This is a genomic window from Streptomyces sp. NPDC025638 (assembly GCF_055558775.1).
The window spans coordinates 281,286-338,207 of sequence record NZ_JBVHLX010000005.1; the positions used below are offsets into that span (position 1 = coordinate 281,286).

General features: G+C 71.2%; 48 protein-coding genes and 1 tRNA gene (2 of these 49 running past the window's edge). 26 read left to right on the forward strand and 23 right to left on the reverse strand.

All coding sequences use genetic code 11. From position 1 onward, the window contains the following. The 4 genes from trpB to lgt form a co-directional block, all read left to right on the forward strand. Window positions 1-456 carry the 3' end of a tryptophan synthase subunit beta gene (trpB, locus tag ACZ4EG_RS15350; protein ID WP_467790952.1) on the forward strand. 837 nt of this gene lie to the left of the window's left edge, so 456 of the gene's 1,293 nt are visible here — the last part of the coding sequence; the start codon falls outside the window, past its left edge; it ends in the stop codon at window positions 454-456. Then, window positions 453-1,271, forward strand: a complete 819-nt coding sequence (trpA, locus tag ACZ4EG_RS15355) for a tryptophan synthase subunit alpha (protein WP_467790953.1) — start codon at window positions 453-455, stop codon at window positions 1,269-1,271. Before trpB ends, trpA begins: the two co-directional genes overlap by 4 nt. A gap of 111 nt (window positions 1,272-1,382) precedes the next feature. Further along, a complete protein-coding gene (locus tag ACZ4EG_RS15360) occupies window positions 1,383-2,159 on the forward strand; it encodes a DsbA family protein (RefSeq protein WP_467790954.1) in 777 nt (258 codons plus the stop codon). Window positions 2,160-2,241: 82 nt separating this feature from the next. Continuing rightward, window positions 2,242-3,240, forward strand: a complete 999-nt coding sequence (gene lgt, locus ACZ4EG_RS15365; protein ID WP_467790955.1) for a prolipoprotein diacylglyceryl transferase — start codon at window positions 2,242-2,244, stop codon at window positions 3,238-3,240. Between the two features lie 99 nt (window positions 3,241-3,339). Here the strand turns inward: lgt and ACZ4EG_RS15370 are convergent, their stop codons facing one another. The 7 genes from ACZ4EG_RS15370 to ACZ4EG_RS15400 are packed head-to-tail and all read right to left on the reverse strand — an operon-like array spanning window position 3,340 to window position 11,082. Continuing rightward, on the reverse strand, window positions 3,340-4,152 hold the full coding sequence (locus ACZ4EG_RS15370) for an HpcH/HpaI aldolase/citrate lyase family protein (protein WP_453548066.1): 813 nt from the start codon (window positions 4,150-4,152) through the stop codon (window positions 3,340-3,342). Continuing rightward, entirely contained in the window at window positions 4,149-5,345 is a 1,197-nt protein-coding gene (locus ACZ4EG_RS15375) for a CaiB/BaiF CoA transferase family protein (protein ID WP_453548069.1), read from the reverse strand. Before ACZ4EG_RS15375 ends, ACZ4EG_RS15370 begins: the two co-directional genes overlap by 4 nt. Then, window positions 5,342-6,235, reverse strand: a complete 894-nt coding sequence (rbsK, locus tag ACZ4EG_RS15380) for a ribokinase (protein ID WP_467790956.1) — start codon at window positions 6,233-6,235, stop codon at window positions 5,342-5,344. The genes ACZ4EG_RS15375 and rbsK overlap by 4 nt, the downstream gene beginning before the upstream one ends. Then, complete coding sequence (locus tag ACZ4EG_RS15385; RefSeq protein WP_467790957.1) at window positions 6,232-7,671, reverse strand: ADP-ribosylglycohydrolase family protein; 1,440 nt, start codon at window positions 7,669-7,671, stop codon at window positions 6,232-6,234. The genes rbsK and ACZ4EG_RS15385 overlap by 4 nt, the downstream gene beginning before the upstream one ends. Further along, window positions 7,659-8,834, reverse strand: coding sequence for an ADP-ribosylglycohydrolase family protein (locus ACZ4EG_RS15390; RefSeq protein ID WP_453548075.1), 1,176 nt, complete (start codon window positions 8,832-8,834; stop codon window positions 7,659-7,661). The genes ACZ4EG_RS15385 and ACZ4EG_RS15390 overlap by 13 nt, the downstream gene beginning before the upstream one ends. Before the next feature lie 8 nt (window positions 8,835-8,842). Continuing rightward, complete coding sequence (locus ACZ4EG_RS15395) at window positions 8,843-9,958, reverse strand: ADP-ribosylglycohydrolase family protein (RefSeq protein ID WP_467790958.1); 1,116 nt, start codon at window positions 9,956-9,958, stop codon at window positions 8,843-8,845. Beyond that, window positions 9,955-11,082, reverse strand: coding sequence for an ADP-ribosylglycohydrolase family protein (locus ACZ4EG_RS15400; RefSeq protein ID WP_467790959.1), 1,128 nt, complete (start codon window positions 11,080-11,082; stop codon window positions 9,955-9,957). Before ACZ4EG_RS15400 ends, ACZ4EG_RS15395 begins: the two co-directional genes overlap by 4 nt. Window positions 11,083-11,311: 229 nt before the next feature. On the opposite strand from ACZ4EG_RS15400, the gene ACZ4EG_RS15405 reads away from it, so the two are divergent. The 3 genes from ACZ4EG_RS15405 (at window position 11,312) to ACZ4EG_RS15415 (ending at window position 18,473) form a co-directional block, all read left to right on the forward strand. After that, window positions 11,312-12,043, forward strand: a complete 732-nt coding sequence (locus ACZ4EG_RS15405) for a VIT1/CCC1 transporter family protein (RefSeq protein ID WP_453548080.1) — start codon at window positions 11,312-11,314, stop codon at window positions 12,041-12,043. A 381-nt stretch (window positions 12,044-12,424) separates the two neighbouring features. Further along, a complete protein-coding gene (gene gltB, locus ACZ4EG_RS15410) occupies window positions 12,425-17,017 on the forward strand; it encodes a glutamate synthase large subunit (protein ID WP_467791120.1) in 4,593 nt (1,530 codons plus the stop codon). Continuing rightward, on the forward strand, window positions 17,010-18,473 hold the full coding sequence (locus ACZ4EG_RS15415) for a glutamate synthase subunit beta (protein WP_467790960.1): 1,464 nt from the start codon (window positions 17,010-17,012) through the stop codon (window positions 18,471-18,473). The genes gltB and ACZ4EG_RS15415 overlap by 8 nt, the downstream gene beginning before the upstream one ends. Before the next feature lie 94 nt (window positions 18,474-18,567). Here the strand turns inward: ACZ4EG_RS15415 and ACZ4EG_RS15420 are convergent, their stop codons facing one another. The 3 genes from ACZ4EG_RS15420 to ACZ4EG_RS15430 all read right to left on the reverse strand — a co-directional run bounded on the left by ACZ4EG_RS15420 (window position 18,568) and on the right by ACZ4EG_RS15430 (window position 21,768). Next, window positions 18,568-19,287: a LamG domain-containing protein gene (locus ACZ4EG_RS15420; protein WP_467790961.1), complete on the reverse strand. Its 720-nt coding sequence runs from the start codon at window positions 19,285-19,287 to the stop codon at window positions 18,568-18,570. Beyond that, window positions 19,284-20,447 (reverse strand): non-hydrolyzing UDP-N-acetylglucosamine 2-epimerase, encoded by a 1,164-nt coding sequence (gene wecB / locus ACZ4EG_RS15425; protein ID WP_467790962.1) that lies wholly within the window; start codon window positions 20,445-20,447, stop codon window positions 19,284-19,286. Before wecB ends, ACZ4EG_RS15420 begins: the two co-directional genes overlap by 4 nt. 121 nt (window positions 20,448-20,568) lie before the next feature. Continuing rightward, a complete protein-coding gene (locus ACZ4EG_RS15430; protein WP_467790963.1) occupies window positions 20,569-21,768 on the reverse strand; it encodes a glycosyltransferase in 1,200 nt (399 codons plus the stop codon). A 513-nt stretch (window positions 21,769-22,281) separates the two neighbouring features. On the opposite strand from ACZ4EG_RS15430, the gene ACZ4EG_RS15435 reads away from it, so the two are divergent. Both ACZ4EG_RS15435 and ACZ4EG_RS15440 read left to right on the forward strand, forming a co-directional pair. After that, window positions 22,282-24,066, forward strand: a complete 1,785-nt coding sequence (locus tag ACZ4EG_RS15435) for a DUF2334 domain-containing protein (RefSeq protein WP_467790964.1) — start codon at window positions 22,282-22,284, stop codon at window positions 24,064-24,066. A 35-nt stretch (window positions 24,067-24,101) separates the two neighbouring features. Beyond that, window positions 24,102-25,127 carry a glycoside hydrolase family 113 gene (locus ACZ4EG_RS15440; RefSeq protein WP_467790965.1) on the forward strand — a complete coding sequence of 342 codons (1,026 nt, stop codon included), beginning with the start codon at window positions 24,102-24,104 and terminating at the stop codon, window positions 25,125-25,127. A gap of 11 nt (window positions 25,128-25,138) precedes the next feature. Here ACZ4EG_RS15440 and ACZ4EG_RS15445 read toward each other — a convergent pair whose 3' ends face one another. After that, window positions 25,139-26,023: a rhomboid family intramembrane serine protease gene (locus ACZ4EG_RS15445; protein ID WP_467790966.1), complete on the reverse strand. Its 885-nt coding sequence runs from the start codon at window positions 26,021-26,023 to the stop codon at window positions 25,139-25,141. A 96-nt stretch (window positions 26,024-26,119) separates the two neighbouring features. Between ACZ4EG_RS15445 and ACZ4EG_RS15450 the strand changes: the two genes are divergently transcribed. Next, window positions 26,120-26,842: a vWA domain-containing protein gene (locus ACZ4EG_RS15450; protein ID WP_467790967.1), complete on the forward strand. Its 723-nt coding sequence runs from the start codon at window positions 26,120-26,122 to the stop codon at window positions 26,840-26,842. Between the two features lie 74 nt (window positions 26,843-26,916). Continuing rightward, window positions 26,917-28,566, forward strand: a complete 1,650-nt coding sequence (qcrB, locus tag ACZ4EG_RS15455; protein ID WP_467790968.1) for a cytochrome bc1 complex cytochrome b subunit — start codon at window positions 26,917-26,919, stop codon at window positions 28,564-28,566. On the opposite strand, the gene ACZ4EG_RS15460 is transcribed toward qcrB, so the two are convergent. Then, entirely contained in the window at window positions 28,541-29,497 is a 957-nt protein-coding gene (locus ACZ4EG_RS15460) for an acyl-CoA dehydrogenase family protein (RefSeq protein ID WP_467790969.1), read from the reverse strand. The two genes, qcrB and ACZ4EG_RS15460, sit on opposite strands and share 26 nt — an antisense overlap. Next, window positions 29,497-30,636, reverse strand: a complete 1,140-nt coding sequence (locus ACZ4EG_RS15465; RefSeq protein WP_467790970.1) for an acyl-CoA dehydrogenase family protein — start codon at window positions 30,634-30,636, stop codon at window positions 29,497-29,499. Before ACZ4EG_RS15465 ends, ACZ4EG_RS15460 begins: the two co-directional genes overlap by 1 nt. Window positions 30,637-30,695: 59 nt before the next feature. Here ACZ4EG_RS15465 and ACZ4EG_RS15470 point away from each other — a divergent pair, with 59 nt between their 5' ends. The 3 genes from ACZ4EG_RS15470 to ACZ4EG_RS15480 all read left to right on the forward strand — a co-directional run bounded on the left by ACZ4EG_RS15470 (window position 30,696) and on the right by ACZ4EG_RS15480 (window position 33,388). Beyond that, on the forward strand, window positions 30,696-31,481 hold the full coding sequence (locus tag ACZ4EG_RS15470; protein WP_467790971.1) for an SDR family oxidoreductase: 786 nt from the start codon (window positions 30,696-30,698) through the stop codon (window positions 31,479-31,481). Between the two features lie 96 nt (window positions 31,482-31,577). Next, entirely contained in the window at window positions 31,578-32,213 is a 636-nt protein-coding gene (locus ACZ4EG_RS15475; RefSeq protein WP_467790972.1) for a TetR/AcrR family transcriptional regulator, read from the forward strand. 17 nt (window positions 32,214-32,230) lie between these two features. Continuing rightward, on the forward strand, window positions 32,231-33,388 hold the full coding sequence (locus ACZ4EG_RS15480) for an acetyl-CoA C-acetyltransferase (RefSeq protein WP_453548109.1): 1,158 nt from the start codon (window positions 32,231-32,233) through the stop codon (window positions 33,386-33,388). 153 nt (window positions 33,389-33,541) lie between these two features. On the opposite strand, the gene ACZ4EG_RS15485 is transcribed toward ACZ4EG_RS15480, so the two are convergent. From ACZ4EG_RS15485 to ACZ4EG_RS15500, 4 genes are read right to left on the reverse strand one after another with little or no spacing between them, the layout of a single operon-like run. Then, on the reverse strand, window positions 33,542-34,591 hold the full coding sequence (locus ACZ4EG_RS15485; protein ID WP_467790973.1) for an NAD(P)H-dependent flavin oxidoreductase: 1,050 nt from the start codon (window positions 34,589-34,591) through the stop codon (window positions 33,542-33,544). Then, complete coding sequence (locus ACZ4EG_RS15490; RefSeq protein ID WP_467790974.1) at window positions 34,591-35,331, reverse strand: CoA-transferase subunit beta; 741 nt, start codon at window positions 35,329-35,331, stop codon at window positions 34,591-34,593. Before ACZ4EG_RS15490 ends, ACZ4EG_RS15485 begins: the two co-directional genes overlap by 1 nt. Further along, window positions 35,328-36,179, reverse strand: coding sequence for a CoA transferase subunit A (locus ACZ4EG_RS15495; protein WP_467790975.1), 852 nt, complete (start codon window positions 36,177-36,179; stop codon window positions 35,328-35,330). The genes ACZ4EG_RS15490 and ACZ4EG_RS15495 overlap by 4 nt, the downstream gene beginning before the upstream one ends. Next, complete coding sequence (locus ACZ4EG_RS15500) at window positions 36,180-36,923, reverse strand: enoyl-CoA hydratase family protein (protein WP_467790976.1); 744 nt, start codon at window positions 36,921-36,923, stop codon at window positions 36,180-36,182. A 101-nt stretch (window positions 36,924-37,024) separates the two neighbouring features. Between ACZ4EG_RS15500 and ACZ4EG_RS15505 the strand changes: the two genes are divergently transcribed. Then, window positions 37,025-37,783, forward strand: a complete 759-nt coding sequence (locus ACZ4EG_RS15505; RefSeq protein WP_467790977.1) for an SDR family oxidoreductase — start codon at window positions 37,025-37,027, stop codon at window positions 37,781-37,783. Between the two features lies 1 nt (window position 37,784). Beyond that, window positions 37,785-38,690, forward strand: coding sequence for an SDR family oxidoreductase (locus ACZ4EG_RS15510; RefSeq protein ID WP_467790978.1), 906 nt, complete (start codon window positions 37,785-37,787; stop codon window positions 38,688-38,690). Window positions 38,691-38,696: 6 nt separating this feature from the next. Here the strand turns inward: ACZ4EG_RS15510 and ACZ4EG_RS15515 are convergent, their stop codons facing one another. Next, entirely contained in the window at window positions 38,697-39,176 is a 480-nt protein-coding gene (locus tag ACZ4EG_RS15515) for a MarR family winged helix-turn-helix transcriptional regulator (RefSeq protein WP_453548124.1), read from the reverse strand. Between the two features lie 116 nt (window positions 39,177-39,292). Between ACZ4EG_RS15515 and ACZ4EG_RS15520 the strand changes: the two genes are divergently transcribed. Beyond that, complete coding sequence (locus ACZ4EG_RS15520) at window positions 39,293-40,735, forward strand: MFS transporter (RefSeq protein WP_467790979.1); 1,443 nt, start codon at window positions 39,293-39,295, stop codon at window positions 40,733-40,735. Between the two features lie 85 nt (window positions 40,736-40,820). Here the strand turns inward: ACZ4EG_RS15520 and ACZ4EG_RS15525 are convergent, their stop codons facing one another. Continuing rightward, complete coding sequence (locus ACZ4EG_RS15525) at window positions 40,821-41,705, reverse strand: hypothetical protein (RefSeq protein WP_467790980.1); 885 nt, start codon at window positions 41,703-41,705, stop codon at window positions 40,821-40,823. A gap of 138 nt (window positions 41,706-41,843) precedes the next feature. Here ACZ4EG_RS15525 and ACZ4EG_RS15530 point away from each other — a divergent pair, with 138 nt between their 5' ends. From ACZ4EG_RS15530 to ACZ4EG_RS15555, 6 genes are all read left to right on the forward strand, one after another. Then, window positions 41,844-42,194, forward strand: coding sequence for a chorismate mutase (locus ACZ4EG_RS15530; RefSeq protein ID WP_363297136.1), 351 nt, complete (start codon window positions 41,844-41,846; stop codon window positions 42,192-42,194). Window positions 42,195-42,332: 138 nt separating this feature from the next. Then, window positions 42,333-42,878, forward strand: a complete 546-nt coding sequence (locus ACZ4EG_RS15535) for a response regulator (protein WP_453548130.1) — start codon at window positions 42,333-42,335, stop codon at window positions 42,876-42,878. 56 nt (window positions 42,879-42,934) lie between these two features. Continuing rightward, a complete protein-coding gene (pepN, locus tag ACZ4EG_RS15540) occupies window positions 42,935-45,433 on the forward strand; it encodes an aminopeptidase N (protein ID WP_467790981.1) in 2,499 nt (832 codons plus the stop codon). Window positions 45,434-45,476: 43 nt separating this feature from the next. Beyond that, the gene (locus tag ACZ4EG_RS15545) at window positions 45,477-46,313 is read left to right on the forward strand and encodes an NAD(P)H-binding protein (protein ID WP_467790982.1); all 837 of its coding nucleotides are present in this window, start codon (window positions 45,477-45,479) and stop codon (window positions 46,311-46,313) included. Window positions 46,314-47,304: 991 nt separating this feature from the next. After that, complete coding sequence (locus ACZ4EG_RS15550) at window positions 47,305-48,666, forward strand: pyridoxal phosphate-dependent decarboxylase family protein (protein WP_453548136.1); 1,362 nt, start codon at window positions 47,305-47,307, stop codon at window positions 48,664-48,666. Further along, window positions 48,663-50,072, forward strand: coding sequence for a lysine N(6)-hydroxylase/L-ornithine N(5)-oxygenase family protein (locus ACZ4EG_RS15555; RefSeq protein WP_453548138.1), 1,410 nt, complete (start codon window positions 48,663-48,665; stop codon window positions 50,070-50,072). Before ACZ4EG_RS15550 ends, ACZ4EG_RS15555 begins: the two co-directional genes overlap by 4 nt. A gap of 94 nt (window positions 50,073-50,166) precedes the next feature. Here ACZ4EG_RS15555 and ACZ4EG_RS15560 read toward each other — a convergent pair whose 3' ends face one another. Next, window positions 50,167-51,963 carry a bifunctional metallophosphatase/5'-nucleotidase gene (locus ACZ4EG_RS15560; protein ID WP_467790983.1) on the reverse strand — a complete coding sequence of 599 codons (1,797 nt, stop codon included), beginning with the start codon at window positions 51,961-51,963 and terminating at the stop codon, window positions 50,167-50,169. A 150-nt stretch (window positions 51,964-52,113) separates the two neighbouring features. On the opposite strand from ACZ4EG_RS15560, the gene ACZ4EG_RS15565 reads away from it, so the two are divergent. Beyond that, window positions 52,114-52,800 (forward strand): SIMPL domain-containing protein, encoded by a 687-nt coding sequence (locus ACZ4EG_RS15565; RefSeq protein ID WP_467790984.1) that lies wholly within the window; start codon window positions 52,114-52,116, stop codon window positions 52,798-52,800. Between the two features lie 164 nt (window positions 52,801-52,964). Next, window positions 52,965-54,401 carry a pyruvate kinase gene (gene pyk / locus ACZ4EG_RS15570; RefSeq protein ID WP_453548146.1) on the forward strand — a complete coding sequence of 479 codons (1,437 nt, stop codon included), beginning with the start codon at window positions 52,965-52,967 and terminating at the stop codon, window positions 54,399-54,401. A 119-nt stretch (window positions 54,402-54,520) separates the two neighbouring features. Here pyk and ACZ4EG_RS15575 read toward each other — a convergent pair. Continuing rightward, window positions 54,521-54,604: transfer RNA gene (locus ACZ4EG_RS15575), tRNA-Leu, on the reverse strand. Between the two features lie 95 nt (window positions 54,605-54,699). Here ACZ4EG_RS15575 and ACZ4EG_RS15580 point away from each other — a divergent pair. Then, complete coding sequence (locus ACZ4EG_RS15580) at window positions 54,700-55,353, forward strand: ANTAR domain-containing response regulator (protein WP_363297144.1); 654 nt, start codon at window positions 54,700-54,702, stop codon at window positions 55,351-55,353. 65 nt (window positions 55,354-55,418) lie between these two features. On the opposite strand, the gene ACZ4EG_RS15585 is transcribed toward ACZ4EG_RS15580, so the two are convergent. Together ACZ4EG_RS15585 and ACZ4EG_RS15590 are read right to left on the reverse strand one after the other, a co-directional pair. Continuing rightward, window positions 55,419-56,135 (reverse strand): ABC transporter ATP-binding protein, encoded by a 717-nt coding sequence (locus tag ACZ4EG_RS15585; RefSeq protein WP_390709070.1) that lies wholly within the window; start codon window positions 56,133-56,135, stop codon window positions 55,419-55,421. Then, window positions 56,132-56,922: the 3' portion of an ABC transporter ATP-binding protein gene (locus tag ACZ4EG_RS15590; protein ID WP_390709069.1), read on the reverse strand. The gene runs 121 nt beyond the window's last position; the window shows 791 of its 912 coding nt (coding positions 122-912); the start codon falls outside the window, past its right edge — the gene reads right to left on this strand; the stop codon is at window positions 56,132-56,134. Before ACZ4EG_RS15590 ends, ACZ4EG_RS15585 begins: the two co-directional genes overlap by 4 nt.

A 56,922-nucleotide genomic window follows, 5' to 3' on the forward strand; every position in this document is an offset into this window, starting at 1 on the left:
CACGCGGCGACCCTCACCGCGGGCGAGCCCGGCATCCTGCACGGCTCCCGGTCCTACGTCCTGCAGGACGAGGAGGGCCAGATCACCGAGCCGTACTCGATCTCGGCCGGTCTGGACTACCCGGGCATCGGGCCCGAGCACTCCTACCTCAAGGACAGCGGCCGCGGCGAGTACCGCGCGGTCACCGACGACGCGGCCATGCAGGCCCTGCGCCTGCTGTCGCGCACGGAGGGCATCATCCCGGCCATCGAGAGCGCGCACGCCCTCGCCGGTGCCCTGGAGATCGGCAAGGAACTGGGCAGGGACGGGCTGATGGTGATCAACCTGTCCGGCCGCGGCGACAAGGACATGGACACGGCCGCCCGCTACTTCGGTCTGTACGACAGCGGTGTGGACGCGGAGGTCGCCGCCGACGCCGACAGTGACACCGCCGAGATCGAGGGGGACGCCAAGTGAGCGGGAACATCAACTTGTTGACCGACACCCTCGCGGCCGCGAAGGCCGAGGGACGGTCCGCGCTCATCGCCTACCTCCCGGCCGGGTTCCCGTCCGTGGACGGCGGCATCGAGGCGATCAAGGCCGTCCTCGACGGCGGCGCCGACGTCGTCGAGGTCGGGCTGCCGCACAGCGACCCGGTCCTGGACGGTCCGGTCATCCAGACCGCCGACGACATCGCCCTGCGGGGCGGTGTGAAGATCGCGGACGTCATGCGCACGGTCCGCGAGGCCCACACGGCCACCGGGAAGCCGGTGCTCGTGATGACGTACTGGAACCCCATCGACCGCTACGGCGTCGAGCGCTTCACCGCCGAGCTGGCCGAGGCGGGCGGGGCGGGCTGCATCCTGCCCGACCTGCCGGTCCAGGAGTCGGCGCTGTGGCGGGAGCACGCCGAGAAGCACGGGCTCGCGACGGTCTTCGTGGTCGCCCCCAGCAGCAAGGACGAGCGGCTCGCCCAGATCACCGCGGCGGGCAGCGGCTTCGTCTACGCCGCGTCCCTGATGGGTGTCACCGGCACCCGTGAGTCGGTCGGCGCGCAGGCGCAGGACCTGGTGCGGCGCACCCGGGGCACCGGCACCGGCCTGCCGGTCTGTGTCGGGCTCGGCGTCTCCAACCGCGCCCAGGCCGCCGAGGTGGCCGGCTTCGCCGACGGGGTGATTGTCGGCTCGGCCTTCGTGAAGCGGATGCTGGACGCGCCGGATGACGTGGCCGGTCTCGAAGCGGTCCGTGAACTGGCCGGTGAGCTGGCCAAGGGCGTGCGCGGCCAGGCCTAGCCGTCCGGCACGGCGGACCAGCCGTCAGGCATAACGGAATATTCGGTCACTCGAACGGGTGGACCTGGGACCGGGGAGGCGCGCTGCGCCTCCCCGGTTCGTTCTGGGGGTGTGAGCGAGAAGAACCGTGACGGAAAGCGCACCGCCCGGGAGCGGATTGCGGTCGAGCGCGAGAAGCAGAAGGCCGCGGAGAAGCGACGCCGTGCGCTGATCGTGGGCGCGAGCGTCGTCTGCGTCCTCGGCCTCGCGGCGGTGATCGGCGTGATCGCCGCGAACGCCGGCAAGAACAAGGGAAGCAAGAGCTCGGGCCCGGTGGTGGCGCCCTCGGGCGCGCAGGGCAAGGACAGCCTCGCGATCCCGGTCGGCAAGGACGGGGCCAAGTCGACGCTCACGGTGTGGGAGGACTTCCGCTGCCCGGCCTGCCAGGCCTTCGAGGCGGCCTACCGCCCGACGCTCCACGAGCTCACCGACGCCGGCAAACTCAGAGTCGAGTACCACCTGGTCAGACTGATCGACGGCAACCTCGGCGGCACCGGCTCGCTGCGCGCGGCCAACGCGGCGGCCTGCGCCCAGGACGCCGGAAAGTTCCGCGACTACCACGATGTCCTCTACGCGAACCAGCCCAAGGAGACGGACGACGCCTTGGCGGACAACGCCAAGCTGATCGAGCTGGCGGGCAAGGTCCAGGGCCTCGACACCCCGGCCTTCCGGGCCTGTGTCAACGACGGGAAGCACGACAGCTGGGTCGACAAGTCGCAGGCGGCCTTCAAGGCGGGCAACTTCAGCGGCACGCCGACCGTCCTGCTCGACGGCAAGAACATCTACGAGGACCGGACGATGACCCCGCAGAAGCTGAAGCAGATGGTGGAGGCGGCCAACCAGGGGTAAGCGTTTCTCACACCCCCGTTATGGACCCGTAGCCGGGCTGCCTGCCGTGTGCCGGGCCCGGCACGGTAGCGTCGACCTTGCCATGGAACTTGCCTACATTCCCAGCCCGTCGCGCGGGGTCCTGTACCTCGGCCCGATTCCGCTGCGCGGCTACGCGTTCTGCATCATCATCGGCGTCTTCGTAGCCGTCTGGCTCGGCAACAAGCGCTGGATCGCCCGCGGCGGCCGGTCCGGCACGGTGGCCGACATCGCCGTCTGGGCCGTGCCCTTCGGCCTGGTCGGCGGCCGTCTCTACCACGTGATCACGGACTACGAGCTGTACTTCAGCGAGGGCCGCGACTGGGTGGACGCCTTCAAGGTGTGGGAGGGCGGCCTCGGTATCTGGGGCGCGATCGCCCTCGGCGCGGTCGGCGCGTGGATCGGCTGCCGGCGCCGGGGCATCCCGCTGCCCGCCTACGCCGACGCCATCGCCCCCGGCATCGCCCTGGCGCAGGCCATCGGCCGCTGGGGCAACTGGTTCAACCAGGAGCTGTACGGCCGCGAGACGCACGTTCCGTGGGCGCTGCACATCACCTCCTCCGAGGGCGGCCGGGTGCCGGGCTACTACCACCCGACGTTCCTGTACGAGTCCCTGTGGTGCATCGGCGTCGCCCTCCTGGTCATCTGGGCCGACCGCCGCTTCCAACTGGGTCACGGCCGGGCGTTCGCCCTGTACGTCGCGGCGTACTGCGTGGGCCGCGGCTGGATCGAGTACATGCGCGTCGACGACGCCCACCACATCCTGGGCCTCCGCCTCAACGACTGGACCGCGATGATCGTGTTCCTGCTCGCGGTGGTCTACATCGTGGTGTCGTCGAAGAAGCGGCCCGGACGGGAGGCCGTGGTCGAGCCCGGCGCCGCCGAGGGCGAGGCAGCGGAAGACGGTACGGCGGAGCCCGAGGACAAGTCCGCGGACAAGCCGGAAGCCGAGGCCGAGGCCGGGACGGGGGCGGAGGCCGAGACGGACGCCACCGGGTCCGCCGAGGACGCGGAAGCCGAGGAGACGAAGGACGAGGCCGAGTCGGCGTCGAAGAAGAGCTGACACCTTCGGCCGTACGACGTCAAGTGACGATGTATGGCGACGTATGACGACGTATGACGACGAGGGCGCCCGGATCGATCCGGGCGCCCTCGTCGCGTCTCAGGGTCTGTGGGCCAGCGACAACGTGCGCTGTGCCGCGGCCACCACCGCCGCGTCGACGAATCTGCCGTCCGGCAGCGCCAGGGCGCCCTGCTCCTCCGTCGCGGCCTTGACGATCGTCTCGGCCTGTTCGATCTCCTCCTCCGTGGGCAGATACGCCCGCTCGATGACCGGGAGCTGACGGGGGTGGATGGCGGCCCGGCCGAGGAAGCCCAGGGAGCGGCCGTGGGCGCAGGAGGCGGCCAGTCCCGCCAGATCGCGGATGTCGGGGTGCACCGACTGGGGCGGCGGGGCGAGCCCCGCCGCCCGCGCCGCGACCACGACCCGGGAACGGCACCAGTCCAGCCCCGCGTCCTCGCGTACGCCCAGGTCGGCCCGTAGATCCGCCTCGCCGAGGGAGACGCCCCGCAGGGACGGGTGGGCGGAGGCGATGGCATAGGCGTGCTCGATGCCCAGGGCCGTCTCCAGGAGGGCGTAGACAGGGAGCCCGGTGGCCTCCGCGACCCGCACCACCTCCTCGGCGTACGTCACCTTCGGGAGCCGTAGCCCGGACACGCCCGGAAGCGCGGCCACCGCGCGCAGGTCGGCGGCCGCCCACGGCGCCTCCAGGGCGTTGACCCGGACGTGGACCCGGGCCGGCCGGGGTTCGGACAGCAGGTCGGCGGTCGCCTCGCGGGCGTACACCTTGCGGTCCGGGGCGACCGCGTCCTCCAGGTCGATCACCACCACGTCCGCGCCGCAGGCCAGCGCCTTGGCCACCACGTGCGGACGGTCGCCCGGGACGTACAGCCAGGTGAGCGGGAAGGGGGTCACAGGGCGCCCTCCGCGCGCAGCGAGCCGAGTTCCGCCGGGGTGAGGCCCAGCTCGGTCAGGACCGCCTCCGTGTCCGCGCCGTGCGGGCGGCCCGCCCAGCGGATCGCGCCGGGGGTGGCGGAGAGCCGGAAGAGGACGTTCTGCATGCGCAGGAGGCCCAGCTCCGGGTCGTCGACGGCGGTGATGGTGTCCAGGGCCTGGTACTGCGGGTCCGCCATCACGTCCCGCACGTCCTGGATCGGCGCCGCGGCGGCCTCCGCCTTCTCGAAGGCCGACAGGACCTCGTCCCGGGTGCGGCCGGCGATCCAGGCGCCGACCGCCTGGTCGAGGACGTCGGCGTGCGCGGCCCGTTCGGCGCCCGTCGCGAACCACGGCTCGTCGATCAGCTCCGGACGGCCGACCAGGTGCATCACGCGCTCGGCGATCGACTGGGCGGACGTGGAGACCGCGACCCAGGTGCCGTCCGCCGTGCGATAGGTGTTGCGCGGGGCGTTGTTCTGGGAGCGGTTGCCGGTGCGCGGCTGGATGTGGCCCAGCTGGTCGTACCAGACGGGCTGCGGGCCGAGCACGGTCAGGATCGGCTCGATGATCGCCATGTCGACGACCTGGCCCTCGCCGGTGCGCTCCCGGGCCGCGAGTGCCGTCATCACCGCGTACGCCGTGGCCAGGCCCGCGATGGAGTCGGCGAGGCCGAAGGGCGGGAGCGTCGGGGGTGCGTCCGGCTCGCCGGTGATCGCGGCGAAGCCGCTCATCGCCTCGGCCAGGGTCCCGAAGCCGGGGCGGTGCGCGTAGGGGCCGAACTGGCCGAAGGCGGTGACCCGGGCGAGGATCAGCCGCGGGTTGGCGGCCGACAGCTCCGCCCAGCCCAGGTCCCACTTCTCCAGGGTGCCGGGGCGGAAGTTCTCGACGATCACATCGGCGGTGGCGGCCAGGCGCAGCAGGGTGGTGCGGCCGCCGGGCCTGGACAGATCGAGGGTGATGGTGCGCTTGTTGCGGCCGAGCAGCTTCCACCACAGGCCGACGCCCTGCTTCGAGGGGCCGTGGCCCCGGCAGGGATCGGGCTTGGCGGGATGCTCGACCTTGATCACCTCGGCGCCGAAGTCACCGAGCAGGGTGGCGCAGAGGGGGCCGGCGAAGAGGGTGGCGAGATCGAGGACGCGCAGGCCGGTCAGGGGTTGGGTGGAGGTGTTCATGCGGTGTACTGCGCCTCGATCTCCGGGCGGTACGGCATCGACGCCGATGCCCCCTCCCGCTGGACGGAGACGGCGGCCGCCGCGGCGGCCCACGTCAGCGCCTCCCGGATCGGCCGCTCCTCGCCGAGCGCCACCGCGAGGGCGCCGACGAAGGTGTCGCCCGCGCCCGTCGAGTCCACGGCGGTCACCTTCGGGGCGGGAACGACGAGCGGTTCGGCCCCCCGGGTCAGGTACAGGCAGCCGGCCGCGCCCAGGGTGACGACCACCTCCGGCACCCGGTCGAGCAGGACGTCGGCCGCCTCGCGCGGGTCGGGCCGTCCGGTGAGGGCGGTCGCCTCGTGCTCGTTGGGGACCAGCAGATCGGTGGCGGCGAGGAGGCCGTCCGGCAGCGGCTGGGCGGGGGCGGGGGTGAGGATCGTACGGACGCCGTGTCTGCGGGCCGCCTCCGCGCCCGCGAGCACCGCCGCCATGGGGATCTCCAGTTGCAGGAGCAACGCGTCGGCGGAGGCGATCACGCCCTCGTCGCCGGGCGAGAGATGGTCCACGGTGCCGTTCGCGCCCGGGACCACCACGATCGAGTTGCCGCCCTCGTCGTCCACCACGATGTGCGCGGTGCCGGACGAGCCCTCCATGGTGCGCAGGTCGTCGGTGTCCACGCCGGAGTGCTCCAGGGTGTCGCGCAGCCGGGTGCCGAAGATGTCGTTGCCGACCGCGCCGATCATCGAGACGGTGGCGCCCGCGCGGGCCGCGGCGATCGCCTGGTTGGCGCCCTTGCCGCCGGGGGTCGTACGGAACTCCCGTCCCGTGACGGTCTCTCCGAGCTGCGGGGCCTTCTCGACGTACGCGACGAGATCCATGTTCAAGCTGCCGAGTACGGCGATATGGGTCATGGGCGGGTCGCCTCCAGGTGGGTGAGGTGGGCGAGGGTGTCGAAACCGGTGCCGTCGAAGTCGGCGACGGACGTGGCGAGCCGGTTCTTCAGGGGCGTCGTCCAGCGGTCGGGGAGGGCGGTGGGGCTCCCGGCGAGGAGACCGGCGATGCTCCCCGCCGTGGCGCCGTTGGAGTCGGTGTCCCAGCCGCCCGACACCGCCCGGCAGATGGAGCCGGTGAAGTCGCCGTCAGCGTGGGTGAGGGCGGCGGCGATCAGGGCGGTGTTGGGGACGGCGTGGACCCAGTGGTGGGTGGGGGAGTGGACGGCGTGAAGTCCGTCCACGACGGCGTCGAAGTCCTCGTGGGACTCGGCCAGTTCGATGGCGTGGTCGATTGCCGTGGCCAGCCGGGAGCGGGGCGGGATCACCGTGCGGCCGGTGTGCAGGCAGGTGTGGATGTCATGGGTGCCGGTGGCGGCGGTGGCGATGACGGCCGCGATGAACATCCCCGCGTACACGCCGTTGGCGGTGTGGGTGAGGGTGGCGTCGCGGTGGGCCTGTTCGGCGGCGGCCGCCGGGTCTCCCGGGTTGGTCCAGCCGTGCACGTCCGCGCGGATCAGGGCGCCGATCCACTCGCGGAAGGGGTTGCGGTGGCGGGCGGTGTGCGGGGGTTCGACGCCGGTGAGGAGGTTGCGGTAGGCGATGCGCTCGGCGGTGAAGGTGCGGCCGGCGGGGAGTTCGTCGAGCCAGAGCCGGGCCACGTCCGTGGTGGTGAAGGTCCTGCCGTGGCGGCGGAGCAGGAGGAGGTTGAGGAGGGGGTAGTTGAGGTCGTCGTCCTCGGGCATTCCGTCGATGTTCTCGGCGAGGGAGGTGGGGGCCGAGCGGCGGTTCCAGGGGTGGGCGGCGAGGAGGTCCTCGGGGACGCCCTTTGCGGTGAACCAGGTGGTCAGGGGCCAGTTACCGGTGGCTTTGGCGAGTTGTCGGATGCCGTCGAGGGGGAGCTTTTCCACGGGTTTGCCGAGGAGGCATCCTGCGGCTCGGCCGAGCCAGGCCGCTTCGAGGCTGGGCGGGGTGGGGGTCGACGTGGGGGTGGGGTGCGCAGCCCGGCGCTGCGGGGTGCCGCTGCGCGGCCCGCAGCTGGGTGGGTTGGACGCCGCCGCCGCCGGAGCGGGCGTCGGCCAGGTCGGACACAGAGCCTTGATCCTTGTGAGGTCCGTTGGTTCCTCGTCCGTCAACCTGCTTGGCAGGTCGGCGAGTTCGTCCAGCAGGTCCTCCGCCAGCTGCCGGAGATAGCGCGATGCCCGCCCCGTCGAAGCGCCCGCCCGCGCCGGAGCCTCCGGGCCCCCCGCCGCCCGCCACCGTGCCGCGATCGCCCAGGGTTCGCGGCCGTCCTGGCTTGCCTGGCGGAGTTCGTGGCCGATCAGGTCCTCCGGCTGGACCCAGGTCAGCCGGAGCAACGCGGGCCCCCGAGCTCGGCGATCGCGCGCTCGTGGGCTCGCCGACGCCGTACGTCCCGCTCGAAGATCTCGCGGGTCACCTCGGTGAGCGTCCGCGCGGGTTCCCACAGGTCCAGGCGGCTGGCCTCGGCGACCGTCTTCGACCAGTCGTCCGGGACCGGTGAACCGAGAGCCCCGGCCAGCGCCCCCGCCATCGTCGCGATCGAGTCGCAGTCTCGGCCGTAGTTGACCGCGCCCAGGACCGCCCGGCGGTGGTCGCCGCCGGAGACGACCAGCATGCCCAGGGCGATGGGGAGTTCCTCGATGGAGTGGAGGCGGGAGGGGCGGCGGGCCGCGAGGGAGGGTGCGCGGTAGTCGGGGCCGACCGTGTCGTAGGGCGCCACCGCCTCCCGGAGCGGGACCAGCGCCGACTCGAAGTCCCGGTGCGCGGCCGCCACTTCGCAGACCCGCTCGATCGCCTCCCGGGTGCCGTCCTTCGCCAGCGACAGACAGGCCGCCACCACCGACTCCGGTGTCGCCCCCGGCGCGCAGGCGGCCGCGACCGCCGCCGCGAAGACGCCCGCCGCCTCACGGCCGTACGACGACTGGTGCGCGCCCGCGACGTCCAGGGCCTCGGCGTACGCGGCGGCGGGGTTGGCGGCGTTGACCAGCCCGACGGGGGCCATGTACATCGCCGCGCCGCAGTTGACGATGTTGCCCGTACCGGCCTCGCGGGGGTCCACATGGCCGTACGCCAGCCTCGCCACCAGCCATTTCTCCGCGAGGAAGATGCGCTGGAGCAAAAGTGCCTCGGCCTCCAGTTCGGGGATCCAGCGCGGGTTCGTCATGAGGTCGGGGACCAGGTGGTCGGCGATCGCGTACGCGTCGAGATGGTCACGCACCGTCGCGTACACCCGGACCAGCGCATGTGTCATCAAGGTGTCGTCGGTGACGTGGCCGTCGCCCTTGTGGTACGGGGCGATGGGGCGGGCGGTGCGCCACGCGTCGCCGTTCCAGGGGCCGACGACGCCGGTGACGCGGCCGCCGTGGCGTTCGAGGATCTGGTCGGGGGAGTAGCCCTCGACGGGCCCGCCGAGGGCGTCGCCGACGGCGGCTCCGACGAGTGCCCCGGTGATCCGTTCGTCCAGGCCCGGCCCACTGTTTTCTTCTCCTTTGGGCGTCATGCCCCGAATCATCCTCCTGGTCGGGCCGGTTGTGCCGCTTCCAGGAGTTCGGCGAGTTCCACCAGGTCGGTGCCGGTGAGACGGGGGAGTGTGCAGCCGGGGAGAGTGCGGCAGGCCTCCCGCCAGGCGCGCGGGATCGACTCGCCGCCACCCAGGGCCCCGGTCAGCGCACCGGCGAGGGCGGGCGCCGAGTCGGCGACCCGGGAGAGACAGGCCGCGGCGGGGACGGCCTCGGCGATCCGGCCGTGCGCCGCCGTGGCCAGGGCGAGGGCGACCGGGACCGTCTCGGCGGCGGCGATGCCATAGCTGTACACGTGGTCGACGATCTGATGTTCGAGGAGCGGGATGAGGGCGAAGGCGGTGTCCGTCTCCCGCGCGAGGGCCAATGCCTGCCGGGCGTTGCGGCCGATCTCCGTCTCCTCGGGCAGCTCGGCGAGCGCGGCCGTCACACACGTATCGGCGTCCGCCCCGGTGAGGGCCAGCGCGAGTGCCGCCGCCATCGCCCGGGCGCCGTGCACCCCGTCGCCGTCCTGGGTGTAGCGGGCGTCGAACTCGGCGAGGTCGGCGGCGCCGCGGGGGTCGCCGGGGTGGGCCACGGCCAGGACACAGGCGCGTACACAGGCCGCGTCGTCGAAGTAGTGGGGGTTGTCGTGGCCGGTGGCGGGCGGGCGCAGGCCGGTGGCGAGGTTGCCGAGTCCGGCGCGCACCGAGATACGGGCGCGCAGGGGCAGTACCGCCGACTCGACCTCGGGGGCGCGGTCGGCGGCCGCCGCCACCTCGGAGGCGACGGCGCTCCAGGTGAGGTCGATGGCGGCCCGGGTCCTGCGCTCCCGGCTGAGGTCCCCGAGCACAGTGTCGTCCCCGGCCCGCAGGACCGCCTCCGCGGCGAACACCGCCCACTCGGCGTCGTCGGAGGGACCGAGGCGGAGCGGCTCGGGGGGCTGGTTGAGCGCGATGGGAACGGGCAGGGTCGTGGTCGCGTTCTGCTCGGCGAAGGTGTCCAGCTCGCGGGTCAGGCGCCGGGTCCACTCGGGCATCCGCGCGGCCCGGTGCCGGGCGGCGGGCCAGCCGGCGGCGTCGCCCGCGGCCAGGCCCAGCAGCAGGCCTTCGACACGGCGGCTCACGGCAGGACCTCGTTGACGCCGGCCGGCAGCACTCCCGGCGGGTGATCCCGCACCACCCCTGGCAGGTAATCGCGCACCACACCCGGCAGGTAGTCCGGTACGACCACGTCGGCGCCCCACTTGCCGCCCTCGCCCGGCATCAGCAGCTCCGCCACGTCCAGCACGTGGTGGCCCGCCATGGAGGGCAGACAGCTGCCGCGGGCCGGGCCGATCGCCGCGGCCCAGTCGGCCGGGATCGCGGCCACGCCCTGGGTCGCGCCGGCCAGGGCGCCCGCCACCGCGGCCGTGGTGTCGGCGTCGCGGCCCATGTTCACCGCGGTGAGGACGGCCTCCCGGAAGTCGCCGTCGGCCGCCGCGTACGCCCCGAAGGCCAGGGCCACCGCCTCGGGGGCCAGGTCGGTCCAGGGATAGCCGCCGACGACCACGGCGGAGCGGACCGCCCGTTCCCCGCGGTGGGCCGCCGCCACCGCCCGGCGCAGTGAACGGGCCGTCCACGAGTCGTCGGGGACGACCGCCAGGGCGGAGGCGACGACCACGCTCGGCGGGGCTCCCGCCATCGCCGCCGCGACCCCGGCCGCCACCGCCTGGCCGCCGTAGATGCCCTCGCCGTCGTGGCTGACCGAGCCGTCGATCGCCACCAGGCGGGCGGCCTCGGCGGGGCGGCCCGCCGCGAACACCCCGAAGGGGGCCGCCCGCATCGCGAGGCCGTCGCTCCAGGCGTGGCGGTGCTGGGCCGAGATGGGCGCGGCCAGGCCCCGCCGGAGGTTCTCCAGGGTGCCGCGCTCGCTGAAGCCCGCGCCGCGGAAGGGGCCCTCGTCGCGGTCGGCGATCCACTGGTGCCAGGCCGCCTCGACATGGGCCGGGGTGAGCGCGGAGCCGTGCCGGGCGAGCAGCAGCCCCGAGAAGATCGCGTACTCGGTGTCGTCCGTGCCGGACGGCTTCTCGGCGACGTATCCGGTGATACGGCCCCAGCGGGCGCGGATCTCGGAGGGCTTCATGTTCTCCGCCGGGGCGCCGAGCGCGTCCCCGACCGCCAGGCCGAGCAGCGCGCCGCGCGCCCGTTCGCGGAGTTCGGCGGCGCCCCCCGGCGCCGGGACCGGGGGAATGCAGGCGATGGATGCCATGCGGGGATGTCTGCCACCTGAGCGGCTCATCTGAGCCTCTTGAGCCCCAGCATCACCCGGTCGACATATGTGCATATGCCAACTCGGATGAGCGTTTCGAGGTAAAGCCCCAGGTTAGCCCAGCCTTTCCTTGCTGGCGGAATGGAAATTGGAGGCGTAGGTTCAGCGTTATCGAAAAGTAGAACCAGTCTAAAAGTTAGCTTTGCCTAAGCTCATTGGGGGACCCCGTATGGCCATCATCGACACCGAGGCGTCGCTGCACGTGGCGCACCGCGACAACCACACGCACCGGGATGTGAACGGCGGCTGGCTGCGCCCCGCCGTCTTCGGTGCCATGGACGGCCTGGTCTCCAACCTCGCGCTGCTGACCGGTGTTGCGGGCGGCTCCGTGGGCCATCAGACCATTGTCATCACCGGCCTCGCCGGTCTTGCCGCCGGTGCGTTCTCGATGGCGGCCGGCGAGTACACCTCCGTGGCCTCGCAGCGTGAGCTCGTCGAGGCGGAGCTCGACGTGGAGCGGCGGGAGCTGCGCAAGCATCCTGAGGACGAGCAGGAGGAGCTGGCCGCCCTGTACGAGGCCCGTGGCGTCGAGCCGGCGCTGGCCCGTGAGGTGGCCCGGCAGCTGTCCAAGGACCCCGAGCAGGCCCTGGAGATACACGCCCGCGAGGAACTGGGCATCGACCCCGGCGAGCTGCCGTCGCCGCTGGTCGCGGCCGTGTCGTCGTTCGGCGCCTTCGCGCTGGGCGCCCTGCTGCCCGTGCTGCCGTATCTGCTGGGCGCGACCGCCCTGTGGCCCGCCTTGCTGCTGGCGCTCGCCGGGCTGTTCGGCTGCGGTGCCGTGGTGGCCAAGGTGACGGCGCGCAGCTGGTGGTACAGCGGGCTGCGGCAGCTCGCGCTCGGCGGTGCCGCGGCCGGTGTGACGTACGCCCTGGGCAGCCTGTTCGGAACGGCCGTAGGATAGGCCGACCGCTACCTATGCGTTGGGCCGCATAAGTAGCCGTTACTCGCTGGTTTCGAATGCTTAACCAATGGGCATGAGCCGTAAGCGCTGCGGGCAATGACGCCTGCCGCGCACCCGCGGGAGGGGCGACGACGCTTCCCCCGCCGCCCTTCGGGCCGTACGACGCCGATCTGATCGATCCTGTCCGTTCGGCCCCCACACACTTTTGCCGCCCGTGCGCGGCACCCCCGCCGCATCCCCTGGCGTCCGCATGTTGGAACGGAGTATCCGGTTCCCGAGCACCACTCCATCATGTAACCTGCACGAAATTTCGCACTTCGCAGAGGGCCAACGTCGTCCCTCGGCACCAGCACATGCCACATGACGACGACGGGAGAGCCGATGCGTACGCCGCGCCAGCCGTCCCAGCATTCCGCGAATGGCCAGAACTGGTCGTTCATGGATGCTCGCCCTGCTGCGCAGGGTATGTACGACCCCCGCAACGAGCGCGACGCCTGTGGCGTCGGCTTCGTGGCCACCCTCACGGGCGAGGCGAGCCACGTGCTGGTCGAGCAGGCACTCACGGTTCTGCGCAACCTGGAGCACCGCGGCGCCACCGGCTCCGAGCCCGACTCCGGCGACGGCGCGGGCATCCTCTCGCAGGTGCCGGACGCCTTCTTCCGTGAGGTGGCCGGATTCGAACTCCCCGCGGCGGGCTCCTACGCCGTCGGCATCGCCTTCCTGCCGGAGGAGGGCACCCAGGACACCGTCTCACGCATTGAGACGATTGCCGGCGAGGAGGGCCTGACGGTCCTCGGCTGGCGTGAGGTCCCGGTCGCGCCCGAACTGCTCGGCGCCACCGCCCGTTCGACCATGCCGGCCTTCCGGCAGATCTTCGTCACCGACGGCGCCAGCGAGGGCATCGCGCTGGACCGCAAGGCCTTCGTGCTGCGCAAGCGCGCCGAGCGCGAGGCCGGTGTCTACTTCCCGTCGCTGTCCGCGCGGACGATCGTCTACAAGGGCATGCTGACCACCGGTCAGCTGGAGCCCTTCTTCTCGGACCTGTCCGACCGCCGCTTCGCGTCGGCCGTCGCGCTCGTCCACTCGCGCTTCTCCACGAACACCTTCCCGTCGTGGCCGCTGGCGCACCCGTACCGCTTCGTCGCGCACAACGGTGAGATCAACACCGTCAAGGGCAACCGCAACTGGATGCGCGCCCGCGAGTCCCAGCTGGTCTCGGACCTCTTCGGCGAGCGCGACATCGAGCGCGTCTTCCCGGTCTGCACGCCGGACGCCTCCGACTCGGCCTCGTTCGACGAGGTGCTCGAACTCCTGCACCTGGGCGGCCGTTCGCTGCCCCACTCCGTGCTGATGATGATCCCGGAGGCGTGGGAGAACCACGACTCCATGGACCCGGCCCGGCGCGCCTTCTACCAGTACCACTCCACGATGATGGAGCCCTGGGACGGCCCGGCCTGCGTCACCTTCACCGACGGCACCCAGGTCGGCGCCGTGCTCGACCGCAACGGCCTGCGCCCCGGCCGCTACTGGGTCACCGACGAGGGCCTCGTCGTCCTCGGCTCCGAGGTCGGCGTCCTCGACATCGACCCCGCCAAGGTCGTCCGCAAGGGCCGGCTGCAGCCCGGCCGGATGTTCCTCGTCGACACCGCCGAGCACCGCATCATCGAGGACGACGAGATCAAGGCGACCCTCGCCGCCGAACACCCCTACGCCGAGTGGCTGGAGGCCGGTGAGATCGAGCTGGGCGACCTGCCCGAGCGCGAGCACATCGTCCACACCCACGCCTCGGTCACCCGCCGCCAGCAGACCTTCGGTTACACCGAGGAGGAGCTGCGCGTCATCCTGGCGCCGATGGCCAAGGCCGCCGCCGAGCCGATCGGGTCGATGGGCACGGACTCCCCGATCGCGGCCCTCTCCGAGCGCCCGCGGCTGCTCTTCGACTACTTCACCCAGCTGTTCGCGCAGGTCACCAACCCGCCGCTGGACGCCATCCGCGAGGAGCTGGTCACCTCGCTGCGCTCGTCGCTGGGCCCCGAGGGCAACATCCTGGAGCCGACGGCCGCTTCCTGCCGCAGCGTCACGCTGCCCTTCCCGGTCATCGACAACGACGAGCTGGCCAAGCTCATCCACATCAACGCCGACGGCGACATGCCCGGCTTCAAGGCCGCGACCCTCTCCGGCCTGTTCCGGGTCGGCGGCGGCGGTGACGCTCTCGCCGCGCGCATCGAGGAGATCTGTGCCGAGGCCGACGCCGCCATCGAGAACGGCGCCCGTCTGATCGTCCTGTCGGACCGTCACTCGGACGCCGAGCACGCGCCGATCCCCTCGCTGCTGCTCACCGCGGCTGTCCACCACCACCTCATCCGCACCAAGCAGCGCACCCACGTGGGCCTGCTGGTCGAGGCCGGTGACGTCCGCGAGGTCCACCACGTCGCCCTGCTCATCGGCTACGGCGCCGCGGCCGTCAACCCGTACCTGGCGATGGAGTCGGTCGAGGACCTGGTCCGCGCGGGGACGTTCCTGTCGGACATCGAGTCCGAGCAGGCCATCCGCAACCTGATCTACGCCCTCGGCAAGGGCGTCCTGAAGGTCATGTCCAAGATGGGCATCTCGACCGTCGCCTCCTACCGCGGCGCCCAGGTCTTCGAGGGCGTCGGCCTCGACGAGGCCTTCGTCGAGAAGTACTTCAACGGTACGGCCACCAAGATCGGCGGCGTCGGCATCGACGTCATCGCCAAGGAGGTCGCCGCCCGCCACGCCAAGGCGTACCCGGCCTCGGGCATCGCCCCGGCCCACCGCGCGCTGGAGATCGGCGGCGAGTACCAGTGGCGCCGCGAGGGCGAGCCGCACCTGTTCGACCCGGAGACGGTCTTCCGCCTCCAGCACTCGACGCGCACCGCCCGCTACGACATCTTCAAGAAGTACACGGACCGGGTGAACGAGCAGTCCGAGCGCCTGATGACGCTGCGCGGTCTGTTCGGCTTCACCTCGGACCGGCAGCCGATCTCCATCGACGAGGTCGAGCCGGTCAGCGAGATCGTCAAGCGCTTCTCCACCGGCGCCATGTCGTACGGCTCCATCTCCAAGGAGGCGCACGAGACCCTCGCCATCGCCATGAACCAGCTGGGCGGCAAGTCCAACACCGGTGAGGGCGGCGAGGACCCGGAGCGCCTGTACGACCCGGCGCGCCGGTCCAGCATCAAGCAGGTCGCCTCCGGCCGCTTCGGCGTCACCTCCGAGTACCTGGTCAACGCGGACGACATCCAGATCAAGATGGCCCAGGGCGCAAAGCCCGGCGAGGGCGGCCAGCTGCCCGGCCACAAGGTCTACCCGTGGGTGGCCAAGACCCGTCACTCGACCCCGGGTGTCGGTCTGATCTCCCCGCCGCCGCACCACGACATCTACTCGATCGAGGACCTGGCCCAGCTGATCCACGACCTGAAGAACGCGAACCCGCAGGCGCGGATTCACGTGAAGCTGGTCTCCGAGGTCGGCGTCGGCACGGTCGCGGCCGGTGTGTCCAAGGCGCACGCGGACGTGGTCCTGATCTCCGGCCACGACGGTGGTACGGGCGCCTCGCCGCTGACCTCGCTGAAGCACGCCGGCGGTCCCTGGGAGCTCGGCCTCGCCGAGACCCAGCAGACCCTGCTGCTCAACGGCCTGCGCGACCGCATCGTCGTACAGACCGACGGCCAGCTGAAGACCGGCCGTGACGTCGTCATCGCCGCGCTGCTCGGCGCCGAGGAGTTCGGTTTCGCGACCGCTCCGCTCGTCGTCTCCGGCTGCATCATGATGCGCGTCTGTCACCTGGACACCTGCCCGGTCGGCGTCGCCACCCAGAACCCGGTGCTGCGCGAGCGCTTCACCGGCAAGGCCGAGTACGTGGTGAACTTCTTCCAGTTCATCGCCGAGGAGGTCCGCGAGATCCTCGCCGAGCTGGGCTTCCGCTCCATCGAGGAGGCCGTCGGCCACGCCGAGGCGCTCGACGTCACCCGTGCCGTCGACCACTGGAAGGCACAGGGCCTGGACCTGGCGCCGCTGTTCCACGTGCCCGAGCTGCCCGCGGGCGCGGTGCGGCACCAGATCGTCGAGCAGGACCACGGCCTGGCGAAGGCCCTGGACAACGAGCTGATCAAGCTCGCCGCCGACGCCCTGGCCGCGTCCAGCGCCACCGACGCCCAGCCGGTGCGCGCCCAGGTCCAGATCCGCAACATCAACCGCACGGTCGGCACCATGCTCGGCCACGAGGTGACGAAGAAGTTCGGCGGCGCGGGTCTGCCCGACGACACCATCGACATCACCTTCACGGGTTCGGCGGGCCAGTCCTTCGGCGCCTTCCTGCCGCGCGGCATCACGCTGCGCCTGGAGGGCGACGCCAACGACTACGTCGGCAAGGGCCTCTCCGGCGGCCGTGTGATCGTCCGCCCGGACCGGGCCGCCGACCACCTCGCCGAGTACTCGACGATCGCGGGCAACACCATCGCGTACGGTGCGACCGGCGGTGAGCTGTATCTGCGCGGTCGTACGGGCGAGCGGTTCTGCGTCCGCAACTCCGGTGCGCTGGTGGTCTCGGAGGGCGTGGGCGACCACGGCTGCGAGTACATGACCGGCGGCCACGCGGTGGTCCTCGGCGAGACGGGCCGCAACTTCGCGGCCGGTATGTCCGGTGGCGTCGCGTACGTGATCGACCTCGACCGCGACAACGTCAACGCCGGCAACCTCGGCGCGGTCGAGGCGCTGGACGACACGGACAAGCAGTGGCTGCACGACGTGGTGCGCCGCCACCACGAGGAGACCGGTTCGACGGTCGCCGAGAAGCTGCTCGCCGAGTGGGACTCCGCCGTGGAGCGCTTCAGCAAGATCATCCCCAGCACCTACAAGGCAGTGCTCGCCGCCAAGGACGCCGCCGAGCGAGCCGGTCTCTCCGAGACCGAGACCCACGAGAAGATGATGGAGGCGGCGATCAATGGCTGACCCGAAGGGCTTCCTGAACCACGGCCGTGAGGTCGCCAAGACCCGTCCCGTCAGCGAGCGCGTCAAGGACTGGAACGAGGTCTACGTTCCGGGCTCCCTGCTGCCGATCATCAGCAAGCAGGCCAGCCGGTGCATGGACTGCGGCATCCCGTTCTGCCACAACGGCTGTCCGCTGGGGAACCTGATCCCCGAGTGGAACGACTACGCCTTCCGCGAGGACTGGGCGGCCGCCTCCGAGCGGCTGCACGCGACGAACAACTTCCCGGAGTTCACGGGCCGGCTGTGCCCCGCTCCCTGCGAGTCGGCGTGTGTGCTGGGCATCAACCAGCTGCCGGTCACCATCAAGAACGTCGAGGTCTCGATCATCGACAAGGCGTGGGAGACCGGTGACGTCGCCCCGCAGGCGCCCGAGCGGCTGTCCGGCAAGACCGTCGCGGTCATCGGCTCGGGCCCGGCGGGCCTGGCCGCCGCCCAGCAGCTCACCCGGGCCGGCCACACGGTCGCCGTCTACGAGCGCGCGGACCGCATCGGAGGCCTCCTCCGCTACGGCATCCCCGAGTTCAAGATGGAGAAGCGGCACATCAACCGCCGTATCGAGCAGATGCGCGCGGAGGGCACCCGCTTCCGCACCGGCATCGAGATCGGCCGCGACCTCAAGGCGACCGACCTGAAGAAGCGGTACGACGCGGTCGTCATCGCCGCCGGCGCCACGACCGCCCGTGACCTCCCGGCCCCCGGCCGCGAGCTCAAGGGCGTCTACCAGGCCATGGAGTACCTGCCGCTGGCCAACAAGGTCCAGGAGGGCGACTACGTCACCGCTCCGGTCTCGGCGGCGGGCAAGCACGTGGTGGTCATCGGCGGTGGCGACACCGGCGCCGACTGCGTGGGCACCGCCCACCGCCAGGGCGCGGCCTCCGTCACGCAACTGGAGATCATGCCCCGCCCGGGCGAGGAGCGGAACCCGGTCGCCCAGCCCTGGCCGACCTTCCCGATGCTCTACAAGGTGACCAGTGCCCACGAGGAGGGCGGCGAGCGGGTCTACTCCGTCTCGACCACCCACTTCGAGGGCGACGAGGACGGCAACGTCCAGTGGCTGCACCTGGTCGAGGTCGAGTTCGTCGAGGGCAAGCTGACCCAGAAGCCGGGCACGGAGCGCAAGATCCCGGCCCAGCTGGTCACCCTCGCCATGGGCTTCACCGGCACCGACCGGGACAACGGCCTGGTCGAGCAGTTCGGCCTGAACCTGGACGAGCGCGGCAACGTCGCCCGTGACGCCGACTTCCAGACCAATGTGCCGGGTGTGTTCGTCGCCGGTGACGCCGGCCGCGGCCAGTCGCTCATCGTCTGGGCGATCGCGGAGGGCCGCTCGGCCGCCCGCGGCGTCGACCGCTTCCTGACCGGTGCCAGCGACCTGCCGGCGCCGATCCGCCCGACGGACCGCTCCCTGATGGTCTGACGGCACCTCGAAAACGTCCCGTACAACGGCGTGCGGAACACTGACGGCGCCTGCCCGCAGTCCCCGACCGGACTGGGCAGGCGCCGCCGCCTTTTCAGCGCGAACTCGCCTTCAGCCCCTCGAACTTCACCGTCGCGTCCTCGGTGTACGCCCCCACCTTGCCCTCGTTGTACGGGTGTTCGTGGTCGCTGAAGGTCACCAGAGGCTTCCCGTCCGCCTCGACGACGAGGCCGGCGCCGTTCTGCTCCACGCGCACCGTGTACCAGTCGCCCACCGGGTACGTCGTACGCCCCGTCGCCAGGAAGCGCTGGCCCCCCGGATAGGCGGGATCCCGCTTGCCCAGCTCCCAGCCGTTGGGCTTGAGGGTGATGTAGTAGAAGTGCTCCGGATCGGTGTACGCCCAGACCAGCCACGGCACTTCCCAGGGGTTCGGGTCGGGATCGCGCAGTTGCTTCACCGTCCGCATCCGGGCCTCGTACCGCACGTTCGTGTAGGAGGCGGTGCTCACCACCAGGCCCGCGTGCGTCGTGCCCGGGTCCCCTGCGACCTCGGGGGAGAGCGACAGCGAGTCGTCGTCGCCCACGTTGGTGCCATGGCCGTTGAACACCGAGAGCCAGCGGCCGTGGACGGTGCCGTCGAGCCAGGGCCTGGGCGTTGGCGCCGCCTCTCCCCGGCACCGGCTCACCGTGACCGACAGCAGTGCGGCCAGCGCGAGCGCCAGTGCCAGGGTGGTGAGGAGACGGCCCCTGCGCCCCGGCGGGACCCGCGGGATCGGCGGGATCCGGCGGACGGTGCGCAGGGGCGAGGGGGTCATGCCGTCGAGTATGGCCCGGACGCGGTGAGGCCGACGGGCACATCGGCGGCGAAGTCCTCCGCCAGTTGGGCCAGGACGCGGGAGGCGGCCAGTCCGTCACCGAACGGGTTGCCGGCGCTCGCCATCCGCCGGTACTCCGCCGGATCGTCCAGCAGCTTCCCGGCCCAGGCCACGATGGCGTCCGGGTCCGTGCCGATCAGCTTCGCCGCGCCGGCCTCGACCGCCTCCGGGCGTTCGGTGGTCGTACGCAGCACCAGCGCGGGCTTGCTCAGACTCGGGGCCTCCTCCTGGATGCCGCCGGAGTCGGTGAGCACTAGGTCGCACTCGGCCAGCGTCGCCGCGAAGTCCAGATAGTCGAGCGGTTCGACGAGCGAGATACCGGTGTGCCCGTCGAGTTCGGGCAGCAGCGCATCTCGTACGGCGGGGCTCTTGTGCAGCGGCAGCACGATCTCCACGTCCCCGCGCTGCGCGAGCCGGGTGAGCGCACGGCCCATCCCGCGCATCCGCTCGCCCTGGTTCTCCCGGCGGTGCAGGGTCACGAGGACCCGCCGGGCGCCCGTGCGGAACGCGGAGGTGCCGGTGCCCTCGGCCAGCACCCACAGCAGGTTGTCGATCACCGTGTTGCCGGTGGTGAACACCTGCTCCGCGGGGACGCCCTCCTCGGTCAGCTGCCGTGCCGCGCGCGGTGTCGGGGCGAAGTGCCAGCGGGCGATGCGTCCGATGAGGCTGCGGTTGAGCTCCTCCGGGAAGGGGTTGTCGATGACCCCGGTGCGCAGTCCCGCCTCGACATGGGCGACCGGGATCTTCTCGTAGAACGCGGCCAGGGCGCCGACCAGCGCGGTCGTGGTGTCCCCCTGCACCACGACCAGGTCCGGCCGCTGCTCCCGCATGACCTCGCCGAGTTCGCCGACCAGCCGGGCGGTCAACTCGGACAGTTGCTGCCGGCTGCGCATCACGTCGAGCTCGATCCGTACGTCGACACAGAGCAGGCCGAGCATCTGCTGGAGCATCTCGCGGTGCTGGCCGGTGGTGACGACGACCGGCTCGAACAGCTCGCTGCCGGCCATGGCCCGCGCCACGGGCGCCAGTTTGATCGCTTCCGGCCGGGTGCCGAGCACGAGCATGGCGCGTACGGGCAGGCTTGACGGAGGTGTGGACATGGAAGGCCCCCTTAGGGCATGCGAGAAGAACGTGCCGAGGCACGGAAGATGAGAGAAGGAGTGAGGAGAGGGGAGAGAGCGGAGCCCGGGCGTGGCCCGGCCCGTCTGGTGTGCGCAGTCCTCAGGTGCGGGCGGTCTTCAGCCAGGTCTGCTTGCCGGTGAGCATCCGCCAGAACCCCCACCAGCCGGCGAAGAACCAGATGTAGCCGTAGAAGACGAAGACATGGGCGAGCAGCACACAGCGCACCAGCCCCAGCTCGCGCTCACGCTTGAAGTACACGTAGCCGTACGTGTAGGCGGCCGTGAACGAGAGGGCGTACGGCCCGAGCAGCCACATGGGCGACACGAGCGCGTGGCCCACCTGGACGGAGGCCACCATGGTGGCGCCCAGGGCGACCAGGAAGGAGACGGGCAGCAGCGAGGTCAGCAGGATCAGGACCGGGCTCGACAGGTGGTAGAGCATGTCCAGCGCCGGCCGGGTCGGCACGTCCCTGAGGATGAGCGGGACGAGACCGGCGGACTGCAGATGGCCCTGGAACCAGCGGGATCGCTGCCGGACCAGGCGCCGCAGACTGAGTACGGCCTGCTGGGAGACCGCGGCGGTGGTGCAGTGCATATTGGTCCAGCCCTTGGCGATCAGCCGCACCCCGAGGTCGAGGTCCTCGGTGAGACTGTCGCTCCACGGGCCGTCCCCATCGAGCGTGTCGAGGGCGGACAGCCGCATGAACTGCCCGTTCCCGCCCATGCCCACGCTGCCGATGAAGCGCCGTGCGCTCTGGAACACATCGCCGTAGACGACGAACTCCATGTCCTGCATGCGGGCGAGCAGCCCCAGGTGCCGGTTGTACATACGGACGCAGACCTGAACCGCGCCCGTACCCGGATCGTCGAAGTACGGATCGACGGACTGCACGACGTGCGGGTCGAGCCGCCCGTCCGCGTCGACCACGCACAGCACGACGTCCGCCGGGTCACGCCCGGCGAGCAGGCCGGACTCCCTGAGGTGCCGCACCCCGTCGTTGAGTGCGGCACCCTTGCCCCGGCGTGCGTTCGGCAAAGTGCGCCGGTGCAGCCGTACCAGACCCGGGTCCGCGGCCAGCGCGATGTCACTGGTGCGGTCGTCGGAGCCGTCGTCTATGACCAGGGCCATGAAATTCCCGGCGGGCAGGGAAGTGATGCGCGCCAGGCTTTCCGAAAGGACTTTCTCCTCGTTCAGACATGCCAGCAGAAATACGTAGAACCGCTCTCTCCGGTCCGTTCGAGAACGGCGAATTCTGCGTCGCGAGAGAAGAAAAAGACTGGTGTTGTAACAGCCGGCCATCACGATGAGAGTGATGCTTGACCACAGGAGCAACTCAATGATCACGGCTGCCCCCGGTATGGGCCCGCATCCCGTGTCCCCGGCGTCGCAGACGCAGCCTGGCCAGCAGTATCAGGCACGCCGTCAGGCAATAGAACAGGAATCCGGCTCCCGCTATCGCCTGTAGTGCTTTGGCCAAAGGAAGGCCGGGTATCGCTTCCGGTGCGGCCATCGCTCCTGCCAGGGGCAATAGTGCCCCCAGGGCGGGTCGTCCGTACATTGTCCCCCCATATTCGGTGCGCGTCCCCAACGCGCGGAGGTGAACTTAGCAGACGTTTCGAGGGGGGAGGAGTCCATTTGACAGGCCTCGCGATCGCCATAAGAATCGGTGCCTTCCTGTCGCCAAATGCTTTGTCAATCATTTGGCAAAGTGGGGGGAAGATCGTGAGACCAGTGATCCCGCCCTGGAAGCGGGCACGCAGCCGAATTTCCGTCGTTCTACTACTCGTCGCCGCTCTGCTGAGCGGCACATTCATGGCCACGAACGCACAGGCAGCCGGGGGGCACCGGCACAGGGGCGAGGCCGTCGGTGCCAGGTCCGGACTGAGCCGGGTCGATCTCAAGGGCTGGGCGAAGACCCAGCTCACGGCGGACCGGGCGCGGCGTGCCCGGCCGCACCCGAAGACCGCCGCGACCGCGCTCGCGTCCGCGGCCGGCCTCCCGGTCCGCACCGCGAGCGCCGTCACCCGGCAGGCGGCCCTGCTCGCCCCGGTCGCCGCCTCGGCGAACGCGGCCGCCGATGCCAACCCGACCACCCTCGTCCTCTACGACACGGCGGGCCCCTACGGGCAGTTGGGCGAGCTGTACGCGATGGCCACGGCCAACCTCGCCGGCCACTTCGGCACGGTGACGGCCAAGCCGGTCCAGCAGTACACCGCCGGGATGATCGACTCGTACTCGGCCGTGATCTACATCGGCTCGACGTACTACGGCGGCAGTATCCCGGACGCCGTCCCGGCCGCGTTCTACGCCGACGCGGCGTCGAGCACCAAGCCGGTGATCTGGATGGGCGCCAACATCTGGAACATGGCGGGTGCGGTGGGCGTAGCCCAGTTCACGCAGAAGTACGGCTGGGACCCGACGACGTCGTACTACGAGGACGGCGGTTCGATCGGCAACGTCACCCAGGTGACGTACCGCGGCCAGACGCTGACCCGCACCATTCCGGCCGGGCAGGACGGCGGAGTGCTGCGCCCCAACGTCCTGACGGGCACGGGGTATCCGGCCGTCACCCGGCTCGCGGAGGGCCTGGACAGCTCGAACGGGCACACCTTCGGCTGGGCGGTCCGCTCGTCCAACCTCACCTACATCGGTGAGATCCCGTTCGCCTACGTCTCCGAGAGCGACCGCGTCATCGCCTTCGAGGACCTGCTCTTCGACGCCCTCGCCCCGGCCACCGCCGAGCAGCACCGGGCGATGGTGCGCCTGGAGGACATCAGCCCCGACTCGGACCCCGCCGAACTACGGGCGATGGCCGACTACCTGCACGCGCAGAACATCCCGTACGGCATCAATGTGATCCCCGTCTACACGGACCCCAAGGGCACCTACAACAACGGGGTCCCGCAGACCGTCACGCTCGCCCAGCGGCCGCAGGTGGTCAACGCGCTGAAGTACATGCTGGCCAGGGGCGCGGTCCTGATGGACCACGGCTACACGCACCAGTACAGCAACATCGCCAACCCCTACGACGGCGTGACCGGTGACGACTTCGAGTTCTACCGGGCGCACGTCGACGCCGCCGACAACGTCGTCTACGACGGCCCGGTCGCCGAGGACTCCGCCCTGTGGGCGCAGACCCGCGTCACCAGCGCGCTCCTCCAGTTCGCCCTGGCCGGCCTGCCCAGGCCGGCGCTGTGGACCACCCCGCACTACGCGGGCTCGGCGGCCGACTACAAGGTCTTCAGCTCCAACTTCTCGGCGCGGCTGGAGCGTTCGCTCTACTTCGCCGGGACGCTGAGCGGGGCCCCGTCCGACCCGAACCGGTTCATCGGCCAGTTCTTCCCGTACGTGGTGAAGGACGTGTACGGCACCAAGGTGCTGCCGGAGAACATCGGCAACTACGAACCGGAGGCGTACAACAACCACCCGGCCCGGCTGCCCGCCGACCTCATCGCGTCGGCGAAGGCCAACCTGGCCGTACGGGACGGCGTGGCGAGCTTCTTCTACCACCCGTACTACCCGGTGCAGCCGTTGAAGGACACGATCGACGGCATGAAGGCACTCGGCTACACCTTCGTCAGCCCGGCGGCGCTGTGACGGCGCCCGCCCCCAGGAGGAGGACCGTCGCCGTCATGGCGGCGGTCCTCCTCGCCGTCGGCGGATGCGTGTCCACCGGCGGCGGCAAGGGGTCCGCCCACGGCAGCACACACGCCTCCCGTCCCGAACCGGGGACCTCGACCATGCGCGGCATCACGCTGCCCTCGTGGTACCGCACCGACTACGACAGCCCGGCCGCGCCACGCTATCTGCGCGGCATCAGGGCCACCGGGGCACGCTGGGTCACCTTCACCCCGACCTGGTACCAGAAGCGCGTCACCGACTCCGCCCTGCACACCACCGAGGAGACGGCGAGCGACGCGAGCCTGCGCGGGATCGTCGAGCGCGCCCACGCGGCCGGCCTCAAGGTGATGATCAAGCCCCACGTGGACCTGCCCGGCGACGCGGACCGCGCCGGGATCCGCCCCCGCGACCGGGCCGCCTGGTTCACCGCCTACCGCCGCTTCATCACCCACTACGCGGACATCGCCGCCGACACCGGAGCCGAACAGCTCGCGGTCGGCACCGAACTCGCCGGGGTCTCCGGCGACACCGCCGCCTGGACGCAGGTGATCAAGTCGGTCCGCGACCACTACGACGGCCCGCTGACCTACGCCGCCAACTACGACGAGTACCAGCACATCCACTTCTGGCAGGTCCTCGACCTCATCGGCATCGACGCCTACTGGCCCCTCGTCGAGAAGCCCACCACCGATCCCGCCCTGCTGGACCGCGCCTGGGCGCCGATCCGGGAGAAGCTCGCCGCGTACTCCGCACGGCAGCACCGCCGGATCCTGTTCACCGAGGCCGGCTACGTCAGCCAGCGCGGCGCCACCACCGCCCCGTACTCCTGGACCGTCAGCACACACCCGGCGGACGCCGAACAGGCCGCCGCCTACCGGGCGCTCCTCGACTCCTTCGAGGGCCGCGCCTGGTGGGCCGGCGTCTGCTGGTGGATGTGGGACGACTGGCCGAACAGCGGAGAGACCCCGGCACACCTGGCGTACACCCCGCACGGCAAACCCGCGGAGGAGGTGCTGCGCCAGAAGTGGGCCGGCTGACTCCCTGAAACCTAGGCAGCGGCCCCGGTCAGCTCCGTGACCTTCGTGATCGTCAGCACCACCAGCAGGGCCAGGAGCGCCACGCACACGCCCGCCTGGACCAGGGCCCGTCGGCGGTCCCGGGGCGCGTAGGCGTATCCCAGCGTCACCACACCGCCCGCCAGGAGACCGCCGAGGTGCCCCTGCCAGGAGGTCACCCACGCGGAGACCACCAGCCACAGCAGCAGACCCGTCATCAAGCGGTTGACCGCGTTCATGTCGGCGCCCAGGCGGCGGGCCATGACGTAGTAGGCGGCACCCAGCCCGAAGATCGCGCCGGACGCGCCGAGCGTGGGCGTCTCCGGCGCGATCAGCAGCACGAGGACCGAACCGCCGAGCGCCGACAACAGATACAGCGCCGTGAACCGCGCGCGGCCCAGCAGAGTCTCCACCACCCGGCCCAGGTTCCACAGCGACACCATGTTCATCACGATGTGCAGGATGCCGAACGTGCCCTGGGTGGGCGGCAGATGGAGAAACGCCCCGGTCAGCAGCCGGTACCACTCCCCGTGGGCGACGCCCTCGGGAAGGTAGCCGGCGGGCACGGTGCCCAGCATGTCGAACCGGTCGACCACCGACGGGCGCACCAGCTCGGCAAGGTAGGCGAGGACGTTGAGCCCGATGAGCACGTACGTCACGAGCGGCACCGCGGAGATCCGGCCGCCGAACGCCGTACGCGCCTGCCGCACCGACTGCGCGCCCTCCTTCACGCACTCCACGCACTGGTGGCCCACGGCGGCCTCGCGCATGCAGTCGGGGCAGATGTAGCGGTCGCAGCGGGTACAGCGGACGTACGACTCCACCTTGGGATGGCGGTAGCAGGTGGTGACGGTGGACTCGGGGGACTCGGCATCCACGGCCGGCTCCTCGCAAGGGTCTGGGGACAGGGTGAGCCGGTGGGGTCGGCGGCGAACAAAATAGCGAACCCCGGTGCGTGTGGGAGGGTGGGGGCCATGGTTGCGATCAGTCTCAGCAAGGTTCAGGAGACCGCGCCCGCGCTGGTCAGCCTGTACAAGACGGCCGGGGTGTCCCTCACGAAGCACGGGCTGGACGGACAGCGGGCCGCCGTGTACCTCGTGGTCGACTACTCGGGCTCCATGAAGCCGTACTACCAGGACGGCAGCGTCCAGGCGCTCGCCGACCGGGTCCTCGGGCTGTCCGCGCACTTCGACGACGACGGCCGGGTGCCTGTGGTGTTCTTCTCCACCGACATCGACGCGGTCACCGACATCGCCCTCGCCGACCACGAGGGCCGCATCGCACGGATCGCGGCCGGGCTCGGGCACATGGGCAAGACCAGCTACCACCTGGCGATGGACGCCGTCATCGACCACTATCTCGAAAGCGGGTCCACCGCCCCCGCCCTGGTGATCTTCCAGACCGACGGCGGCCCGATCAACAAGCTCGCCGCCGAACGGTTCCTGTGCAAGGCCGCGCCCCTGCCGCTGTTCTGGCAGTTCGTCGGCTTCGGCGACCCGGACAGCAAGCAGTTCGACTTCCTGCGGAAGCTGGACGAGCTGCCCGTGCCGCAGAAGCGGGTGGTGGACAACGCGGGCTTCTTCCACGCGGGTTCCGATCCGCGGCAGGTGTCCGACGCCGAGCTGTACGACCGTCTCGTGGGCGAGTTCCCCCAGTGGCTGGTGGCCGCGCGGGCGCGGGGGATCGTACGGGCATAGATCGTGTCGGCCCCGTTGGCTCAGCCGCAGCGTCGTGTCACCCTGAGGGAGATCCGGCGGGGAGGCGACGACGTATGGACGGCGCACGATCGGAGAACGGCGAAGGGGCTTTTGCCCGCAGGGGCGAGCCCGCCAAGGGCGAGCGGCTCGCCGACTGGGCCGACGGACGGCTCGGGCTCTACGCCCTGGCCAAGGCCAATATGCGCAAGGTGTTCCCGGACCACTGGTCCTTCATGCTCGGCGAGGTCTGTCTCTACAGCTTCCTCATCCTGATCCTCACCGGCGTCTACCTCACGCTCTTCTTCGAGCCGAGCGGTGCCGAGGTCGTCTACCACGGCTCCTACGGCCCGCTCAACGGCATCGTCATGACCAAGGCGTACGAGTCGACGCTGCACATCAGCTTCGATGTGCGCGGCGGACTGCTGATCCGGCAGATCCACCACTGGGCGGCGCTGGTCTTCGTCACCGGCATGCTCGTGCACATGATGCGGGTGTTCTTCACCGGCGCCTTCCGCAAGCCGCGCGAGCTCAACTGGGTGTTCGGCTGGACCCTGCTGATGCTCGGCATCATCACCGGCCTGACCGGCTACTCGCTCCCCGACGACCTGCTCTCCGGGACCGGCATCCGCTTCGCCGACGGCGCGATCCTGTCCGTCCCGGTCGTGGGGACGTACCTGTCCATGTTCCTGTTCGGCGGGGAGTTCCCCGGCCACGACATCATCTCGCGGCTCTTCCCGATCCATGTCCTGCTGCTGCCCGGGATCATGCTGGGCCTGGTCGTGGCCCATCTGATCCTGGTCTTCTTCCACAAGCACACCCAGTACCCCGGGCCCGGACGGGATCAGAAGAGCGTGGTCGGCATGCCCTTCCTGCCGGTCTACATGGCCAAGGCGGGCGGCTTCTTCTTCCTCACCTTCGGCGTGCTCGCCCTGATGGGCGGGATCGCCAGCATCAACCCGGTGTGGGCCTTCGGGCCGTACCGGCCGGACCTCGTCACCACGGGCGCGCAGCCCGACTGGTACCTCGGCTTCTCCGAGGGCCTGATCCGGGTGATGCCGGGATGGGAGATCGACGCCTGGGGCCACACGTTGGAGCTGGGCGTCTTCATCCCGTTCTCGCTGTTCCCGCTGATCCTGCTGGCGCTGGGCCTCTATCCCTTCGTCGAGGCGTGGGTCACCGGCGACCGGCGCGAGCACCACATCCTGGACCGGCCGCGCAACGTGCCCGTGCGCACCGGGCTGGGCGTGGCCTGGCTGAGCCTGTACGTGGTGCTGCTGATCGGCGGCGGCAACGACATCGTGGCCACGCATCTGCATCTGTCGATCAACTCGATCACCTGGTTCGTGCGGATCTCCGTCTTCGTCGTGCCGGTCGTCGCCTTCACGCTGACCAAGCGGATCTGCCTCGGGCTGCAACGCCGGGACCGGGACAAGGTGCTGCACGGCAGGGAGACGGGCATCATCAAACTGCTGCCGCACGGCGAGTACGTCGAGGTCCATGAACCCCTGTCGCAGGACCGGCTGTTCGTCCTGACCCAGCACGAGCAGAACCCGCCGTACGAGATCGGACCGCGGGAGGACGCCAACGGTGTGCGGCGGCCGGTCACCGTGTCCCAGCGCGTGCGTGCACGGCTCGCCCGGGCGTTGTTCGGGCCCGAGACGCACATCCCGAAGCCGACCCGCGAGGAGTACCGGGAGCTCACCAGCGGCGACCACCACCACTGAGGACCCGCTCACGGCACTCGTCCGGGCCGCCCCAGGCCATGCGCAGCGCGCGGGCCCTGGTCAGCCACAGGGACAGGTCGTACTCGGCCGTGTACCCGATCGCGCCGTGCAGTTGCAACGCGGTGCGGGCGGTGGCGTAGGCGGCCTCGCACGCCTTCAGCTTGGCGGCGGCCACGTCGGCCGGGTCCATCGTCAGCGCGGCGCCGAAGAGCAGGGGGCGCGCGAACGCGAGGGCGGTCCTCGCGTCGGCCAGCCGGTGCTTCACGGCCTGGAACGAGCCGATGGGGACGCCGAACTGGGTGCGCTGGCGGACGTACGCGACGGTCCTGTCGAGCAGCGCGAGGCCGACACCGAGGGCCTGGGCGGCGGTGGCGAGGCGGGCCCAGGTGAGGGCGTGGTCCACGGGCGGGTCGGGGGTGAGGAGTTCACCGCCGGGCAAGAGCGGGGTGAGACGGCGTGCCGGGTCCAGGGAGGGGCGCACCGGGCCGGCGCCCGGGGACAGGCGCAGACCGTCGGGGGCGAGGGCGAGACGGGTGGTCGCCGCGTCCCCGTCCAGCGCGTACCCGCCGGCCGCGACCGTCGCCAGGGTCTCGCCCGCCGCGAGCGGCGGGAGGAACCGCTTGGCCGGGCCGGGCTCGGTGAGCAGCGCGGCCGCCGCCACGGTCTCGACCAGCGGGCCGGGTACGACGTGCCGTCCCAGCTCCACGAAGGCGAGGGCGAGTTCCACCGGCCGGGGCCCCATCCCTTCGTACGCCTCCGGCACCACGAGCCCGAACACCCCCGCCTCTGCGATACGGCGCCACAGCGCGCGGCCCCTCGTACGGTCGCCGCGGCTCCAGTCCCGGACGACCGACGGTGTGTCCGCGGCGGCCAGCATCGCGTGCAGGGAGCCGGCGAAGGCACGCTGCTCGGCGTCGGGCAGGAACCGCATCAGCGACGTCCCTTCGGCAGGCCGAGCAGGCGCTCGGCGATGATGTCGCGCTGGATCTCGTTCGTGCCCGCGTAGATGGGTCCGGCGAGCGAGAAGACATACCCCTCCGCCCAGGCCGTGTCCGCCAACTCGCCCTCCTCGCCCAGAAGATCGAGTGCCGTCTCGTGCAGCGCGAGGTCGTACTCGGACCAGAACACCTTGTTCAGGCTGGACTTTGGGCCGAGCGGTTCGCCGTCCAGGAAGTGGGAGGCGGCCTCGTAGGTGAACAGCTGGTAGGCGCGGGCGCCGATCAGGGCGTCGGTGACCCGGGCGCGCGCCCGCTCCGGACTGCCCTGGGCCCGCCACAGGTCGAAGAGCCTGTCGGCGGCGGCCAGGAAACGGCCGGGGGAGCGCAGCGTGAGGCCGCGTTCGTTGCCGGTCGTCGACATCGCGATCCGCCAGCCTTGGCCGGGCTCGCCGATCACGTCCTCGTCCGGCACGAATACCTCGTCCAGGAACAGCTCGGCGAACGCGGGCTTCCCGTCGAGGCGGCCGATCGGGCGGACCGTGACGCCCGGGGCCCGCAGATCGAACATGAGGTAGGTGAGGCCCTGGTGGGGTTTCGGGGCGGCCGGATCGCTGCGGAACAGGCCGAAGGCGCGGTCGGCGAAGGCGGCCCGCGACGACCAGGTCTTCTGTCCGCTCAGCAGCCAGCCGCCGTCCGTGCGCACGGCCCGGGAGGTGAGGGAGGCCAGGTCGGAGCCCGCCTCCGGCTCGGACCAGGCCTGCGCCCAGACCACCTCGCCGGATGCCATCCGGGGCAGCACGCGCGCGCGTTGCTCCGCGGTGCCGTGGTCGAAGAGGGTCGGGGCGAGCAGGCTGATGCCGTTCTGGCTCACCCGGCCCGGCGCGCCCGCCGCCCAGTACTCCTCCTCGAAGACCAGCCACCGCATCAGTCCCGCGCCCCGGCCGCCGTACTCCTCGGGCCAGGACACCACCGACCAGCGGTCCGCGGCCAGTTCGGCCTCCCAGGCGCGGTGCGCCGCGAAGCCCTCCTCGGTCTCCAGGGAGGGCAGAGGCGTGCCGGGCACGTGCGCGTCGAGCCAGGCGCGGGCCTCGGCGCGGAACTCCTCGTCGGCCGGAGCGTGGGTGAGGTCCACGGTGGTCCTCCTTCCCTGAGACCTTCCCTAACAAGTGTTTGGTAGGTTAGCGTGGGCCCATGACAGGCGTCGAGAGCCCGGCGTACATGCCCGGGCACGGACTGCTGAAGGGGCGCACCGCCGTCATCACCGCGGCGGCCGGAGCGGGGATCGGCGGGGCGACCGCCCGCCGCTTCCTGGAGGAGGGCGCGCGCGTGCTGATCAGCGACGCGCACGCGCGACGGCTGAAGGAGCACGAGGCAGAACTGGGCCGCGAGCACCCGGGAGCCGTGACCGCGGTCCCCTGTGACGTCACCGACGAGTCCCAGGTGCGGGCCCTGTTCGACACCGCCGTGCGGGATCACGGGCGGCTGGACATCGTCGTCAACAACGCCGGACTGGGCGGTACTTCGGCCCTGGTCGACATGACCGACGAGCAGTGGTCCCGTGTCCTGGACGTGACGCTGAACGGTACCTTCCGCTGCACCCGGGCGGCCCTGCGGTCGATGAAGGAGACCGGCGGCGGCGTGATCGTCAACAACGCCTCCGTCGTCGGCTGGCGTGCCCAGGCCGGGCAGGCGCACTACGCGGCCGCGAAGGCCGGCGTGATGGCGCTGACCCGGTGCGCCGCCGTCGAGGCCGCCGAGTACGGCGTGCGGGTCAACGCGGTGGCGCCGAGCCTCGCCATGCACCCGCACCTGGCGAAGGTGACCACACCCGAACTGCTGGCGGAGCTGACCGCCCGCGAGGCCTTCGGACGGTACGCGGAACCGTGGGAGGTCGCCAACGTGATCGTCTTCCTGGCCTCCGGCTATTCCTCCTACCTGACCGGCGAAGTCGTCAGCGTCAGCAGCCAGCATGCCTAGGGGGTGTCGTTTGGATCAGGCCGGCTGTGACGAACGGTGCGGACGCGGCGACGCCGGGATGATCCGAACGACACCCCCTAGGACCACAATGGACCCGTGCCGACCAAGAAGAAGCCCCAGGTGACCGCCCCGAAGAAGCCGGCGGCCGCCGCCGCTCACGCGCGCCGCGGCGAACTCCTGGAGACCGCCGCCGAGGTGTTCGCCGAGCAGGGCTACAACGCCACCACCGTGCGCAGGATCGCGGACCACGCGGGCATGCTCGCGGGCAGCCTCTACTACCACTTCGACTCCAAGGAGTCGATGCTCGAAGAGATCCTGCGCACCTTCCTCGACGAGCTCTGGGACGGCTACGACACCGTCCTCGCCGCCGGACTCGGGCCCCGCGAGACGCTGGAGGCCCTGGTCACCGAGTCGTTCCGGGAGATCGACCGGCACCGCGCCGCCGTCGCGATCTACCAGAAGGAGAGCAAGCAACTGGTCGCGCAGGACCGGTTCACCTTCCTCGCCGAGTCCCAGCGCAAGTTCGAGAAGGCCTGGCTGTCCACGCTGGAGCTCGGGGTCGCCGAGCGCGTCTTCCGCGCCGACCTCGACGTACGGCTCACCTACCGCTTCGTGCGCGACACGGTCTGGGTCGCCGCGTCCTGGTACCGGCCCGGCGGACAGCACAGCCCGGAGGAGATCGCCCGGCAGTACCTGTCGATGGTGCTGGACGGGATCGCCGTCCGCACCTAACCCACTGGGGAGTTGTCATGCCCGAGGCCTACATAGTCGAAGCGGTCCGCACGCCCGTCGGGCGGCGCGGCGGCGGACTGAGCGCAGTCCACCCGGCCGACCTGGGCGCCCATGTCCTCAAGGAACTCGTCGCGCGTGCCGGCGTGGACCCGGGCGCCGTGGAGGACGTCGTGTTCGGCTGTCTGGACACGGTCGGACCGCAGGCCGGGGACATCGCCCGGACCTGCTGGCTGGCCGCCGGGCTGCCCGAGGAGGTGCCCGGTGTGACCGTGGACCGGCAGTGCGGCTCCTCGCAGCAGGCCGTGCACTTCGCCGCGCAGGCCGTGCTGTCCGGCACCCAGGACCTGGTGGTCGCCGGCGGTGTCCAGAACATGTCGCAGATCCCCATCGCCTTCGCCTCCCGGCAGGCCGCCGAACCGCTCGGCCTGACCGAGGGCCCCTTCCTGGGCAGCGAGGGCTGGCGGGCCCGCTACGGCACGCAGCCCGTCAATCAGTTCACCGGCGCCGAGACGATCGCCGCCAAGTGGGGGATCAGCAGGCAGGACCAGGAGGAGTTCGCCCTGCGCTCGCACCGGCGGGCGGTGCGGGCGATCGACGAGGGCCGCTTCGACCGCGAACTCGTCCCCCACGGGGACGTCACCGCCGACGAGGGCCCGCGCCGGGACACCTCCCTGGAGAAGATGGCCGCGCTGAAGCCCGTGATCGACGGCGGCACCATCACCGCCGCCTGCTCCTCGCAGGTCTCCGACGGCGCGGCGGCCATGCTGCTGGCCTCGGAGCGGGCGGTGCGTGAGCACGGGCTGCGCCCGCGGGCCCGTGTGCACCATCTCTCCGTGCGCGGCGAGGACCCCATCCGCATGCTCTCCGCCCCCATCCCGGCCACCGCGCACGCCCTGAAGAAGACCGGACTCGCCATCGACGCCATCGACCTCGTCGAGATCAACGAGGCCTTCGCGCCCGTCGTGCTGGCCTGGTTGAAGGAGACCGGCGCCGACCCGGAGAAGGTCAACGTCAACGGCGGCGCGATCGCCCTCGGCCACCCCCTGGGCGCCACCGGCGTCCGGCTGATGACGACCCTGCTGCACGAACTGGAGCGCACCGGCGGCCGATGGGGGCTGCAGACCATGTGCGAGGGCGGCGGCCAGGCCAACGTCACGATCATCGAACGCGTGTGACCCGAGCGGCGACGAGGGCGGCCACCCGCTTCGGCGGACGGAGTCCGGCGCAGGCTCCCGAAGCCTGGGAGGCGCCCCTGGGGCCGAGCAGGGCGAGGGGGCCGTCGGGGATGGTGCCCATGTGCGAGGGCGGCGGCCAGGCCAACGTCACGATCATCGAACGGCTGTGAGCCTCTCCCGCACCTCCTGAGCCTCCTTCACGATCCGCTCCATCAGCTCCGCGCACGACGGCAGGTCGTCGATCACCCCGGCGACCTGCCCGGACGCCATCACCCCGAGGTCCGTACGGCCGTCCACCATCGCGGACTTCAGCAGCATCGGCGTGTTCGCGGCGAGCAGCACCTGACTCCAGGACAGCTCCTTGCCGTGCTTCAGGGCGAGCCCGTCACGGACCATCCGCCGCCAGGTGAGACCCGACAGCCTCCGGAACCCGGCCGCCCGGCGCACGGCGTGCACCAGCGCGCGGGCGCGGCCGGAACGTTCCAGGGAGTCCACCAGATCCGTGCGCAGCATGCGGTGCGGCAGACCGTCGACCGCCGTGGTGACGGTGACGTCCCGGACCGTCGCCGCCAGATACCTGGCCTTCACCGCGTCCGGCACCGTCGAGTCCGAGGTGAGCAGGAACCGCGTCCCCATCGCGACCCCCGCCGCCCCGTAGGCGAGCGCCGCGACCAGGCCCCGGCCGTCGAAGAAGCCACCGGCCGCCACCACGGGTATCCGCACCGCGTCCACCACCTGCGGCAGCAGTACGGTCGTCGCTACCTCGCCGGTGTGTCCGCCCCCCTCTCCGCCCTGCACGATCACCGCGTCCGCGCCCCAGGCCGCGACCTTCTCCGCGTGCCGCCGCGCCCCGACGGACGGGATCACGACCACCCCGGCCTCCTTGAGCTCGGCGATCAGCTCACGGGAGGGGGCGAGCGCGAAGGACGCCACCCGCACTCCCTCGTCGATGATCAGGCGCACCCGGTCGCCGGCGTCGCCCGCGTCCGCCCGGAGGTTCACCCCGAACGGCGCGTCCGTCCGCGACCCGACCTCGCGTATCGCCCCGCGCAGCTGATCCAGGGTCATCGTCGCCGACGCCAGGATGCCCAGTGCGCCCGCGTTCGCCGCCGCCGAGACCAGCCGCGGGCCCGCCACCCAGCCCATCCCGGTCTGCACGACCGGGTGCCGGACCCCGACCAGCCGGGTGAGCGCGGTCTCCATCAGCCCCTCGCCCTCTCCGGCACCTCACGCGCGCGGGCGCCCCCGGGATCGAGCACGTCCCGGATCAACCGCAGCTCCCGCTCGGTGGGCTCGCGGGTGTACGGCACCTCGTCCGGGACGGTGAGCGCGAAGTCCGTCGCCTCCCGCACCTGTCCGACGTCCACCCCCGGATGCAGCGAGGCCAGCCGCATGCTGCGGTCGGGCGTGGCGAAGTCGAAGACGCCGAGGTCCGAGACCACGCGCGCGATGCGGTGATGGCGGGCCGTGTCCGGGTGCTCGGCGGCATGGTCGTACCCCACCCCGCACACCATGTCGACCTTCTCCACGAAGACCCGCCGCGAGTGTCTCGGGATCCAGTAACTCGTCGGGTTGTTCAGTGTGTTGAGCGGGGCGCCGCGCACGCCGAGCAACTGCCGCGCGGGCCGCGCCCAGTCGCCGATGCACGAGATGTTCTGGTTGCCGAACCGGTCGATCTGGCTCGCGCCCATCATCACGTGCCGTCGCCCGCCGGCCACCAGGGCCAGATGCTGCCGGTACGGCAGCCAGCCCTCGGGTGTCCCGTCCGGGCGGACGAGCGTCGCCTCGCCGTCGGTCAGCAGCAGGTCCGGCGCGAAGGTCAGCCGGGCCAGCCGCGCCCCCAGCGAGGGGATCACGCCCATCGGACTCGCCAGGACCTCACCGGAGCCGCGCCAGGCCTCGGCGCAGGCGATCACGCAGTACTCGGCGCGGGTCGCACTCATCGCTCCTGCTCCCTGGGCCAGTTCCGCACCGCCGACTCGTAGGCCTGCTCGTCCCCGCCGAGGAACCGCTCGGCGAACTCGGGCCACGGAGTGGACGCGTACTCCTTCTGGAAGCTCTCGTCCCTGCCGTAGTCGGGCGCGCACGAGGTGAAGTGGGCGCCGTTCGGCGCCTCCACCACGCCCGTCACCGTGTGCCGCTTGAGCAGCAGCGACTGCGGGGCCGCGTCCTTCGTCAACTCGACGGTGTCCACGATCCGTTCGCACGAGACATAGGCCGCCGTCGCCGCCTCGCAGAACAGGTCGTCGAAGTACGGATCCGGGCCCAGGTACTGCCCGTTGCCCAGCCGGTCGGCGCGGTTGACGTGCACCAGGGCCGCGTCCAGCCGCAGGGCGGGCATCGCCACGAACGTCTCGCCGTCCTCGTACGGCGAAGTGACCGTCCGCAGGCCGGGGTTGACCCGCATCACGTCGGAGCCGATCCCCGCCCGCACCGGAAGGAAGGGCAGCCGGTTCGCCGCCGCCTGCAGCCCCCACATGAACATCCCCTCGTCGACCTCCGTCAGCTCGAAGGCCCCGCGCTCGCGCGCAGCGCGGTAGTGCGGTTCGAGCGGGATCGAGTCGAGGGTGACGAAGGCCGTCACCAGCTTGCGCACGCGTCCGGCCGCCGCCAGCATGCCGACGTCCGGGCCGCCGTACGACACGACGGTAAGATCGCCGATCCCGGTTCGGAGCAGTGCTCTGACCAGGGACATCGGCTTGCGGCGTGACCCCCAGCCGCCGATGCCGAGGGTCATGCCGCTCTCCAGGCGGGAGACCACCTCGTCGGCGGTCATCGTCTTGTCGCCCACCTATGCGCCCTCCTTCCCGAACGTGTCCCGGACCCGGTCGGCCAGCCCGCTGAGGTTGGCCTCGAAGGTGAAGCCCTGTTCGAAGCGGTAGCTGCGACGCACGTCGACCGGATCGATCCCGTTGATGGCCGCCTTGGCCATGCGCAGCAGCCGCCCGTCCTTGGCGGCGATCTCCCGCGCCAGCTCCAGCGCGGCCGCCCGTAAGCCCTCTCGCGGCACCACCCGCCACACCGAGCCGTGCGCATGCAGCTCGGCCGCGCTCGCCGTGCGCGAGGTGTAGTACAGCGCGCGCATCAGATGCTGCGGGACCAGCCGGGCCAGATGCGTGGCGGCACCGAGCGCGCCCCGGTCCAGCTCGGGCAGCCCGAACGTGGCGTCGTCGCTCGCCACGATCGCGTCCGCGTTCCCCACCAGGCCTATTCCGCCGCCCAGACAGAAGCCCTGCACCGCCGCGACCACGGGCGTCTCGCACTCGTAGACCGCCGCGAAGGCCGCCGCGCAGCCCTGGTTGGCGCCGATCAGCGCCGCCTGCCCGTCCGTCTGTATCTCCTTGATGTCCACGCCCGCGTTGAAGCCCCGCCCCTCGGCGGCTAGCACGACGCACCGGACCTCCGGGTCACGGCCCGCCGCGCGCACGGCCTCGGCCAGGGCGAACCATCCGGCCACCGGCAGCGCGTTCACCGGTGGGAAGTCGACCGTGACGAGCGAAATCCCCTTTTCCGGGGACGAGGTGGAGACACCCATGGACGCATCAGCTACCTTCGCACTCAGCTGCCTTTCCACCAAACATTTGTTAGGTGTGAGGCTTCGAAGCTAGCAGTCGGCGAAGACGAGCGGGAGGCCCTGTGGATAACTCGCCGCGCGACAGAACCGTCGTCGTCACGGGCGGCACCCGGGGCGTCGGCGCGGGGATCGCGAGGGCCTTCGCCGAGACCGGCGACCGGGTTCTCGTCTGCGCCCGCAGACCACCCGAAGTTCCCCTCGACGGCGTCGAGTTCACGCCCCTCGACCTGCGCGACCCGCCCGCCGTGCGCGCCTTCTTCGACGCGCTGCCCCGGCTCGACGTCCTCGTCAACAACGCCGGCGGCACCCCGTACCGGCGGCTGGCCAACGCGGACGCCGAGCGGCACGCCCGGGTGATCGAGCTGAACCTCGTCACCCCGCTGACGGCCTCCCTCGCGGCGTACGACCACCTCCGACGGGCCCGGGGCTCGGTCGTGATGGTCGGCAGCGTCAGCGGCAGCCGTCCCTCCCCCGGCTCGGCGGCCTACGGCGCGGCCAAGGCGGGACTGGAGAACCTGGCCCGTTCCATGGCGGTGGAATGGGCGCCGGAGGTCCGCGTCAACACCCTCGTCGTCGGCATGGTCCGCACCGAGCTGTCCCACCTCCACTACGGCGGTGAGGACGGCGTCGCCGCGGTCTCCGGCACCGTTCCGCTCGGACGGCTGGCCGCTCCGTCCGACATCGGCGCGGCCGCCGTCTTCCTCGCCTCCGACGCGGCCGCGTACATCAGCGGGGCGAGTCTGCTCGTGCACGGAGGAGGGGAGCGGCCGGCCTTCCTGGCCGCCGCGACTGCCAACAAGCCCGCCGACAAGGAGGAGTGAGATGAGCGGAATCTGCGCGGGACGGGTCGTCGTCGTCACCGGCGCCGGGCGGGGGCTGGGCCGGGCCCACGCGCTCGCGTTCGCCGCGGAGGGCGCCCGCGTCGTCGTCAACGACCTGGGCGTCGGGCTCGACGGGGCACCCGGGCCCGGCAGCCCGGCCCACCGGGTCGTCGGGGAGATCCGCGCGGCGGGCGGCGAGGCCGTCGCCCACGGCGCCGACATCGCCACGAGCGCCGGGGCCGAATCCCTGGTGGCGGCGGCCCTGGAGACGTACGGCCGGCTCGACACGCTCGTCAACAACGCCGGCTTCCTGCGCGACCGCATGCTCGTCAACCTCGACGAGGACGACTGGGACGCCGTGCTCCGCGTCCACCTCAAGGGCCACTTCCTGCCCCTCAAGCACGCCGCCGCGCACTGGCGGGCCGAGGCCAAGGCGGGCCGGACACCGGTGGCCCGGATCGTCAACACCAGCAGCGGCGCGGGACTGCTGGGCTCCGTCGGGCAGGGGAACTACAGCGCCGCGAAGGCCGGGATCGTCGGGCTGACCCTGGTCGCGGCGGCCGAACTCGGCCGGTACGGCGTCCAGGTCAACGCGGTTGCCCCCGCGGCCCGCACCCGTATGACCGAAGGCGCCTTCGCCGAGACCATGGCGGCCCCCGACTCCGGCTTCGACGCCATGGCGCCGGCGAACGTGTCCCCGCTGGTGGTCTGGCTGGGCTCCGCCGCGAGCGCCGGTGTCACCGGCCGGGTCTTCGAGGCCGAGGGCGGCCGGATCACTGTCATGGAGGGCTGGCGGCCGGGCCCCACCGCCGACAAGGGCGCGCTGTGGACACCGGCCGAGGCGGGGGAGACGGCAGGCAAGCTGCTCGCCGAGGCGGAGGTTCCCGGGCGGGTCTACGGGGCGTAGGCGCTCCTACGACGACAGCCGGGCGGCGGCCTTGCGCTGTGCCTCCGACATGACCGTCAGAAACCTGACCACGGTCTCCAGTTCCTCCGTACCGAACTCCTCGCACGCCGCCACGATGTCGCGTGCCCAGTCCTCGAAGAACACGGCGAGTTCGCCGATCTTCTCCCGGTTCAGCTCGACGAGCACCCGGCGTTTGTCGGTGGGGTGCTTGACCCGGCGGGCGAAGCCCTTGGCCTCCAGACGGTCGACCAGACCGGTGACGGAGGCGGGGGCCAGGCCGGTCAGCTGCGCCAACTCCTTCGCGGTGAGCGGGCCGTGGCGCTCCAGGAGGTCGAGGGTCTTCTCCTCCGTGGCGTTCAGGCCCTGCTTGGCGGCGATCGCCGAATGGAACATCACGGTGACGCCGCTGTGCACGCGGCCCACCTCCATCAGGCGCTGCAGGGTCTCGGCCCGCCGGTCGCCGCTCGTTGCTCCGCTGCTGCTCATGGCTCCAGGCTAACAAATATTTCGTTCGGTCGAACTAATGACTTGCGCCGGCGCCCGTGGGGATGCAAGTCTTTCGTTAGGTCGAACGAAATAAATCTGGAGCCCGGGGAGGCACCGTGTCCACGACCCTCACCACAACCCCGCCCACCGCGGCCCAGCCGCATCCGCGCCGCTGGGCCGCCGCCGTCGTGATGATGATCGCGGCACTGATGGACCTGCTGGACGTGACGATCGTCAACGTGGCGATCCCGTCCATCGGACGCGACCTGCATGCCTCGGCGAGCGAACTGCAATGGCTGGTCTCCGCCTACCTGCTCGGCTTCGCGGCGACCCTGATCGTCTCCGGCCACCTCGGGGACCGCCTGGGACGCCGGGCCCTCTTCCTCGCCGGTACGGCGGGCTTCGGAGCCGCCAGTCTGGCGTGCGGGGTCGCGCAGTCGCCGGGCCAGCTGATCGCCGCGCGGGCGGTGCAGGGCGTGATGGCCGCGGTGCTGGTGCCGCAGGTGCTCGGCTCGTTCCGCACGCTGTTCCGGGGGAAGGAGCGCGGGGCCGCCTTCGGGATGTACGGCGCCGTCGCCGGATTCGCCTCGGCCGTGGGGCTGCTGCTCGGCGGGCTGCTCACCGACGCCGATCTGTTCGGCTGGGGCTGGCGGTCGGTATTCCTGGTGAACGTGCCGGTGGCCGTGGGTACCTTCGTGGGCGGACTGCTGCTGGTGCCGGCCACCCGGGAGCGGTCCGCGGGCCGGCCGGACGTGCTGGGCAGCCTGGTGCTGGCCGCCGGACTGGTGGCGATCGTGCTGCCGCTGGTGCAGGGCCGGGAGAACGGCTGGCCGCTGTGGGGCTGGGTCTGCCTCGCCGCGGGGACGGCCGGGGTCGTCGGGCTCGGCGTGTACGAGGCACGGCGCAGGGAGCGGGCCGGGACGGTGCCGCTGCTGCCGGCGCGGGCCTTCCGGCTCCCCGCGTTCTCGGTGGGCGTCCTGGTCCAACTGCTGTTCTCCGTCGGCATGCAGGGCTTCTTCCTGGTCTTCGCGATCTGGCTGCAGGGGAGCGAGGGGTACACGCCGATGCAGGCCGGCGTGGTGACCGTGGCCTTCTCGGTGGGCGGCTTCCTGACCGCGCCCGCCGCGGACGGGCTCGCCGTGAAGTACGGGCGGACCGTGCTCGGGGCCGGCGCGCTGATGATGGCGGGCGGCTTCGGCTGGGTGTGGGCAGCGGTGCACGGAGCGTCCGCCGCGCACACCGGGGCCTGGCCGCTGGTGCCGGGGCTGGTGATTGCCGGAGCCGGGCTCGGCTTCCTGGTGGTGCCGCTGGTGAACGTGGTCCTGTCCGCGGTGCCGGCGGAGCTCGCGGGCGGCGCGTCCGGCATCTTCTCCACGGCTCAGCAGTTCGGCGGAGCGCTGGGCGCCGCGGTGGTCGGCACGGTGTTCTTCGACCACGTGGGGGAGGGCATGACCGAGGCCCTCGGCGCGGCGATGCCGTGGGTGGCCGACGGGTTCCTGGTGTGTGCCGGGTTGTGCGCGGCGCTGCCGCGGCGGGCGGTGGCGGGGCACGAGGGGTGAGGCGGGCGATGGTTCGGGGCGGGGCCCGGTGCGGCTCCGCCCCTTCCGCTTCCCGGCAACACCCGCGGCGGACGGCGCCGACAACCTACGTGTCGCACTCCAGCACCGTCCGGCACAGCCCGCACCGCGCCCGGACCCGCCCTCGTACCGGCACCCTGATCCGCTGGTGGCAGGTGGGACAGGGGAACGAGACGCGCAGGTGGCCGCCGACCCCGTCGGGGGTGAAGGTGTACGGGACCCCGGGCTGCGGACCGTGGGCGTGACGACGGTCGCGGGCATAGCGGCGGCGGCCCGCCCAGCCGGCGGCGGTCAGCGGGGGCTGCTGCTCGTCGCGCCGGGCCTGGGCCATGCCCTTGGTGTACGCCGTGTAGGCCTGCGGGCTGGTGAACCACACCGAGGGGTCCTCGCCGAAGACCAGGGAGCGCTTGGCCAGGACGTAGCCGAACTCCTCGGGGGTGAGATACCCGAGCTTCTGGGACGACACCGTGTCCTCCCGGTACGCGTCCAGCAGCAGCCAGCCCGCCCCCAGGTACGTCGTTGCCGTGTCCGTGAGGATCTCGTTCTGCGCGGTGCCCGGGAACGACAGGTCCAGACGGTGCAGATAGACGTGCATCACCTCGTGGGCGAGCGCCGCGCCGATGTCCCCGCGATGGGTGCGGAACCGGTCGTTCAGCTCGACGAAGTACTCCGGGCCCGCCGCGAGTTCCACGTTCGCCGCATGGGTCATCTCGCGGAAGCAGACGATCAGCCGGGCATCCGGCAGCCGGAAGTGCCGCATCATCTCGCGGGCCACGCGCTGCGCGCCCAGATGCAGGTCGTCCGTGTCGCAGAACGCCACGTCGGCGGGGGCCACGCTGGCCGAAAAGGTCTGGATGGTGTCGTACGAGAGGCGCTGGTACAGCGCGGTGATGGCCGCCCGCACCGTCTCCAGATGCGGGTAGCCGTGCTCGACCGGTCCGTCGTTCGCCACGCCCTGACCCCCAAAGACGCCCAGAACTCCTCTCCACTGTAGGCGGATGTGCGCCGAAGTCGTCCTCCTCGGTGAGCACCCCGGCCCCGACCATCCGCCGATGATCGAGAACCCGTCCGCCCCTTAGGGTTGACATCCATGACCACCAGCCACACCGGTACCGGTGACGTCGACCCCGCCGTGCGCGAGGAGCTCGACCGCCTGCGCGACAGCATCGACAACATCGACGCGGCCGTCGTCCACATGCTCGCCGAGCGCTTCAAGTGCACCCAGCAGGTCGGCCGGCTCAAGGCCGTCCACCAACTGCCGCCCGCCGATCCCGCCCGCGAGGCACGGCAGATCGCCCGGCTGCGCACCCTCGCCGAGAACGCCAAGCTGGACCCGGCGTTCGCTGAGAAATTTCTCAATTTCATCATCGCCGAGGTGATCAGACACCACGAGCGCATCGCCGGGGACACCGTCAACGGACAGGCGCCGGGAGCGAACTGACCTCGGCCGATGCGGCGGGGGTCGTGACAGCGGGGGCGGGGAGGGGCATGCTGCCCTGTGCACTCCTCGTCAGCCGGCGAGCACTCCGTGTCAGTGCGGGGTCGTACGCTGGTTGTCCACACGGGAGGGACCTGGGTCATGCCGCCGGATGCCAAGATCCTCATCGTCGACGACCACAAGGAAACGCTGTACGCGCTGGAGAGCGCCCTCGCCCCGCTGGGCTACCAACTCGGCCGCGCCACCAGCGGCGACGAGGCGCTCAAACAGGTGCTCCGCGGCCGGGTCGGCCTCCTGCTGCTGGATGTGCGCATGCCCGGCGTCAGCGGCCTGGACGTGGTGCGTTACATGCGCCGCGTCGAGCAGACCCAGCACATACCGGTCGTCCTGCTCACCGGATTCGGCCCGGACCACGAACTGACCACCACCGCGTTCGGGCTGGGCGTCGCCGACCTCGTCCTCAAGCCCATCGACCCCTGGGCCCTGCGCACCAAGGTGCGCTACCTGTACGACGCCCATCAGCGCAACCTCGCCCTGGAGCGGGAGGTCCGCGAACTGCGTGCCCGCGTCGAGGGCCGCGCCGAGGGCGGAAAGAACGCTCTGCGACGTGCGCCCGCCCGCCCCGGCAGCCGGGTTCCGCCCCAGCGGGACACCTCCCTGACCGCCCCGGCGCAGGACCGGACATAAGCCGTGTACCGATCCGCCCCTGTGCGCCGTCAGTGCCATCAGGCAGCATGTCCTGCATGTCCGTACTGACGCGCGACGAAGCGCAGATCCGAGCACAGCTCCTCGACGTCCACCGCTACGCGATCGAACTCGACCTGACCACCGGGGACGAGACCTTCGACTCGCGCACCGTGATCCGGTTCGGCGCGCGGACCGCCGGGGACGCGTTCGTCGAGCTCAAGCCCGCCGAGCTGCGCTCCGTCACCCTCGACGGACAGCCCCTGGACCCGGAGACCCTGGACCAGGACCGGCTGCCGCTGAAGGGCCTCACGGCCGGTGAGCACGAGCTGCACGTCGACGCCGTCATGCGCTATTCCCGCACCGGGGAGGGCATGCACCGCTTCACCGACCCCACCGACGGGGAGACGTACGCTTACACGCAGCTGTTCATGGACGACGTGCAGCGCGTCTTCGCCGCCTTCGACCAGCCCGACCTGAAGGCCGTCTTCGAGCTGACCGTCAAGGCCCCCGAGGGCTGGACCGTCCTCGCCAACGGCATCACCGAGCACCTCGGCGAGGGCCGTTGGCAGGCCGCCCCCACCCCGCTGATCTCCACGTACCTGGTCGCCGTCGCCGCCGGCCCCTGGCACTCCGTGCGCACCGAGCACCGCGGCCTGCCCTTCGGCATCCACTGCCGCCGCTCCCTCGCGCCGTACCTCGACGCGGACGCCGACGAGATCCTCGACATCACGCGCGCGTGCTTCGACCGGTTCCACGAGAAGTTCGAGGAGCCCTACCCCTTCGACTCCTACGACCAGGCCTTCGTCCCCGAGTTCAACGCGGGCGCCATGGAGAACCCGGGCCTGGTCACCTTCCGCGACGAGTTCGTCTACCGCTCCGCCGTCACCGACACCGAGCGGCAGACCCGCGCCATGGTCATCGCCCACGAGATGGCCCACATGTGGTTCGGCGACCTCGTCACCCTCAAGTGGTGGGACGACATCTGGCTGAACGAGTCCTTCGCCGAGTACATGGGCTACCAGACCACCATCGAGGCAACCCGCTTCACCGACACCTGGGTCGACTTCGGCGTGGCCCGCAAGGCCTGGGGCTACGACGCCGACCAGCGCCCCTCCACCCACCCCGTCGCCCCCGAGGCCGTCGACGACACGGCCGCCGCGCTGCTCAACTTCGACGGCATCTCCTACGCCAAGGGCGCCTCCGCGCTGCGCCAGCTGGTGGCCTGGCTCGGCGAGAAGGACTTCCTCGCCGGCATCAACATCCACTTCGCCCGGCACAGGTTCGGCAACGCCACCCTCGCAGACTTCATCGACTCCCTGTCCGCCGCCACCGACCGCGACGTCCACGCCTGGGCGGACGCCTGGCTGCGCACCACCGGCGTCGACACGCTCACCCCGGTGGTCACGACGGGTGACGAGACCGGCACGTACGCGCTCACCGTGAAGCGCGACGGCAGCCGCCCGCACCGCATCAGCGTCGGGGTGTACGACCATGATCTCGCCGACGAGTGCGGCCTCGTCCTGCGTGAGCGCATCGGCCTGGACGTCCCGCAGACCGCCCCGCAGCCCATCGGCAAGCGCCCCGCGCTGCTCCTGCTCAACGACGGCGACCTGACCTACGCCAAGGTCCGGTTCGACGCCAGGTCCTTCGAGGCGGTCCGCACGGGGCTGTCCGGCCTGCCCGAGCCGCTCACCCGCGCGGTGGTGTGGAACGCCCTCAGGGACGCCGTCCGCGACGGCGAGCTCCCGCCCGCCGCGTTCCTGGAGACCGCGCGCGCCCACCTTCCCCGCGAGGCGGACCTGGCCCTCGTCCAGGGCGTGCTGGCCTTCGCCTCGACGTACATCGCCGACCGCTACCTCGACCCCGAGGAGCGTCCTGCGGCCCTGGCCGCCCTCTCCTCGCTGTGCCGCGACTTCATCCGGCGCACCGAGGACGGCGACAACCCCGGACTGCGGCTGATCGCCGTCCGCCATTTCATCGACGTCGCCGCCCACCCGGACACCATCGCCGCCTGGCTCGCCGACGGCACTGTGCCCGGTGGGCCGGAGCTCGACCCGGAGCTGCGCTGGCGCATCCTCGGCCGCCTCGCCGTCCTCGGCGCCACCGACGAGGCCGCGATCGACGCCGAGCTGGAGCGCGACCCGAGCGCCACCGGCCAGGAGGGCGCCGCCCGCTGCCGGGCCGCGCTGCCCGATCCCGAGACCAAGCGTGCGGCCTGGGACGCGATGTTCGCCACGGACGACCTGTCCAACTATCTCTTCACGGCCACCGCCCAGGGCTTCTGGCAGCCCGAGCAGGCCGACCTGGTCCGGGAGTACGTGGCGCGGTACTACACGGACGTGCTCCCGGTGGCCGCCCGCCGCGGACCCGCCATCGCCACCGCCACCGGCCGGTACGCCTTCCCGTCCTACGCCGTGGACGCGGAGAACCTCGCCCTGGGCGAGGCCTGTCTGCGCGACGCCGACCCGGTGACGGCCCTGCGCCGCCGACTCGTCGACGAACTCGACGACCTGGCGCGGGCGTTGCGGGTGCGAGGGCGGGAGTTGTCTGCCTAGGTTCGACTGGTCAGGAAGTACTCCGCCCCCCAGGAGGATTCCAGTGATCGTAGTCACCGGCGCCACCGGCCACGTCGGCCGGGCTCTCGTCGACCGGCTCGTCGCCGCGGACCGGCCCGTACGGGCGCTCACTCGCGACCCGGAGCGGGCCCGGCTGCCCGGGAAGGCCGAGGTGGTGAAATTCCGCCTGGACGAGCCCGACGCGCTCTTCGAAGGAGCGACAGGGCTCTTCCTCTACGTCCAGGCGGCCGGCGCGCAGACCCCGGCCCTGCTCGACGCCGCCCGCAAGGCCGGTGTGCGGCACGTCGTCCTGCTCTCCTCCGGGATCGTCCAGGAGGGTTCCGACGAGACGCACCCCATCCACGTCATGCATGCCACGGCCGAGCGGCAGGTTCGCGACAGCGGCCTGGAGTGGACCTTCCTGCGCCCCCACGCGTTCGCCACCAACGCGCTCCAGTGGGCGCCGCAGATCCGGTTCGGGAACACCGTCCGCGGCGTCTTCGCGGACATGCTCACGGCGCCGATCCACGAGGACGACATCGCGGCCGTCGCCGAACGCGCCCTCGTCGACGGCGGTCACGAGGGCGCGGCCCACCGGCTCACCGGCCCCGGGGCCACCACCAACACCGACCAGATCGCCGCGATCGGCCGAGCGATCGGCCGCGATCTGACGTTCGTCGAGGTGCCGCCGGAGGAGGCGGGACCCGAACTGTTCCCCGGCGCCCCACCGGAGTTCGTACGGTCCCTCCTGAAGAGCTTCGCCGCCACGGTCGGCGTACCCCCGGAGATCACCACCACGGTCCAGGACATCACCGGCACCCCGGCCCGCACCTTCACCCAATGGTCCGAGGACCACGCGCCCGACTTCCGAACACCATGATCCGGTGCGCGGGGCCAGCGTGGGCTGTTCCTGCGCGGGGCGCGCTGCGACGGGGCGTGTACGGGTCTGTGGCGCGGGTGTTCTGTCCTCGGGCGCGGGCTGTTTCTGCGTGGGGTGCGCCGCCCCCTGGTGTGCGTGGATGTGAGGCGGGGGCCTGTCATTGGGTGCGCCGTGATCCGATGCGCGGGGCGCGCTGTGACGGGGCGTGTACGGGTCTGTGGCGTAGGGGGTTCCGCCTCGGGGCGAGCCCTGACCCGACGCGCAGGGCGCGCCGCCCCCAGGCGTGCGCTGATCCGGTGTGCGGGGCGCGCCGCTGTCGCCCGAGCCCTGAACCGGTGCGCGGGCTGCGCTGCCATCGGATGTGCGTTGATCCGCCGCGCCCAGATCCTGCAGACCAGGCCCCCGCCACCGCGCGTCCACGGCCCCCGGGGTGGCCGGGTCGCGCCTGTTGGATGAGCCGCACCGGACGTCCGCGGGCCGGCCCCGGCCCCGGCCCCGGGGCCGTGACCGAGCCGCCGCCCCCTCCGGCCGCGACCGGCCTGCCGCCAAGCCCGCGTGGCGTCAGCAGGAACAGGCCCACCGAGACCGCGCCCGGTGCCGGGTGGTTCCGTCTCGCGTCCAGCAGGCCGCTTACGGTGCCGGACCGCTCCACCAGCAGGAGCAGCTTGGCTTCGGGGGCCGCGCCCGATGGCAGCGCGTAGCGAAGGCTCTGCACCTCACCCGGTACGGACGGCAGTCCCGTCGCAGTCACGGACAGGGCCGGCAGCCGCGTCTCGTCGGACGGGGTCGGCACCCGCAGCAGCATCTGCCCACCGGGCGTATCGATCGCGGTCACGTCAACCATCCGCAGCCCCAACACGCTTTCCCCGCACGGGAGTACCCACTTTCGGGTTTCGATCGTTGGACTTTCCGGGCGCGTCGGCCCGATGGCGTACAAGCTGGAAGTCTCCACATGGATGTTCGCCTGCCCCGCGCCCCCGGAGGAGAGCCCATGAGCACGCCGCACCCCCTCGCCTCAGGTCCCGAAGGGCCCGACGCCCTGCGGCCGTTGATCGACACCGTGCTCGACGCCCTGCGGGAGGGTGGGCGGGCCCGTGGGGGACCGCTGCCCGCGGGCGGGCCGGAGGCGGTTGCCGCGGCCGTCGCGGACGCCGTGGGGGACGTACTGCCGGACGAGGGCGACCCCGACGCGCTGCGCACCCTCGTCCGCGTTTTCGCCGAGGGTGCCGCCGACCCCGCCGACCCGCTCTGCGCGGCGCATCTGCACTGCCCGCCACTCGCCCTCGCCACCGCCGCCGACCTCGCTGCGAGCGCCCTCAACCCGTCCCTGGACTCCTGGGACCAGGCACCGGCCGCCTCAGCCCTGGAGGCCCTCGTCACCCGAGAGCTCGCCCACGAGATCGGCCTGGCCGACTCGCTCGTCACCACCGGCGGCACCGAGTCCAACCAGCTCGCCCTGCTGCTCGCCCGCGAGGCCCACGGCGGAAGCGTGCGGCTCGTGTGCGGCGCCAACGCCCATCACTCCCTGCCCCGCGCGGCCTGGTTGCTGGGCCTGCCCGACCCGGTGGTCGTCCCCGCCCCCAACGGCACCCTCGACCCCGCCGCCCTGGACGAGGTCCTCACCCGCTTCCCCCGCCCCGTGCTGGTCGCCGCCACCGCCGGCACCACCGATGCCGGTCTCATCGACCCGCTGCCCGAGATCGCCGGCCTCTGCGCCGCCCACGGGGCCCGTCTGCACATCGACGCGGCGTACGGCGGCGGACTGGTCTTCAGCGAACGGCACCGCGAGAAGCTCGCCGGGCTGGAGGCCGCCCACACCGTCACCCTCGACCTGCACAAACTCGGCTGGCAGCCGGTCGCCGCGGGCCTGCTCGCCGTCTCGCGCCCCCGCGATCTGGCCGTACTGCACCAGCACGCCGACTACCTCAACGCAGACGACGACACCGAGGCCGGCCTGCCCGACCTGCTCGGCCGGTCCCTGCGTACCTCCCGCCGCCCCGACGTCCTCAAGATCGCCGTCACCCTCAGGACCCTCGGCCGCACCGGCCTCGGCGCCCTCGTCGACCAGGTCTGCGCACGGGCAAGGGAGTTCGCGGCCCTCGTCCAGGAGCACCCCGCCTTCGAGCTCTACGACCGGCCGGTCATCAGCACCGTCCTGTTCCGGCCCGCCGGGGCCACCGACGAAGCCGTCGCCGGCGTACGGCGCACCCTGCTGCACGAGGGCCGCGCCGTCCTCGGCCGGGCCCGCCTCGACGGCCGCCTCTGGCTCAAGGCCACCCTCCTGAACCCCCACACCCGGCCGGACGAGCCGGCCGAGCTGCTGAAACTCGTGGAAGGAACCCCCACCAGATGACCCACCCCCCGGACCACGAGCCAGAAGCACCCCGTGACCTGGTCGGCATCGGCATCGGACCGTTCAACCTCTCCCTCGCCGCCCTCGCCCACCCGCTCGCCGAACTCGACGCCGTCTTCTACGAGCAGCGCCCCGGCTTCGACTGGCACCCCGGCCTGCTCATCGAGGGCGCGACCATCCAGGTTCCGTTCCTCGCCGACCTGGTGACCCTCGCCGACCCGGCCAGCCGCTGGAGCTTCCTCAACTACCTCAAGGCCCGCAACCGGCTGTTCCCCTTCTACTTCGCCGAGCGCTTCCACATCCAGCGCACCGAGTACGACTCCTACTGCCGCTGGGTCTCCGAGAACCTCCCCGGGCTGCGCTTCTCCCACCAGGTCGACGCCGTCCGCTGGAACCCCGGACGCGACGCCTTCGAGGTCGACTTCACCCGGCTCGACGCCGACGGAAACGCCGAGGCCACCGGCTGTACGTACACGAAGAACATCGTCCTCGGCGTCGGCACCGCCCCCCACGTCCCCGACCCCCTCAAGCCCCTCGTCGAGGCTCCCGGCGCGCCCGTCATCCACGCCTCCGACTACCTCGACCACCGCGAGGCCTTCCTCGCCGCCGGCCATGTCACCGTCGTCGGCTCGGGACAGTCCGGCGCCGAGGTCTTCCTCGACCTGCTGCGCCACCGCCCCGCCGGACGCGAGCGGCTGCACTGGATCGGCCGTACGGAGGCCTTCGCGCCGATGGAGTACTCCAAGCTAGGCCTGGAGCACTTCACGCCCGACTACACGCGCTACTTCCACGCCCTGGAGGAAGGCGTCCGCGACGGGCTCGTGGCCTCCCAGTGGCAGCTCCACAAGGGCATCGACGCCGACACCATCGCCGCGATCCACGACGAGCTCTACCGCCGCACCCTGCGCGGCGGCTGGCCCGACGCCGTCCTCACCCCCGGTGTCCGGGTCCGTACGGCGGGGCGCGTCGCCACCACCAAGGTCGAGCTCCATCTGGAGCACGTCCAGCAGAACAGCCGCTCCCGGCTCACCACCGACGCGGTCGTCCTCGCCACCGGCTACCGCGAGCGCCCCCTGGACCGCATCCTGGCCGGCCTCGACCCCTACCTGCGCCGCGACACCAGCGAACGCCCGCGTGTCGACGAGCGGTTCCGGCTCGTCCTCGACCGCGCGGTCACCGGCACGGCCTATGTGCAGAACGCCGAACTCCACACCCACGGCGTCGGCGCTCCCGACCTCGGCCTCGCCGCCTGGCGCAGCGCCGTCATCCTCAACTCCCTGACCGGGAAGGAACCATATCCGCTGCCCGCGCGCGCGGCGTTCACCACGTTCGGACTCGACCAGCCGGAGCGGGTCCCCGAGGCCAGGCGCGGGAAGACGCTGACCCCGCTGGTGGAGAGCCGGTAGGGGAGACGCCGGACGCGCAAGGGGCGGCGCGTACGCCGGCGGCGCCGGGGCCACGGATGACCGCCGACGCCGCCGACCCGGCCCTGCCGGACCCCTAGAACACCGGGGTTCCGTTGCGGGTGAGCTTCCAGTCCACCGACGCGAAGTCCTTCGGGTCCAGCACACCCTTCGCGCTCACCCACTCCGCGATCCGGGTCCGGATCTCCGTCGACTCCGACCACAGCTCCTTGGCCGAGGCGACGTTCGGGAACGCGCCGCCGCCGTTCGCGCGGTAGTTGTTCACCGCGAACACGAACTGCTGGGCGTCGTCCAGCGCGGCACCGTTGTAGGTGAGGTTCTTGATCCGCGAACCGGCCGCCTGGGCGATGTCGATCTCGTACTGGAAGCCCGACACGTAGTCGTAGTTGTAGTCTGGGCGGTTGTTGGCGTTCGTCAGCTTCTCGACGTCGACGGCGGCGTCGGCGGCCGTCTGGACGAAGTATTCGGCCGAGTACTCCAGGTACGCCCGGATCTGGGCGCCCGTCAGCAGCTTGGCGACCAGCGTGTTGTCGTACACGTACAGGCTCGACAGGTCCCGGATGGTCACCTTGCCGGCCGGGATCTCCGAGGTGCGGGAGAACGGCGAGGCCTGCGAGACCACCGGCAGCGCGGCGTACTCGGTGCCCGCCAGCGCCGCCTTGACCACGTCCTCCTGGACCTTGTTGATCAGGTCGATGATCGGGGCGTCCTTGTAGCGGGCGTCGACCGTGGTCAGGGTCTCGGTCGCGGACCCGACGACCTGGTTGACGTACTCGACGACCTTCGCGTGCTCGTCGGTCAGCAGCTTGGTGATCTTCGGGTCATCCGCGACCGTGTTGGAGTTGAGCACCTTCGAGGAGACGGACTCGACGGTCCACCTGCCCCTGCCGAAGACCAGCTCGATGTCGAAGACGGACAGGCGCTCGGCGAACGCCAGCGGCTCCGACAGCACGACCGTCTTGCCGGTCTTGGCGTTGGTGACCTTCAGCTCCGGGATCTCCAGATGCGCATGGCCGACGAGGATCGCGTCGATGCCGGGCACCTGCTGGGCGACCAGCGCCGCCGAGTTCTCGACGTACGGCAGCTGGTCACCGTACGACGACGTGCCGGACGAGCCGGAGTGCGCCGACACGACGACCACGTCCGCGCCCATCGCCCGCAGCTTCGGCACCCACTTCGCGGCCTGCTCCTCCAGGCCCGGGAAGGCCAGCTTGCCCTGGACGTAGGCCTTGTCCCAGATCGCGATGCCCGGGTTGGTCAGACCGAGGACGGCGACCTTGACCGGCGGGGCGCCCGGTACCTGGAACTTCTTGATGAAGTAGGGCGGGAAGGCGGGCTTCAGCGACTTCGCGTCCACGGCGTTGGCGCCGAGCAGCGGGAAGTGACACTGCTCCTCGAACTTGCGCAGCGTCTCGATGCCGTAGTTGAACTCGTGGTTGCCGAGCGCCGCGGCGTCGTAGCCGATGGCGTTCATCGCCTGCGCCATCGGGTGCACCGGACCGCCCTTGGCGGTGATCGGGTCGACCTTGGCGTAGTAGTACGTGAGCGGGGTGCCCTGGATCGTGTCGCCCGCGTCCAGCAGCAGCGTGTTGCAGCGGCCCTTCTCGGCGCGGATCTGGTTCACCAGGGTGGAGATACGGGACAGGCCCTGCGCGTTGCCGGCCTTGTCCGCGTATTCCGCGTTCTTGAAGTAGTCCCAGTTGAAGACGTGACCGTGCAGGTCGGTGGTGCCCATGACGGTCAGGGAGTAGCGCTTCGCCGCCGCCCTGGTCTCCGCAGCCTGCGCGGCCGGAGCCGCCGCCGCACCGGCGATCGCCACGCCCGCTCCGGTCGCGGCGGACTTCTTCAGGAACTTCCGACGGTTCAACGGCATGTCTGGATCTCCTAGGGGAACGGTCAACGACGCGCGTAGATTCTGGCCCGGCCAAGACCGACGGCAACAGGTCCGGGAGGTTGCGATCTGGTGACCTCATCGGTGAACTCCGTTGCCACCAAACAGCTAAGACATGACAGAGTGGGGCGTATGACCGCTCCGTACGGCACCGCCGACGCCCCCCGTATCGCCGTCCGCGGCGAGGCCCATCTCGAAGTCGCCCCCGAGATCGCCCGCATCGGGGTCACCGTCAACGCGCGGGGACGGGACCGGCGTTCCGCCCTGGACGACCTCACCCGCCGCAACGCCGCCGTCCTCGACCTCGTGAAGTCCTACGGCGAGGCCGTGGAGCGCCTGGAGACCGGCTTCTTCTCCATCACCCCGGAACTGTCCTCGCACGGCCGGAGCGAGCGCGTGCGCACCTACCACGGCCGCGTCCATGTCACCGTGGAACTCTCCGACTTCACCGCCCTCGGCGAACTCACCACGCGTCTGGCCGACTTGGAGCTGACCCGGGTCGACGGCCCGTGGTGGGCCCTGCGGCCCGACTCGCCGGTGCACCGTCAGGCCCGCCAGCAGGCGGTGCGCGAGGCGGTCCAGCGCGCCCGGGAGTACGCGGAGGCGCTCGGCACCACACTGGCCGCGCTGGTGGAGCTCGCCGACATCGGAGCGGAGAAGGCGGATCCCTACGCCCCCCAGGCCCCCGGCCGGGCCCGCTCCATGGCCTTCGCCGCGGCGGCGGAGGACACGGCGGCCCCGCTGGACCTCGAACCCCAATGCCAACACGTCTACGCCCAGGTGAACGCCCGTTTCACGATGACGCCGCCGCGCCTTTGAGAAAGAGCGGAACGCCTCTGCTCGAAAATGCCACGGCGCTCCATATGCTCATCGGAGCGCCGGTGCGCACAATTCAACACTTGTCAATGAGGCTTCACGCAAAGGTTGTTGAGTGGTCACCCCCGGCGAATTCTCTACCGACGGGTAAGGCCTAGGCTCGATTCATGCGCCGAGCAAAGATCGTTTGTACTCTGGGGCCCGCCACCGACTCGTACGACCAGATCAAGGCACTGGTCGAGGCCGGAATGGACGTCGCCCGATTCAATCTCAGCCACGGCAGCTACGCCGAGCACGAGGAGCGTTACCAGCGCGTGCGAAAGGCGGCCGACGAGTCGGGCCGCAGCGTCGGAGTCCTCGCGGACCTTCAGGGTCCGAAGATCCGGCTCGGCCGATTCGCCGAAGGACCCGTACTCCTTGAACGCGGCGACTCCTTCGTCATCACCGTGGAACCGGGCGCCGAGGGAGACCGCAACCAGTGCGGCACCACCTACTCCGGGCTCGCCGCCGACGTCACTCCGGGTGAGCGCGTCCTCGTCGACGACGGCAAGGTCTGCCTCGAAGTCACCTCCGTCGACGGCCCGCGCGTGCACACCGTCGTGGTCGAGGGCGGCATGGTCTCCGACCACAAGGGCCTGAACCTGCCCGGCGTCGCCGTCTCCGTCCCGGCGCTCTCCGAGAAGGACGAGGCCGACCTCCGCTGGGCGCTGCGCACCGGCTGCGACGTCATCGCGCTGTCCTTCGTCCGCAGCGGCAAGGACGTCGAGGACGTCCACCGCATCATGGACGAGGAGGGCCGCCGCCTGCCGGTGATCGCCAAGGTGGAGAAGCCGCAGGCGGTCGAGGCGATCGACGACATCGTCGCCGCCTTCGACGGCCTCATGGTGGCCCGCGGCGATCTGGGCGTGGAGATGCCTCTGGAGCAGGTCCCGATCGTCCAGAAGCGCGCCATCAAGCTGGCCAAGCGCAATGCCAAGCCGGTCATCGTGGCGACGCAGATGCTCGACTCCATGATCGACAACTCGCGCCCGACCCGCGCGGAGGCCTCCGACGTCGCCAACGCGGTCATCGACGGCACGGACGCGGTGATGCTGTCCGGCGAGACGAGCGTCGGCAAGTACGCCGTGGAGACGGTGCGCACCATGGCCCGTATCGTCGAGGCGGCCGAGGAGGACATCCTGGCCAAGGGCCTTTCGCCGCTGACCGAGCGGAACAAGCCCCGTACCCAGGGCGGCGCGGTCGCCCGGGCCGCGGCCGAGATGGGCGACTTCCTCAGCGCGAAGTTCCTGGTGGCCTTCACCGCGTCCGGCGACACCGCGCGCCGCCTCTCCCGCTACCGCTCGCCCATTCCGCTGCTGGCCTTCACCCCCGAGCAGGCCACCCGCTCACAGCTCAGCCTCACCTGGGGCGTCGAGACCTTCCTCGGCCCGCACGTCGGCTCGACGGACGCGATGGTCGACCAGGTGGACGAACTCCTCCTGAAGTACGGCCGGTGCCAGAAGGGCGACATCGTGGTCATCACGGCCGGCTCCCCGCCCGGTGTCTCCGGCTCGACCAACATGGTCCGCGTCCACCACATCGGCGAGGACGACAGCCCCAAGTAGCGGGCGGAGGGCCCCCTCGAAGGGCTGGGCCGTTTCATGCCGACACTCTGTGTCACCCATCGTGGCCGCATGCAGCAAAAAGCGGAGGATCACGCGTAACGTGATCCTCCGCTTACGGGTGCCGGGTATGGGATTCGAACCCACACGTCCTTGCGGACAGAGGTGTTTGAGACCTCCGCGTCAACCAGTTGCGCCAACCCGGCTCGGCGACCCCGGAGGAGTCTACCGGGTCACCGTTGAGAAGCGCAGCTAGGTAGGCTCTTGTCAGCAGTACCTCCGCCCTGAACGAGGAGCCCCCGTGACCCCCGAGTCGCCCCAGCCCGTAGACGCGCCCGACGACGACAAGTCGCACGTGCCTCCGCTGACGACCCGAGTCGTCATCGCCGAGGACGAGGCCCTGATCCGGCTCGACCTCAAGGAGATGCTGGAGGAGGAGGGGTACACCGTCGTCGGCGAGGCCGGTGACGGCGAGCAGGCCGTGGAGCTCGCCCGTGAGCACCAGCCGGACCTGGTCATCCTCGATGTGAAGATGCCCAAGCTGGACGGCATCTCGGCGGCGGAGAAGATCGCCGAGGAGTCCATCGCACCGGTCCTCATGCTCACCGCCTTCTCGCAGCGCGACCTCGTCGAGCGCGCCCGTGACGCCGGCGCCATGGCCTACCTGGTGAAGCCGTTCAGCAAGAGCGATGTCGTGCCGGCCATCGAGATGGCCGTCTCCCGCTTCACCGAACTGAAGCAGCTGGAGCAGGAGGTCGCCGACCTCACCCAGCGGCTGGAGACCCGCAAGCTCGTCGACCGGGCGAAGTCGGTCCTGCAGACCGAGTACGGGCTGACCGAGCCGGCGGCCTTCCGGTGGATCCAGAAGACCTCCATGGACCGCCGGATGTCCATGCAGCAGGTGGCCGAGGCCGTCATCGCGGACAGCGAGGAGAAGAAGGCCGGCAAGGGCTGAACCGCCCGGAACGTACGACGAGGCCCGCGCCCGGAGAAGGGGCGCGGGCCTCGTCGTATGCGCGCTCAGTCCTCGCCGAGGTAGGCCTTGCGCACGGACTCGTCGTGCAGCAGGTCCTGGCCGGTGCCCGACAGGACGATGTTGCCGACCTCCATGACGTGACCGTGGTCGGCCAGCGACAGGGCGGCCTGGGCGTTCTGCTCGACCAGCAGAATCGTTGTTCCCCGGGACTTCAGCTCCGCGATGGTCGCCATGATCTTCTGCATCATGATCGGGGAGAGGCCCATGGACGGCTCGTCGAGCATCAGCAGCTTCGGCTGGGACATCAGGGCCCGGCCCATCGCCAGCATCTGCTGCTCACCGCCCGAGAGGGTGCCGGCCGCCTGCTTCCTGCGCTCCCCGAGGATGGGGAACAGGTCGTAGGCGCGCTGGATGTCCTTCTCGATGCCGGGCTTGTCGTTCCGCAGGAACGCACCGAGGCGCAGGTTGTCCTCGATGGTCATACGGGGGAAGATGTGCCGCCCCTCGGGGGAGTGGGCGAGCCCCAGCGAGACCACCTGATGGGCCGGGACCTTCTTCAGCGACTTGCCGTTGAACCTGATCTGTCCGCCGACCGGCTTGAGCAGGCCGGACAGGGTGCGCAGGGTCGTGGTCTTGCCGGCACCGTTGGTGCCGATCAGGGTGACCACCTCGCCGGCGTCGACCTTGAAGGAGATGCCCTTGACGGCCTCGATCTTGCCGTAGGCGACCCGGAGGTCCTCGACTTCGAGCAGTGCGGTCATCGGTCGTTCTCCTTGCCGGGCGCGGCGTCCGTCGTGGTCTCGGCGTGCGCTTCGGCGGCCTCGACCTCGGCCACCTCCTCGTCGCCGGGAGCGTTCTCGAAGGGCTCGCCGAGATACGCGGCGACGACCCGCTCGTCGCCCTGCACGGTCGCGCTGTCGCCCTCGACGAGCTTCTCGCCCTGCACCAGGACGGCGACGCGGTCGCAGAGGTTGAAGATGAAGCGCATGTCGTGCTCGATGACGAGGACGGCGATGCCCCTGTCACGGATCGCGAAGACCAGTTCCTCGGTGGCCCGGGTCTCCTGCGGGTTCATACCCGCGGTCGGCTCGTCGAGGAGCAGCAGGCCGGGCTCGCTCGCCAGCGCCCGGGCGATCTCCAGCTTGCGCTGCTCGCCGTAGGGCAGGTTGCGGGCCAGGTGCTCGGCCTTCTTCTCCAGGCCCACGAACTCCAGGAGCTCCATGGCGCGTTCGCGGGAGGCCGCCTCGGCCTTGTGGAAGCCGGGGCCGCGCAGCAGGGCGGACCAGAGGCCCTCCTTGGTGCGGGTGTGGCGGCCGACGAGGACGTTCTCCAGGACCGTCATGTTGGCGAACAGACGGATGTTCTGGAAGGTACGGGCGATGCCGGCCGCGGTGACCTTGAAGGACTTCGGCGGCAGGACGTTGCCCTTGTAGCGGACCTCGCCCTCGGTGGGGACGTACAGGCCGGTGAGGCAGTTGAAGAAGGTCGTCTTGCCGGCGCCGTTCGGGCCGATCAGGCCGACGATCTCGCCACTGTTGACGGTGAGGT

Bases quoted from the DNA above. Each gene is read 5' to 3' on its own strand.
- ACZ4EG_RS15585 (WP_390709070.1), bottom strand. From the start codon at position 56,135: ATGACCGCACTGCTCGAAGTCGAGGACCTCCGGGTCGCCTACGGCAAG.
- ACZ4EG_RS15555 (WP_453548138.1), top strand. From the start codon at position 48,663: ATGACCCACCCCCCGGACCACGAGCCAGAAGCACCCCGTGACCTGGTC.
- ACZ4EG_RS15435 (WP_467790964.1), top strand. From the start codon at position 22,282: ATGGCCACGAACGCACAGGCAGCCGGGGGGCACCGGCACAGGGGCGAG.
- rbsK (WP_467790956.1), bottom strand. From the start codon at position 6,235: ATGACCCATATCGCCGTACTCGGCAGCTTGAACATGGATCTCGTCGCG.
- ACZ4EG_RS15450 (WP_467790967.1), top strand. From the start codon at position 26,120: ATGGTTGCGATCAGTCTCAGCAAGGTTCAGGAGACCGCGCCCGCGCTG.
- ACZ4EG_RS15470 (WP_467790971.1), top strand. From the start codon at position 30,696: ATGACAGGCGTCGAGAGCCCGGCGTACATGCCCGGGCACGGACTGCTG.
- ACZ4EG_RS15530 (WP_363297136.1), top strand. From the start codon at position 41,844: ATGACCACCAGCCACACCGGTACCGGTGACGTCGACCCCGCCGTGCGC.
- gltB (WP_467791120.1), top strand. From the start codon at position 12,425: ATGCGTACGCCGCGCCAGCCGTCCCAGCATTCCGCGAATGGCCAGAAC.
- ACZ4EG_RS15485 (WP_467790973.1), bottom strand. From the start codon at position 34,591: ATGGAGACCGCGCTCACCCGGCTGGTCGGGGTCCGGCACCCGGTCGTG.
- ACZ4EG_RS15480 (WP_453548109.1), top strand. From the start codon at position 32,231: ATGCCCGAGGCCTACATAGTCGAAGCGGTCCGCACGCCCGTCGGGCGG.
- wecB (WP_467790962.1), bottom strand. From the start codon at position 20,447: ATGTCCACACCTCCGTCAAGCCTGCCCGTACGCGCCATGCTCGTGCTC.
- ACZ4EG_RS15510 (WP_467790978.1), top strand. From the start codon at position 37,785: ATGAGCGGAATCTGCGCGGGACGGGTCGTCGTCGTCACCGGCGCCGGG.
- lgt (WP_467790955.1), top strand. From the start codon at position 2,242: ATGGAACTTGCCTACATTCCCAGCCCGTCGCGCGGGGTCCTGTACCTC.
- ACZ4EG_RS15375 (WP_453548069.1), bottom strand. From the start codon at position 5,345: ATGAACACCTCCACCCAACCCCTGACCGGCCTGCGCGTCCTCGATCTC.
- ACZ4EG_RS15405 (WP_453548080.1), top strand. From the start codon at position 11,312: ATGGCCATCATCGACACCGAGGCGTCGCTGCACGTGGCGCACCGCGAC.
- ACZ4EG_RS15490 (WP_467790974.1), bottom strand. From the start codon at position 35,331: ATGAGTGCGACCCGCGCCGAGTACTGCGTGATCGCCTGCGCCGAGGCC.
- ACZ4EG_RS15560 (WP_467790983.1), bottom strand. From the start codon at position 51,963: ATGCCGTTGAACCGTCGGAAGTTCCTGAAGAAGTCCGCCGCGACCGGA.
- ACZ4EG_RS15500 (WP_467790976.1), bottom strand. From the start codon at position 36,923: ATGGGTGTCTCCACCTCGTCCCCGGAAAAGGGGATTTCGCTCGTCACG.
- ACZ4EG_RS15420 (WP_467790961.1), bottom strand. From the start codon at position 19,287: ATGACCCCCTCGCCCCTGCGCACCGTCCGCCGGATCCCGCCGATCCCG.
- ACZ4EG_RS15535 (WP_453548130.1), top strand. From the start codon at position 42,333: ATGCCGCCGGATGCCAAGATCCTCATCGTCGACGACCACAAGGAAACG.
- ACZ4EG_RS15440 (WP_467790965.1), top strand. From the start codon at position 24,102: ATGGCGGCGGTCCTCCTCGCCGTCGGCGGATGCGTGTCCACCGGCGGC.
- ACZ4EG_RS15460 (WP_467790969.1), bottom strand. From the start codon at position 29,497: ATGCGGTTCCTGCCCGACGCCGAGCAGCGTGCCTTCGCCGGCTCCCTG.
- ACZ4EG_RS15430 (WP_467790963.1), bottom strand. From the start codon at position 21,768: ATGGCCGGCTGTTACAACACCAGTCTTTTTCTTCTCTCGCGACGCAGA.
- pyk (WP_453548146.1), top strand. From the start codon at position 52,965: ATGCGCCGAGCAAAGATCGTTTGTACTCTGGGGCCCGCCACCGACTCG.
- ACZ4EG_RS15515 (WP_453548124.1), bottom strand. From the start codon at position 39,176: ATGAGCAGCAGCGGAGCAACGAGCGGCGACCGGCGGGCCGAGACCCTG.
- ACZ4EG_RS15565 (WP_467790984.1), top strand. From the start codon at position 52,114: ATGACCGCTCCGTACGGCACCGCCGACGCCCCCCGTATCGCCGTCCGC.
- pepN (WP_467790981.1), top strand. From the start codon at position 42,935: ATGTCCGTACTGACGCGCGACGAAGCGCAGATCCGAGCACAGCTCCTC.
- ACZ4EG_RS15415 (WP_467790960.1), top strand. From the start codon at position 17,010: ATGGCTGACCCGAAGGGCTTCCTGAACCACGGCCGTGAGGTCGCCAAG.
- qcrB (WP_467790968.1), top strand. From the start codon at position 26,917: ATGGACGGCGCACGATCGGAGAACGGCGAAGGGGCTTTTGCCCGCAGG.
- ACZ4EG_RS15550 (WP_453548136.1), top strand. From the start codon at position 47,305: ATGAGCACGCCGCACCCCCTCGCCTCAGGTCCCGAAGGGCCCGACGCC.
- ACZ4EG_RS15400 (WP_467790959.1), bottom strand. From the start codon at position 11,082: ATGGCATCCATCGCCTGCATTCCCCCGGTCCCGGCGCCGGGGGGCGCC.
- ACZ4EG_RS15390 (WP_453548075.1), bottom strand. From the start codon at position 8,834: ATGACGCCCAAAGGAGAAGAAAACAGTGGGCCGGGCCTGGACGAACGG.